Origin of the sequence: Geodermatophilus sabuli (genome assembly GCF_900215145.1) — a bacterium.
Taxonomy (GTDB): Bacteria; Actinomycetota; Actinomycetes; order Mycobacteriales; family Geodermatophilaceae; genus Geodermatophilus; species Geodermatophilus sabuli.
The window spans coordinates 1021748-1079418 of the sequence record NZ_OBDO01000001.1 but is presented as its reverse complement, the minus strand read 5'-3'; the positions used below and the strand labels follow the sequence as shown (position 1 = coordinate 1079418).

General features: G+C 75.2%; 54 protein-coding genes (1 of these 54 cut by a window edge). 9 read left to right on the top strand and 45 right to left on the bottom strand.

Annotated elements, in window-relative coordinates; genetic code table 11:
* A protein-coding gene (locus CRP39_RS05125) for an oxamate carbamoyltransferase subunit AllH family protein (protein ID WP_245853575.1) crosses the window boundary here: on the top strand, positions 1-835 show its 3' portion. 131 nt of this gene lie to the left of the window's left edge; 835 of the gene's 966 nt are visible here — the last part of the coding sequence; its start codon lies beyond the left edge, outside the window; its stop codon occupies positions 833-835.
* A 186-nt stretch (positions 836-1021) separates the two neighbouring features.
* Here the strand turns inward: CRP39_RS05125 and CRP39_RS05120 are convergent, their stop codons facing one another.
* From CRP39_RS05120 to def, 11 genes are all read right to left on the bottom strand, one after another.
* Positions 1022-1468 carry an SSI family serine proteinase inhibitor gene (locus CRP39_RS05120; RefSeq protein WP_097204874.1) on the bottom strand — a complete coding sequence of 149 codons (447 nt, stop codon included), beginning with the start codon at positions 1466-1468 and terminating at the stop codon, positions 1022-1024.
* A gap of 41 nt (positions 1469-1509) precedes the next feature.
* Positions 1510-2376: an ATP phosphoribosyltransferase gene (hisG, locus tag CRP39_RS05115; RefSeq protein WP_097204872.1), complete on the bottom strand. Its 867-nt coding sequence runs from the start codon at positions 2374-2376 to the stop codon at positions 1510-1512.
* A gap of 88 nt (positions 2377-2464) precedes the next feature.
* Positions 2465-2728 (bottom strand): phosphoribosyl-ATP diphosphatase, encoded by a 264-nt coding sequence (locus CRP39_RS05110; protein ID WP_097204870.1) that lies wholly within the window; start codon positions 2726-2728, stop codon positions 2465-2467.
* Positions 2725-3249: a 6,7-dimethyl-8-ribityllumazine synthase gene (gene ribH, locus CRP39_RS05105; protein ID WP_097204869.1), complete on the bottom strand. Its 525-nt coding sequence runs from the start codon at positions 3247-3249 to the stop codon at positions 2725-2727. The genes CRP39_RS05110 and ribH overlap by 4 nt, the downstream gene beginning before the upstream one ends.
* Positions 3246-4556, bottom strand: coding sequence for a bifunctional 3,4-dihydroxy-2-butanone-4-phosphate synthase/GTP cyclohydrolase II (locus tag CRP39_RS05100; RefSeq protein WP_097204867.1), 1311 nt, complete (start codon positions 4554-4556; stop codon positions 3246-3248). The genes ribH and CRP39_RS05100 overlap by 4 nt, the downstream gene beginning before the upstream one ends.
* Positions 4557-4617: 61 nt before the next feature.
* Complete coding sequence (locus CRP39_RS05095) at positions 4618-5241, bottom strand: riboflavin synthase (RefSeq protein WP_097204866.1); 624 nt, start codon at positions 5239-5241, stop codon at positions 4618-4620.
* A gap of 2 nt (positions 5242-5243) precedes the next feature.
* Complete coding sequence (gene ribD / locus CRP39_RS05090) at positions 5244-6317, bottom strand: bifunctional diaminohydroxyphosphoribosylaminopyrimidine deaminase/5-amino-6-(5-phosphoribosylamino)uracil reductase RibD (protein WP_245853574.1); 1074 nt, start codon at positions 6315-6317, stop codon at positions 5244-5246.
* A 47-nt stretch (positions 6318-6364) separates the two neighbouring features.
* Positions 6365-7036: a ribulose-phosphate 3-epimerase gene (gene rpe / locus CRP39_RS05085; RefSeq protein ID WP_097204864.1), complete on the bottom strand. Its 672-nt coding sequence runs from the start codon at positions 7034-7036 to the stop codon at positions 6365-6367.
* A gap of 66 nt (positions 7037-7102) precedes the next feature.
* Entirely contained in the window at positions 7103-8524 is a 1422-nt protein-coding gene (locus tag CRP39_RS05080) for an RsmB/NOP family class I SAM-dependent RNA methyltransferase (RefSeq protein WP_097204863.1), read from the bottom strand.
* Entirely contained in the window at positions 8521-9501 is a 981-nt protein-coding gene (fmt, locus tag CRP39_RS05075) for a methionyl-tRNA formyltransferase (RefSeq protein ID WP_281253754.1), read from the bottom strand. Before fmt ends, CRP39_RS05080 begins: the two co-directional genes overlap by 4 nt.
* Complete coding sequence (def, locus tag CRP39_RS05070) at positions 9450-9983, bottom strand: peptide deformylase (protein ID WP_097205183.1); 534 nt, start codon at positions 9981-9983, stop codon at positions 9450-9452. The genes fmt and def overlap by 52 nt, the downstream gene beginning before the upstream one ends.
* 256 nt (positions 9984-10239) lie before the next feature.
* Between def and CRP39_RS05065 the strand changes: the two genes are divergently transcribed.
* Together CRP39_RS05065 and CRP39_RS05060 are read left to right on the top strand one after the other, a co-directional pair.
* On the top strand, positions 10240-11496 hold the full coding sequence (locus tag CRP39_RS05065; RefSeq protein ID WP_097204861.1) for a sensor histidine kinase: 1257 nt from the start codon (positions 10240-10242) through the stop codon (positions 11494-11496).
* Complete coding sequence (locus CRP39_RS05060) at positions 11493-12137, top strand: response regulator (RefSeq protein ID WP_097204860.1); 645 nt, start codon at positions 11493-11495, stop codon at positions 12135-12137. The genes CRP39_RS05065 and CRP39_RS05060 overlap by 4 nt, the downstream gene beginning before the upstream one ends.
* 1299 nt (positions 12138-13436) lie before the next feature.
* Here the strand turns inward: CRP39_RS05060 and CRP39_RS05050 are convergent.
* The 13 genes from CRP39_RS05050 to pyrR all read right to left on the bottom strand — a co-directional run bounded on the left by CRP39_RS05050 (position 13437) and on the right by pyrR (position 29621).
* Positions 13437-15449, bottom strand: a complete 2013-nt coding sequence (locus CRP39_RS05050; protein ID WP_245853572.1) for a primosomal protein N' — start codon at positions 15447-15449, stop codon at positions 13437-13439.
* On the bottom strand, positions 15446-16642 hold the full coding sequence (gene metK / locus CRP39_RS05045; RefSeq protein ID WP_097204855.1) for a methionine adenosyltransferase: 1197 nt from the start codon (positions 16640-16642) through the stop codon (positions 15446-15448). The genes CRP39_RS05050 and metK overlap by 4 nt, the downstream gene beginning before the upstream one ends.
* 117 nt (positions 16643-16759) lie before the next feature.
* On the bottom strand, positions 16760-17971 hold the full coding sequence (gene coaBC, locus CRP39_RS05040; RefSeq protein ID WP_097204854.1) for a bifunctional phosphopantothenoylcysteine decarboxylase/phosphopantothenate--cysteine ligase CoaBC: 1212 nt from the start codon (positions 17969-17971) through the stop codon (positions 16760-16762).
* Positions 17972-18102: 131 nt separating this feature from the next.
* A complete protein-coding gene (gene rpoZ, locus CRP39_RS05035; RefSeq protein WP_012949163.1) occupies positions 18103-18366 on the bottom strand; it encodes a DNA-directed RNA polymerase subunit omega in 264 nt (87 codons plus the stop codon).
* Positions 18367-18437: 71 nt separating this feature from the next.
* The gene (gene gmk / locus CRP39_RS05030; protein ID WP_097204852.1) at positions 18438-19049 is read right to left on the bottom strand and encodes a guanylate kinase; all 612 of its coding nucleotides are present in this window, start codon (positions 19047-19049) and stop codon (positions 18438-18440) included.
* Between the two features lie 37 nt (positions 19050-19086).
* Positions 19087-19437: an integration host factor, actinobacterial type gene (gene mihF, locus CRP39_RS05025; protein WP_097204851.1), complete on the bottom strand. Its 351-nt coding sequence runs from the start codon at positions 19435-19437 to the stop codon at positions 19087-19089.
* Between the two features lie 396 nt (positions 19438-19833).
* Positions 19834-20727, bottom strand: a complete 894-nt coding sequence (pyrF, locus tag CRP39_RS05020; RefSeq protein ID WP_097204849.1) for an orotidine-5'-phosphate decarboxylase — start codon at positions 20725-20727, stop codon at positions 19834-19836.
* Between the two features lie 214 nt (positions 20728-20941).
* A complete protein-coding gene (locus tag CRP39_RS05015) occupies positions 20942-22327 on the bottom strand; it encodes a beta/alpha barrel domain-containing protein (protein ID WP_245853570.1) in 1386 nt (461 codons plus the stop codon).
* Positions 22324-25629: a carbamoyl-phosphate synthase large subunit gene (gene carB, locus CRP39_RS05010; RefSeq protein ID WP_097204848.1), complete on the bottom strand. Its 3306-nt coding sequence runs from the start codon at positions 25627-25629 to the stop codon at positions 22324-22326. Before carB ends, CRP39_RS05015 begins: the two co-directional genes overlap by 4 nt.
* A complete protein-coding gene (gene carA, locus CRP39_RS05005) occupies positions 25629-26798 on the bottom strand; it encodes a glutamine-hydrolyzing carbamoyl-phosphate synthase small subunit (RefSeq protein ID WP_097204842.1) in 1170 nt (389 codons plus the stop codon). Before carA ends, carB begins: the two co-directional genes overlap by 1 nt.
* On the bottom strand, positions 26795-28081 hold the full coding sequence (locus CRP39_RS05000) for a dihydroorotase (RefSeq protein WP_097204840.1): 1287 nt from the start codon (positions 28079-28081) through the stop codon (positions 26795-26797). The genes carA and CRP39_RS05000 overlap by 4 nt, the downstream gene beginning before the upstream one ends.
* Positions 28078-28998: an aspartate carbamoyltransferase catalytic subunit gene (locus tag CRP39_RS04995; RefSeq protein ID WP_097204838.1), complete on the bottom strand. Its 921-nt coding sequence runs from the start codon at positions 28996-28998 to the stop codon at positions 28078-28080. The genes CRP39_RS05000 and CRP39_RS04995 overlap by 4 nt, the downstream gene beginning before the upstream one ends.
* On the bottom strand, positions 28995-29621 hold the full coding sequence (gene pyrR, locus CRP39_RS04990) for a bifunctional pyr operon transcriptional regulator/uracil phosphoribosyltransferase PyrR (protein WP_097204836.1): 627 nt from the start codon (positions 29619-29621) through the stop codon (positions 28995-28997). The genes CRP39_RS04995 and pyrR overlap by 4 nt, the downstream gene beginning before the upstream one ends.
* 219 nt (positions 29622-29840) lie before the next feature.
* Between pyrR and bldD the strand changes: the two genes are divergently transcribed.
* Both bldD and CRP39_RS26665 read left to right on the top strand, forming a co-directional pair.
* Positions 29841-30398 (top strand): transcriptional regulator BldD, encoded by a 558-nt coding sequence (gene bldD, locus CRP39_RS04985; RefSeq protein WP_097204834.1) that lies wholly within the window; start codon positions 29841-29843, stop codon positions 30396-30398.
* Between the two features lie 237 nt (positions 30399-30635).
* Positions 30636-30782 carry a hypothetical protein gene (locus CRP39_RS26665; RefSeq protein ID WP_172442284.1) on the top strand — a complete coding sequence of 49 codons (147 nt, stop codon included), beginning with the start codon at positions 30636-30638 and terminating at the stop codon, positions 30780-30782.
* 7 nt (positions 30783-30789) lie between these two features.
* On the opposite strand, the gene nusB is transcribed toward CRP39_RS26665, so the two are convergent.
* The 15 genes from nusB to CRP39_RS04910 all read right to left on the bottom strand — a co-directional run bounded on the left by nusB (position 30790) and on the right by CRP39_RS04910 (position 45095).
* The gene (gene nusB, locus CRP39_RS04980; protein WP_097204831.1) at positions 30790-31197 is read right to left on the bottom strand and encodes a transcription antitermination factor NusB; all 408 of its coding nucleotides are present in this window, start codon (positions 31195-31197) and stop codon (positions 30790-30792) included.
* A gap of 14 nt (positions 31198-31211) precedes the next feature.
* Positions 31212-31772: an elongation factor P gene (efp, locus tag CRP39_RS04975; RefSeq protein ID WP_097204829.1), complete on the bottom strand. Its 561-nt coding sequence runs from the start codon at positions 31770-31772 to the stop codon at positions 31212-31214.
* Entirely contained in the window at positions 31773-32888 is a 1116-nt protein-coding gene (locus CRP39_RS04970) for a M24 family metallopeptidase (protein WP_097204827.1), read from the bottom strand.
* Complete coding sequence (gene aroQ / locus CRP39_RS04965) at positions 32885-33319, bottom strand: type II 3-dehydroquinate dehydratase (RefSeq protein WP_097204825.1); 435 nt, start codon at positions 33317-33319, stop codon at positions 32885-32887. Before aroQ ends, CRP39_RS04970 begins: the two co-directional genes overlap by 4 nt.
* The gene (gene aroB, locus CRP39_RS04960; protein WP_097204823.1) at positions 33316-34404 is read right to left on the bottom strand and encodes a 3-dehydroquinate synthase; all 1089 of its coding nucleotides are present in this window, start codon (positions 34402-34404) and stop codon (positions 33316-33318) included. The genes aroQ and aroB overlap by 4 nt, the downstream gene beginning before the upstream one ends.
* Positions 34405-34472: 68 nt before the next feature.
* Positions 34473-35024 (bottom strand): shikimate kinase, encoded by a 552-nt coding sequence (locus tag CRP39_RS04955; RefSeq protein WP_097204822.1) that lies wholly within the window; start codon positions 35022-35024, stop codon positions 34473-34475.
* The gene (aroC, locus tag CRP39_RS04950; protein ID WP_097204820.1) at positions 35021-36214 is read right to left on the bottom strand and encodes a chorismate synthase; all 1194 of its coding nucleotides are present in this window, start codon (positions 36212-36214) and stop codon (positions 35021-35023) included. Before aroC ends, CRP39_RS04955 begins: the two co-directional genes overlap by 4 nt.
* An 81-nt stretch (positions 36215-36295) precedes the next feature.
* Positions 36296-36958, bottom strand: coding sequence for a prepilin peptidase (locus CRP39_RS04945; protein ID WP_097204818.1), 663 nt, complete (start codon positions 36956-36958; stop codon positions 36296-36298).
* Between the two features lie 5 nt (positions 36959-36963).
* On the bottom strand, positions 36964-37794 hold the full coding sequence (locus tag CRP39_RS04940; RefSeq protein WP_097204817.1) for a shikimate dehydrogenase: 831 nt from the start codon (positions 37792-37794) through the stop codon (positions 36964-36966).
* Entirely contained in the window at positions 37787-39421 is a 1635-nt protein-coding gene (gene mltG / locus CRP39_RS04935; protein WP_097204815.1) for an endolytic transglycosylase MltG, read from the bottom strand. Before mltG ends, CRP39_RS04940 begins: the two co-directional genes overlap by 8 nt.
* A gap of 73 nt (positions 39422-39494) precedes the next feature.
* Positions 39495-40154, bottom strand: coding sequence for a Holliday junction resolvase RuvX (ruvX, locus tag CRP39_RS04930; protein ID WP_097205180.1), 660 nt, complete (start codon positions 40152-40154; stop codon positions 39495-39497).
* Positions 40155-40159: 5 nt separating this feature from the next.
* Positions 40160-42853 carry an alanine--tRNA ligase gene (gene alaS, locus CRP39_RS04925; RefSeq protein WP_097204813.1) on the bottom strand — a complete coding sequence of 898 codons (2694 nt, stop codon included), beginning with the start codon at positions 42851-42853 and terminating at the stop codon, positions 40160-40162.
* Between the two features lie 60 nt (positions 42854-42913).
* Positions 42914-43198 carry a hypothetical protein gene (locus tag CRP39_RS04920; RefSeq protein WP_097204810.1) on the bottom strand — a complete coding sequence of 95 codons (285 nt, stop codon included), beginning with the start codon at positions 43196-43198 and terminating at the stop codon, positions 42914-42916.
* The gene (locus CRP39_RS04915) at positions 43198-43623 is read right to left on the bottom strand and encodes a DUF948 domain-containing protein (RefSeq protein WP_097204809.1); all 426 of its coding nucleotides are present in this window, start codon (positions 43621-43623) and stop codon (positions 43198-43200) included. Before CRP39_RS04915 ends, CRP39_RS04920 begins: the two co-directional genes overlap by 1 nt.
* Before the next feature lie 137 nt (positions 43624-43760).
* Positions 43761-45095: a replication-associated recombination protein A gene (locus CRP39_RS04910; RefSeq protein ID WP_097204807.1), complete on the bottom strand. Its 1335-nt coding sequence runs from the start codon at positions 45093-45095 to the stop codon at positions 43761-43763.
* Between the two features lie 195 nt (positions 45096-45290).
* Here CRP39_RS04910 and CRP39_RS04905 point away from each other — a divergent pair, with 195 nt between their 5' ends.
* Positions 45291-46148 (top strand): aldo/keto reductase, encoded by an 858-nt coding sequence (locus tag CRP39_RS04905; RefSeq protein WP_097204806.1) that lies wholly within the window; start codon positions 45291-45293, stop codon positions 46146-46148.
* A gap of 165 nt (positions 46149-46313) precedes the next feature.
* The gene (locus tag CRP39_RS04900; RefSeq protein WP_097205178.1) at positions 46314-47186 is read left to right on the top strand and encodes a DUF559 domain-containing protein; all 873 of its coding nucleotides are present in this window, start codon (positions 46314-46316) and stop codon (positions 47184-47186) included.
* A gap of 82 nt (positions 47187-47268) precedes the next feature.
* Here CRP39_RS04900 and CRP39_RS04895 read toward each other — a convergent pair whose 3' ends face one another.
* The 5 genes from CRP39_RS04895 to CRP39_RS04875 all read right to left on the bottom strand — a co-directional run bounded on the left by CRP39_RS04895 (position 47269) and on the right by CRP39_RS04875 (position 53304).
* Entirely contained in the window at positions 47269-48360 is a 1092-nt protein-coding gene (locus CRP39_RS04895; protein WP_097204804.1) for a pyridoxal-phosphate-dependent aminotransferase family protein, read from the bottom strand.
* Between the two features lie 32 nt (positions 48361-48392).
* A complete protein-coding gene (gene aspS, locus CRP39_RS04890; RefSeq protein WP_097204803.1) occupies positions 48393-50180 on the bottom strand; it encodes an aspartate--tRNA ligase in 1788 nt (595 codons plus the stop codon).
* A gap of 26 nt (positions 50181-50206) precedes the next feature.
* Entirely contained in the window at positions 50207-51187 is a 981-nt protein-coding gene (locus CRP39_RS04885) for an aldo/keto reductase (protein WP_172442305.1), read from the bottom strand.
* 73 nt (positions 51188-51260) lie between these two features.
* Positions 51261-52541 carry a histidine--tRNA ligase gene (gene hisS / locus CRP39_RS04880; protein WP_097204800.1) on the bottom strand — a complete coding sequence of 427 codons (1281 nt, stop codon included), beginning with the start codon at positions 52539-52541 and terminating at the stop codon, positions 51261-51263.
* A gap of 67 nt (positions 52542-52608) precedes the next feature.
* Positions 52609-53304: an MBL fold metallo-hydrolase gene (locus CRP39_RS04875; protein WP_097204798.1), complete on the bottom strand. Its 696-nt coding sequence runs from the start codon at positions 53302-53304 to the stop codon at positions 52609-52611.
* A 166-nt stretch (positions 53305-53470) separates the two neighbouring features.
* On the opposite strand from CRP39_RS04875, the gene CRP39_RS26660 reads away from it, so the two are divergent.
* On the top strand, positions 53471-54313 hold the full coding sequence (locus tag CRP39_RS26660) for a peptidylprolyl isomerase (protein WP_097204797.1): 843 nt from the start codon (positions 53471-53473) through the stop codon (positions 54311-54313).
* Positions 54310-55029 carry a peptidylprolyl isomerase gene (locus tag CRP39_RS04865; RefSeq protein WP_097204795.1) on the top strand — a complete coding sequence of 240 codons (720 nt, stop codon included), beginning with the start codon at positions 54310-54312 and terminating at the stop codon, positions 55027-55029. The genes CRP39_RS26660 and CRP39_RS04865 overlap by 4 nt, the downstream gene beginning before the upstream one ends.
* A gap of 162 nt (positions 55030-55191) precedes the next feature.
* On the opposite strand, the gene CRP39_RS04860 is transcribed toward CRP39_RS04865, so the two are convergent.
* The gene (locus tag CRP39_RS04860; RefSeq protein WP_097204793.1) at positions 55192-57663 is read right to left on the bottom strand and encodes a RelA/SpoT family protein; all 2472 of its coding nucleotides are present in this window, start codon (positions 57661-57663) and stop codon (positions 55192-55194) included.
* Between the last annotated feature and the right edge of the window lie 8 nt (positions 57664-57671).

Here is a 57671-nt window from a genome sequence, read left to right as displayed (position 1 = left end):
GGCCAGCACCGGGGTCGCCGACCTGCTGCGGGGGCCGGTGCGCCCGGCCCGCGTGCTCCTCAGCGTCCCTGCCGCCGTCTACCTGCACGTGTCGACCGACCGTGGTGGCGAGGTCGTCGGTGTGCTCACCAGCGACGCGGCCCGCCTCCCGCTGGGCTGCGTGCTCTTCCGCCCGAGCAACGGCCGCCCGCTGGTGGGCGTGCCCCAGGACGCGCCGGCGGAGGTGGGGGGCGGGCGGATCGTCGTCGGCGACCTCACCGTCAGCGCCGCCGCCTGGTGGGACCCCCGGCCCCGGCTGCCCAGCCCGCGGCCCGCCCTGCTCCCGGAGGGTGTCCGCCAGCTGCGCAACGCCCTCTACGGCGAGGGTGTACCGCACAGCGCGTTCACCCTGCCGGGCCTGCCGGCCGGGCCCGGCGGCCCGCTGGCCGCCCTGCGCGGTGCGGTGCGCCGGGCGGACCTCGACGCCGCCCTGCGCACCGCCGTCCGGCTCGTCGGCCTCGGCCCGGGGCTCACCCCGGCCGGGGACGACGTGATGGCCGGGACCATGGCCGGGCTGGTGCTGCTGGGTCACCCGGCGGCCGAGCGCTTCGCCGCCGGCGTCTACGCCCTCGCCGCCGGGCGCACCACCGAGCTGTCCCGGGCCCTGCTGCGGCACGCCGCGGCCGGGCGGGTCAGCGGCGAGTACGCGGCGGTGCTGCACGGTCTGGTCGGCGAGCGGCCGCTGGGCCCGGCCATCGCCGGCCTGCTGGCCACCGGCTCCACCAGCGGCCGGGCCATGGCGCTGGGCCTGTGCACCGCGATCGACCTCGTCGACCGGACCACCCGCCCGCGCTGAAAGAGGACCCCTCGAAGGACCCCGCTGCCCCCCACCACTCGCAGGCTCGCGGTGGGCCCCTGCACCAGGGCCGTCTGCCCCCTCGCCAGCTCGGGGCGGTGCCCTGAACGGGGCCACCTGGTGCAACGGGCGGGAGCCCCCTCCCCCATCGGGAGGGGGCTCCCGCGCGTCCGGGGGCCGGCCGGCTCAGCCGGGGAGCTCCTCGAATGCCTGCGCCGCGGGGACCAGCGGCACCAGGGAGTCCCACTGCGCAATCCGGCACCCGTCGGTCCGGGACACCCGCAGGTCGACCGGCTCCCCGGCCCAGCGGCCGGTGACGTGGGCGGTCTGCGGGCCGCCGTACTGCTCGGTGCACACGGCGTCGTCGGGGATCGGCGCGAAGGGGTCGGGCAGCTGCTGCAGGTGATCACAGGCCGCCTGGGCGTCGGGGTGGTCACCCGCGGCGACGTCCCCGCAGACGAGCGTCCAGCGCTCGACCGCGGCGCCCTCACCGGGATCGACCTCCACCACCAGCTCGTCGTCCGCCCCGCCGGTGCCGGGACCCGGGGAGGCGCCGTCCGCGGCCGGGTCACCGTCCGACGGCGAGGCGCACGAGACCAGGAGCAGCAGCAGGAGCACGGCGAGCACGCGCATGCCCAAGGGACGAACGGGGGCGCCGGACCGTGCCCGGCGGCTCAGATCCGGCAGGCGTGGATGCTGGTGACCAGGATCGCCCGGGCGCCGAGCTCCCACAGCTCGTCCATCACCCGGTTGGTGTCGGACTGCGCGACCATCGCCCGCACCGCCGACCAGCCCTCGGTCTGCAGCGGGCTGACGGTCGGCCCCTCCAGGCCCGGGGTGAGCGCGGTGGCCTTCTCCAGCAGCTCGTTCGGGCAGTCGTAGTCGAGCATCACGTACTGCCGGGCGACCAGGACCCCGCGCAGCCGGCGCCGCAGCTGGGCAACGGCCGGGATCTCCTCGGCGCCGGCCCGGCGCACCAGGATCGCCTCGCTGGTCAGCACCGGCTCGCCGATGATGTGCAGCCCCGCGGCCCGCAGGGTCGTCCCGGTCTCGACGACGTCGCAGACCGCGTCGGCGACACCCAGCCGGCAGGCGGTCTCCACCGCGCCGTCGAGCTTCACCACACCGGCGTGGATGCCCTTCTCCTGCAGGTACCGCTTGAGGAGCACGGGGTAGGCGGTGGCGATCCGCTTGCCGGCCAGCTGCTCGACGGTCTCGATGTCCGACTCGACCGGGGTGGCGAAGCGGAACGACGAGCGGCCGAATCCCAGCGGCATCACCTCGACCGCCGCGGCGCCCTCGCCGTCGGCCGGCGCGGTCTCCAGCAGCATGTCGCGGCCGGTGATGCCGACGTCCAGCGTGCCGGCGGCCACGTAGACGGCGATGTCACGGGGGCGCAGGTAGAAGAACTCGGTGTCGCTGTCGGGGTCGTAGACGGCGAGGTCCTTGGTGCTGCGCCGCTGCCGGTACCCGCTCTCGGCCAGCATCGCGGCCGCAGGGTCGCTCAGGACGCCCTTGTTGGGCACGGCGATGCGCAGCACGGGGAGAACTCCTCTTCGAACGGGTGGGTGGTCGGCCCTCCTGCGGCTCCCCGGCGCCAGCCTGCGAGCGGGGGCAGGAGGTCCTCCTTCAGAGGTGAGCGTAGACGTCGTCCAGGCTCAGCCCCCGGGCCAGCATGAGCACCTGCACCCGGTAGAGCAGCTGGCTGATCTCCTCCGCCGTCCGCTCCTCGCCCTCGTGCTCGGCGGCCATCCAGGACTCCGCGGCCTCCTCCACGACCTTCTTGCCCGCCGCGTGCACGCCGTCGCGGACCGCGGTGACCGTCCCGGAGGTCGGGTCCCCGGCGGCCACCTTGGCGGCGAGCTCGGTGAACAGCGAGTCGAAGGTCTTCACGCGCGACTCCCGTCGGCCGGTCGGATGGTGAAGCCGGTCGGCCGCGACGGGCCGCGCAGCTGACGCAGGGTGAGCGCGGTGGACAGCGCGGCGATCGTCGCCTCCCACCCCTTGTCCTCCGCGGACCCGGGCAGTCCGGCGCGGTCGCGTGCCTGCTCCTCGGTGTCGCAGGTCAGGACGCCGTTGCCGACCGGCGTGCCCGCGTCGAGGGCCACCCGCGTGAGGCCGGCGGTGACCGCGTCGCAGACGTACTCGAAGTGCGGGGTGCCGCCACGGATGACCACGCCGAGGGCGACCACGGCGTCGTGCTGCTCGGTCAGCGCCTGCGCGACCACCGGGAGCTCGACGGCTCCCGGTGCCCGGACGACGGTGGGCGACGGGATGCCCGAGGCGACCGCCGCGGCCACCGCGCGGTCCAGCAGGGAACCGGTGATCTCCACGTGCCAGGTGGTGGCGACGATGCCCAGGGTCAGCCCCGCGGCGTCGACCGCACCGACCTGCGGCGCTCCGTGCCCGCTCACGACATCTGCTCGTTCTGCCGCAGGGGCACGTCGGTGCCCGGGACCGTGGGGACGTCCTCGGGACCGGACTCGGTCTCCGGCTCGATGATGTCCAGCAGGTGGCCCATCCGGTCGCGCTTGGTGCGCAGGTAGGCCAGGTTCTCCGCGGTCACGTGGCTGGGCAGTGGCACCCGGCCGGTGATCTTCAGACCGTAGCCCTCCAGCCCGGCCCGCTTGGCCGGGTTGTTGGTCAGCAGCCGCATCGTGTGCACACCGAGGTCGACCAGGATCTGCGCGCCGGTGCCGTAGTCGCGGGCGTCGGCGGGCAGGCCGAGGTCGAGGTTGGCGTCCACGGTGTCCACCCCGGCGTCCTGCAGCTGGTAGGCCTGCAGCTTGTGCAGCAGGCCGATGCCCCGGCCCTCGTGTCCGCGGATGTAGAGGACCACCCCGCGCCCCTCCTGCGCGACGGCGGCCAGCGCGGCCTGCAGCTGGGGGCCGCAGTCACAGCGCAGCGACCCGAACACGTCGCCGGTCAGGCACTCGGAGTGCACGCGGACCAGCACGTCGGTGCCGTCGGAGATGTCGCCGTAGACGAACGCGACGTGCTCGCGCTCGTCGTAGGAACTGCGGTAGCCCACCGCGGTGAACACCCCCGGCGCCAGGGGCACGGTCGCCTCGGCCACCCGCTCGACCAGCTTGTCGAACCGCTTCCGGTAGGCGATCAGGTCCGCGATCGTGACCAGGCAGAGGTCGTGCTCGTCGGCGAAGACCCGCAGCTCCTCCCCCCGCGCCATGCCGATCGGGTCCTTCTCGCTCACCAGCTCGCACAGGGTCCCCGACGGGCGCAGCCCGGCCAGCACCGCCAGGTCCACCGCCGCCTCGGTGTGCCCGGGCCGGCGCAGCACCCCGCCGTCGCGGGCCCGCAGCGGCACGATGTGCCCCGGCCGGGCCAGGTCCGCCGAACTCGTCTGCTCCGCTGCCAGCAACCGGATGGTGTGCGCCCGGTCGGTCGCCGAGATCCCGGTCGTCACCCCCTCGCGGGCGTCGACGGTGACCGTGTAGGCGGTGCCGCGACGGTCCTGGTTCACCCGGAACATCGGCGGCAGGTCCAGCCGGTCGGCGTCCTCCTCGGTGACCGCCACGCAGATGTAGCCCGAGGTGTACCGGACCATGAAGGCCACCAGCTCCGGCGTCGCCAGTTCCGAGGCGAAGATCAGGTCGCCCTCGTTCTCGCGGTCCTCGTCGTCCATCACCACGACCGGGCGGCCGCGCTTGATGGCGGCGATGGCGTCCTCGATCGTGTCGAGTCGCGTCGACGTGCTCGTCACGCATCCTCCTCGCTGGCGATGGTCGGCCACGTGCCGACGCATGCTGTGCTCGCGCGTGCGCTCACGAGCGTGCTCCCAACAGCCGTTCCACGTACTTGGCGATCACGTCGACCTCCAGGTTGACCGGGCTCCCCGGGGGTACCGCGCCCAGCGTGGTCTCGCGGAGGGTGGTGGGGATCAGGCTGACCTCGAACCACGGCTCGGGGTCGTCGACGGCGCTGACGGCACTCACGGTCAGGGAGACGCCGTCGACCGCGATGGAGCCCTTCTCCACGACGTACCGGGCCAGCTCGGGGGGCAGCGCGATCCGCACGACCTCCCAGTGCTCGCCGGGGGTGCGGGCGCGGACGGTGCCGACGCCGTCGACGTGGCCCTGCACCAGGTGGCCGCCCAGCCGGGTGTGCGGCGTGACGGCGCGCTCGAGGTTGACCGGGTCCCCGTCGGCCAGGGCGCCCAGGCTGCTGCGCCGCAGGGTCTCGGCCATCACGTCGGTGGCCCAGACGTCGCCGTCCACCGCCGTCACGGTCAGGCAGACCCCCTTGACGGAGATGGAGTCGCCCAGCGCCACGCCCTCCAGCGCCTTCCGCGCGCGGATGCGCAACCGGGCGGCCGTCACCTCCCCGCCCTCTTCCAGGTCCTCCCGGTCGAGCAGGGTGCCGACTTCCTCGACGATCCCGGTGAACACGATCAACTCCCTCCGGTCGCGGCCGGGCTCTCCGCAGACCGACTGCCACCAGTGTGCCGGTATGCACGCAAGCGGATGCCGACATCCCCGCCCAGGCGGGTGACGTCGACGACCGACAGGGTCAGCGCGTCCCCGATCGAGGTGATTCCCAGGTCGCCGACGAGCGATGCCCCGCCCCCCAGCAGCTTCGGCGCCAGGTGCACCACCGCCTCGTCGACCAGCCCCGCCCGCAGGAACGCCGCGGCCAGCGTGGGGCCGCCCTCCAGCAGCACCCGCCGCACATCGCGGGCGAACAGCTCGGCCAGCAGCTCGCGGGGGCCGGCCGCGGCGCTGACCAGGGTGGGGGCGGCGTCGTCGAGCACCCGGGCGTCGGAGGGCAGCCGGCCGCGGCGGTCGAGCACCACCCGCAGCGGCTGCCGGCCGGCGGGGACGCCGTCGGCGTCGCGGACGGTGAGCTGGGGGTCGTCGGTCAGCGCGGTGCCCGAGCCGACGAGGACGGCGTCGCACGTGGCGCGCAGCCGGTGGACGGCGGCGCGCGCCTCGCGGCCGGTGACCCAGCGACTGCTGCCGTCGGCCGCCGCGACACGCCCGTCGAGGGTGCCGGCGACCTTCCACACCACCTGCGGCCGCTGCTCGCGGACGCCGGTCAGCCAGGCACCCAGGGCGCCGTCCTCGGCCTCGGCCTGCTCGACGCCGAGCACCACCTCGACGCCGGCGGCCCGCAGCCGCGCCGCGCCGCCGCCGGCCGGCGAGGTGGGCTCGGGGACGGCGACGACGACCCGCGAGACCCCGGCCGCCAGCAGCGCGTCGGCGCACGGACCGGTGCGGCCGGTGTGCGCGCACGGCTCGAGGGTGACGACGACGGTGCCGCCGCGGGCGCGGTCGCCGGCCTCCGCCAGGGCGCGCACCTCCGCGTGCGGGCCGCCGGGCGGGGCGGTCGCGCCCTCCCCCACCGGCGTCCCGTCGGCGGCGAGGACGACGGCACCGACGGCGGGGTTGGGGCTGGTGGAGCCGAGCACGCCGGCGCCGAGCCGGCGGGCGCGCGCCATGGCGTGCCGCTCGGCCGCCGTCGGCACGGGGTCGGTCCCCGGCGCTGCGGCCCGATCCCCGGCCGGGCAGGGGCTCACCCGACGAGCGCCGCGGCGGCCTGCGCGCGCAGGCCGGCGATGGCGCGGGAGGGGTCCTCGGCGCCGTAGACGGCCGAGCCGGCCACGAAGACGTCCGCGCCCGCAGCGGCGGCGGCCTCGATGGTGTCGGCGTTGATGCCACCGTCGACCTCGACCAGCACCGTCAGGTGCCCGGTGTCGACGAGCTCGCGGGCCCGGCGGACCTTGGGCAGCACCTCGGCCATGAACTCCTGCCCACCGAAGCCGGGCTCGACGGTCATGACCAGGAGCGTGTCGAAGTCGGGCAGGACGTCGAGGTGGTCCTCGAGCGGGGTGCCCGGCTTGAGTGCCAGGCCGGCGAGGGCGCCGGCGGCGCGGATGTCACGGGCGACGGCGCGCGGGTCGGTGCAGGCCTCGGCGTGCACGGTGACGTTGCGGGCGCCGGCCTCGGCGTAGTCCGGCGCCCAGCGCTCGGGGGCCTCGATCATGAGGTGGCAGTCCAGCGGCACCGGGCTGACCGCCTGCACCGCCTGCATGACCGGGAGGCCGAAGGTCAGGTTCGGCACGAAGTGCGCGTCCATGACGTCGAAGTGCAGCCAGTCGGCGTCCGCGACCCGTCGTGCCTCCTCGGCCAGCCGGGCGAAGTCCGCCGACAGCAGGCTGGGCGCGATCATCGGGGTCCGGGGCACGTCTGCCGAGTCTAGGGGGCCCTGCCGGGGTGCCCGCCGCCCGCTTCCGCCGGGCGGGCGGCGGCGTCAGGAGGTGCGGCGGAGCAGGGCCATGAACATCGCGTCGGTGCCGTGCCGGTGGGGCCACAGCTGCCCGTACCGCCCGCGAGCGACGCCGGGGACCTCCGGGAACAGCGGGGCGACCGGCAGCACCTCGACGTCGTCGCGGGCGGCCGCGGCCTCCACCACCCCGACGGTCTCCGCGGTGTGCGGGGAGCAGGTCACGTAGGCCACCACTCCCCCGGGCCGCACCGAGGCCAGCGCGCCGTCCAGCAGCGCCGTCTGCAGCTCCACCAGCGGCGGGACGTCCGCCGGGGTGCGGCGCCAGCGGACCTCCGGGCGGCGGCGCAGCGCCCCCAGGCCGGTGCACGGGGCGTCGAGCAGGACGCGGTCGAAGGAGCCCGGCGCCCAGGGCGGCTGCCGACCGTCCGCCACGACGACCTCGGTGCCGGCCGCGTCGCCCAGGGCCGCGCGCACCAGCTCGGCGCGGTGCGGGGAGCGGTCGGCGGCGGTGAGCCGGACGCCCTCGGGGCGGACCGCCGCGAGCAGCCCCGCCTTGCCGCCCGGCCCGGCGCACATGTCCAGCCAGGCGGCGTCGAGACCGTCGAGGGGCGCGCGGGTGAGCAGCAGCGCGGCCAGCTGGCTGCCCTCGTCCTGCACGGCGGCGGTCCCCTCGCGCACGGCGGGCACCTTCCCCGGGTCGCCGCCGGCCAGCCGGACCGCGTACGGGGACCAGGGGCCCGGCGTGCCACCGGACTCCTCGGCCAGCCGGTCGCGGGCCAGCCGCCGGGCCACCAGGTGCACCTCGGGCGCGGCGTCGTCGGCCAGCAGCGCGGCCTCCAGCTCCGGAGCGCCGGAGGGGTCGCCGGCGTCCAGCGCCTCCCGCCAGGCCGCCACGATCCAGCCGGGGTGGTCGGTGGCGAGGGCCAGCCGCCGGTCGCCGTCGGCGCCGTCGGCGTCGCCGGCGAGCCGGTCCAGCCAGGCGACGCGGTCCCCGCCGGCGGCGACCTTGCGCAGCACCGCGTTGACGAGGCCGGAGGCGCCGGTGCCGACGATCGCCCGGGTGAGGTCGACGGTGGTGTCGACCGCCGCGTGCGCCGGCACGCGCAGGTCGAGCAGCTGGTAGGCGCCGAGGCGGAGCAGGTCGAGCACCCGCGGGTCCAGCTCGGCCAGCGGCCGGGAGACCAGCCCGGTCAGCACCTCGTCGAGGGTGCCCTGGGCACGCAGCGCCCCGTAGGCGAGCTGGGTGGTGAACGCCGCGTCGCGCTGGTCCAGCTGCCGCTCGCGCAGCAGCTGGGGCAGCAGCAGGTTGGCGTACGCCGCGCGGGAGGAGACGGCGTCCAGGACGTCGTAGGCGGTGAGCCGGGCACCGTCCAGTTGCGGGCGTGGTCGCCGGCCGGCGCGGTGCCCCTGCCGGGGCCGGCCCGGGCGGCGGGGCGGGGGCGTCACGGCTCCCCGACCCTCTCCCCGGCTGCCGGGCGGGCGCCCCGGGCCCAGTCGGTCGCGGGCAGCACGCGCTTGCCGGCCGGCTGCACGTCCCCGAGACGGACCGCGCCGCGGCCGGTGCCGACCAGCACCCCGGTCGGCCCCACGGACAGCTCACCGGCCGCCAGGCCCAGGGACGTCGGCAGCGGCTCGACGGGGCCCAGGCGCAGCCGGTCCCCGCGCCAGGTGGTCCACGCGCCGGGGGCGGGGGTCACCCCACGGACCCGCCGGTCGACGACGTGCGCGGGCAGCGCCCAGTCGACGCGCGCGTCGGCCGGCTCGATGCGGGGCGCGAGGCTGACGCCCTCGGCCGGCTGCGGCTCCGGGACGAGGCTGCCGTCCGCGATGCCGTCCAGGGTGGCCAGCAGCAGCCGGGCCCCGCTGCGGGCCAGCCGGTCCAGCAGGTCGCCGGCGGTGTCCCGTGGCCCGATCGGCTCGGTGACCACGCCGTAGACGGGACCGGTGTCCATCCCGGCCTCCAGCCGGAAGGTGGACGCGCCGGTCACCTCGTCACCGGCCATGACCGCGTGCTGCACCGGCGCGGCGCCGCGCCAGGCCGGCAGCAGCGAGAAGTGCAGGTTGACCCAGCCGTGCCGGGGCAGGTCGAGGGCCGCCTGCGGCAGCAGTGCGCCGTAGGCGACGACCGGCGCGCAGTCGACGGCGAGGTCGGCCAGCTGCGCGAGGAACTCCGGCTCGCGCGGCGAGCGCGGCTGCAGCACCGGCACGCCGGCGGCGTCGGCGCGCTCGGCGACCGGTGAGCGGCCCACCCGGCGGCCGCGGCCGGAGCGGGCGTCGGGCCGGGTCAGGACGGCGGCCACCTCGTGCCCGGAGTCCAGCAGCAGGTCCAGGGAGGGGACGGCGACCTCCGGCGTCCCGGCGAACAGGAGCCTCAGTGGGGGCTCACCTCCACGCGCGGGACCCAGGCACCCATGCCGGCCCACTCCGCCTCGGCGATCGCGGCGAGCGCGGCCTCCCTGGCGCCCGGCTCCAGGCGGTCGACGAACAGCACGCCGTCGAGGTGGTCGACCTCGTGCTGCACCGCGCGGGCCAGCAGATGCGAGCCCTCCACCCGGACCGGTTCCCCGTGCACGTCGAACCCGGTCGCGGCGACGTAGAGGTGCCGGCGACAGTCGTAGGCGAAGCCGGGGATGGACAGGCACCCCTCGGGGCCCTCCTGCGTCTCCTCCCCCACCGGGACGACCTGTGGGTTGACCAGGTGGCCGACCTCGCCGTCGACGTGCCAGGTGAAGACCCGTGCGCCGACCCCGATCTGCGGCGCGGCCAGGCCGGCACCCCCGGCGGACAGCATCGTGTCGGTGAGGTCGTCGACGAGCCGGCGCAGCTCCGCGTCGAAGTCGACGACGGGGGCCGCAGGGGCGCGCAGCACCGGGTCGCCGTACAGGCGGATGGGGGTGACGCTCACCGGTCGATCCTAGGTGGCGCACCGCGCGACCCCCAGCCCGTCATGGCCACGGCGGGTGCGGCGGCGTGCCCGGCGCCGGGTCGTGCGGCCAGCGACCCGACCGCCCGGATCGGCCACGGTCGGTCGCCCTCCGGAGGCGGCGCGAAGAAACTGGACGATGGAGGCCCGGAACCGCCCTATGCTCCTGAGAGTGATCTGGGTCACGCCGAGGGGACGGCGTCGGCAGCCGGGTACTCGACCGATCTCCGTGCCGAGGGTGGTCGCGCACGTCACGATCGCCGGCGTGGTCCTGATCCTCGCGTTCGCCGTCGTCAGCGGCGTCCTCGCCCGCGACGTCGGCGACTCGCTGAGCGCCCGGGCCTTCGAGCGGCTGGCGTCGGTGACCGCGGCCGGCCTGGCCCCCGCCGTGGACACCGACCCCACGCGCCCGCCCACCGCGACAGGGGACCTGGGCCGGCAGGTCGCCGGCGTCCTCGACGCCGGCCCGGTGGCCGCGGTGTCGGTCCGCGACGCCTCCGGCCGGGTGCTGTGGTCCGTTCGCGCCGAGATGATCGGCCGGGTGACGCCGCTGCCGGCCGACGCCCGCCGGGCCCTGGACACCGGTTCCGTCGTGACGGTCGGCCACCCGGGCACGGCCGTGCACGTCGCCCACGCCGGCATCCGCGACGTGCACGGGACCCCGGTGCTGCTCGACCTCGCCGGGAACCGGGACGACGTCCGCCCCTTCGCGCGCCAGGCGTGGCTCGCCCTCGCGCCCGCGGCGCTGATCGCGCTGCTGCTGCTCGTCCTGGTCCAGCTGCCGCTCACCTGGCGGCTGGCCGCCCGCGTGCGCCGTCGGCAGGACGACGACCAGGCGCTCCTGCGGACCGTCCTGGCCGCGCCGGACGCCGAGCGGCGGCGGCTCGCCGGGGAGCTCCACGACTCCGTGCTCCCCGTCCTGTCCGGGGTGGCGATGGAACTCGACGCCGCCCGGCTGCGGGCCGGGCCGGGTGCGGAGTCGGAGGCGCGGCTGCCCCCCATGGCGGCGACCGCGGTGCGGCAGGCCATCGACGAGCTGCGCGCGCTGGTGTCCCACCCCGGCGCGGCGCCGGAACCGCTGCCCGACCTCGCCGACCGCCTGCGCAGCCTGGCCGCGGAACAGCAGGACGCGGGACTGCAGGTGTCGGTGCGGACGTCGGGGATCTCCGGGCTGCCCGACACGGTGACCGGCCTGCTGTACCGCGCCGCCCGGGAGGCGCTGCGCAACGCCGCCACCCACAGCCAGGCCACCTCCGCGGAGGTGACCGTGTCCCGGGACGGGCGGACGGTCACCCTCGTCGTGGACGACGACGGTTGCGGCTTCGACGCCCAGCGGCTGGCCGAGCGCCGCCGCGAGGGGCACGTGGGGCTGGACACCCTGGGCGACGTCGTCGTCCACGCCGGGGGGACCCTGACGGCGAACAGCTCCCCCGGACAGGGCACCCGACTGGTCGTCACCGTGCCGGTCGACGTCCCCGTCGGGGCCCAGCCGTGATCCGCGTCCTGGTCGTCGACGACCACGCCGTCGTCCGGGAGGGACTGCGCAGCCTGCTCAGCGCCTCCGGTGACCTGGAGTGCATCGGCACCGCGGGGGACGGCGACGGCGCGATGGAGCTCATCCGCCGCCTCACGCCGGACCTCGTCATGCTCGACCTCGCGATGCCCGGCCAGGACGGGATCAGCGTCATCCGCAGATTGCGGTCCAACGGCGATGCCGTGCGCGTGCTGGTGCTCAGCTCCTACGCCGAACGGCCGCTGGTGCTGGAGGCGCTGGACGCCGGGGCCGACGGCTACCTGCTCAAGCACACCGCGGCCGAGGCCATCCTCGACGCCGTCCGGGTCGTCGCCGCCGGCGGCTCCACGATCGACCCGCAGGTCGCCCCGGCGGTGCTCGCCGCCCTGCGTGACCGGGGTCAGGGCGACTCGCTCACCGAGCGCGAGCGCGAGGTCCTGGAGCTGCTCCGGCAGGGACACTCGAACAAGGTCATCGCCCGCCGGCTGCGCATCACGGAGGGGACCGTGAAGACGCACGTCACCCACATCCTCCACCGGGTCGGGGCCGCCGACCGCACGCAGGCCGCCCTGTGGGCCGAGCGACACCTCCGCCGGTCGCGCTCCGACGATGGGAACCATTGATGTCCGGCGCCCACCGGGGCGGCGGGCCCACCACACTGGCCGAGCTCCCGGACCGGCGCCACCGCCCGGTGGTGCTCAGCCGCACGGCCGAGGCGGGTCAGCCGCGCCGGCGCTGGCCGGGGATCGCGCGGACCACCGCCGGCGCCGCCGTCGTCGCCGCAGCCCTCCTGCTCGTGGTCCTGGTCGGGAGCTGGGCGGGCCTGTCCCTGGTCGGCCCGCCGCCACCGGCCGACCAGAGGCCTCCGATCGCGGCCGGTCCGGACATCGAGCCGCCCGTGCCGTCCCCGGCTCCGGTGCCGCCGCCTCCCGAGCCCGCGCCGCCCCGCCGGTCGGTGCCCTCACCTCCGCCGTCCGACGTCGCCCGCGACACCCCACCCGGGCCCACCGGGCCGATCCGGCCCATGGCGCAGCAGGTACCGGCGCACGCCGCACCGGTCGGCGCGCGCGACGCCACGGTGGGCACCGGCACCGGCACCGGCACCGTTCCGGCCGCCGCCCCGCCACCGGCTCCCGCTCCGGCTCCGGCCGCGACGGCCCCCGCCCCTCCCGCACCGTCCGCGCCGCCTCCGGCCACCCCGCCTCCGGTCGCGCCCAGCCCTCCCCCGGCCGCGGCCCCGGCGGTCCCGCCGCCACCGGCCGACCCGCCACCGCCGGCCGAACCCGGACCACCGCCGGCCGACCCAGGGCCACCGCCGGCCGAACCCGGACCACCGCCGGCCGAACCCGGACCACCGCCGGCCGAACCCGGACCACCGCCGGCCGAACCAGGGCCACCGCCGGCGGACCCACGGCCGACGCCGGGTACCGACCAGCCCGGCGACCGGGACCGGTACCCGGACCCCGACGGCGGGCGTACCGATGACGGGGGCCACGGGCACGGCTCCGACGGCGTTGACCGGCACGGGTCCGACGGGGACGGCCCGCCGGACGGCGACCGCGGTGTCCGGCACGGCTCCGACGCAGACGACCGGCCGGACGGCGACCGCGGTGTCCGGCACGGCTCCGACGGGGACGGCCCGCCGGACGGCGACCGCGGTGTCCGGCACGGCTCCGACGGGGACGGCCCGCCGGACGGCGACCGCGGAGCCCGGCACGGCTCCGACGGGGACGACCCGCCGGACGGCGACCGCGGAGCCCGGCACGACGACGGCGGACCGGACCGCCACTGGTGCCGGATGGACGAGGGCCACCACGATGCCGACCGGCCCCACGACTCCGGCCGGCGCAACGGGGACTGCACCCCGCCCGGGGAGGCCGGCCACGGCACCCACCGGGAGGTCCGGGGCTGAGGCGGGCGGCTCAGACCAGCTCGAGCGGGTCCAGCTGCACCCGCACGTGCTCGGCGACCTTCTTCGCGCTGCGCACGCCCTGCACCTCCGCGAGGGCGTGTGCCAGTGCCACCCCTTCGCCGCGCGGCACTCGGACCAGGTAACGCTCCCGCTCACCGTCCTGACCGGGCCGGGGCGGCTCGGGGACCGGGCCGAGCAGGTCCGCGTCCGCCGGCAGCCGCGCGGCGGCCAGGAACTCCGCCAGGGCTGCCGGGCTGCCCGCGAGCGCGGCCATCCGGGTGGCCGGCGGGAAACCCAGCGCCCGGCGGTCGGCCAGCTCTCGCGCAGCGAGCCAGGCGGGGTCCCAGCGCACCAGCGCCTGGACGACGGCGTGGGCGGCGTCCGCCGCGACGACGACCTGCCCGCCCGCCGCGGCCGGGCGCACCAGGGCGGCGGCGTTCATCCACCGCCGCAGGGTCTCCTCACCCGCCCGCAGGTCGGGGCGGCCCAGCAGCGCCCAGGAGTCCAGCAGCAAGGCGGCCCCGTAGCCGCCCTCGGCGACCGGCTCCGCGCCCGGGGTGGCCACCACCAGGGCCGCCCCGCCGGGCACCGAGGCCAGCACGGACCCGCGGCCGGACACCCGCACGGCCGCACCGGGGAAGGCGCGGCCGAGCTCCTCGGCGGTCCGGGCGGCGCCGACGACGGAGGCGCGCAGCTTCGTGCCGTGGCAGTACGGGCAGTGGAAGGTCGCCGCCGGGCGGGCGCACCACCGGCAGGCCGGGACCCGCGAGCCACCCGGGCCGGGCGCCGGCGAGATGCCCAGCGGTCCGGAGCACGCCCCGCAGCGGGCCGGCGCGCGGCAGCGGTCGCAGGCCAGCCCGGGTGCGTACCCGGCGCGCGGGACCTGGACCAGCACCGGCGCGCCGTCGGCGAGGGCCTGCCGGGCCACCCGGTGGGCCAGGCTGGGCAGCCGGGCGGTGCGGGCGGCAGGGTCGCGCGCCAGCTCGGCGTCGGCCCCGAGGGCCTGCACGCGCGGGGCCGCCGCCCGCAGGGTGGGGCGGTCCGCGACGAGCTCGTGGGCCCACCCGCTCTCGACGAGCAGCTGCGCCTCCGCGGTGCGCGCGGTGGCGGCGACGACGGCGGCGCACGAGGCGAGGTGCGCCCGGTGCACGAGCACGTCGCGGGCGTGGGCGTAGGGAGCGCGGGGTTCGGCGTGCAGGTCGTCGCCGTCGTCCCAGACGGCGACGAGGGCGAGGTCGGCCACCGGGGCGAGGACGGCCGCGCGGGTGCCCAGCACGACCTTGGCGCTGCCCCGCGCGGCCTCGAGGAAGCGGCGGTACCGCGCGTCCGGAGCGGCGTCGGCACGCAGGACCACGAAGGAGCCCGCCGGTAGCCGCTGCTCGGCGGCGGCGGCGAGCCGGTCGAGGTCCCGGCCGTCGGGGACGACCACGAGTGCGCCACGGCCGCCGGACAGTGCGGCCTGGCACAGCTCGACCAGCCGGGCCGGCCAGTCCTCGCCGGGCAGGGCCGTCCAGACCGCCCGGGCCGGCCGGGCCTCGGCGACCGCCGTGAGCAGCGCGGGGCCGGTCGGGTACCGCGCGAACCCCGCCGGGTCGGGCGCGGGCGGTGCCGGTGGTGGATCGGCGGGTGGGCGCTTCTCGGCCGCGGCGCGGCGAGGTGGGATCGCCAGGCGCAGGACGTCGGTGACGGTGCCGCCCCAGCGCTCGGCCACCGAGCGGACCAGCGCCAGCACCTCGGGGGTGAGCACCGGCTCCGGGGAGACCAGCTTGGCCAGCGGCGTCAGCTTGCCGCCGTGCTCGCTGGTCTCGCCGAGCTCGACGACGAACCCGTCGACGAGCTGGCCGGCGAAGCGCACGCGGACGCGGCAGCCGGCCCGCACGTCGGCGGCCATCGTGTCGGGGACGGCGTAGTCGAAGGGCCGGTCGAGGTGTGCCAGGGGCACGTCGACGACCACCCGGGCCACCCGCGGGAGGCGGGGGCCCGGGTCGTCGGCCGACGGTGCGGCGGAGGTCAGTGCCGTCAAGCCCCGGCGGCCGAGCGGAGCGCCTCGACGCGGTCGACCCGCTCCCACGGCAGGTCGACGTCGGTGCGGCCGAAGTGGCCGTAGGCGGCCGTCGGCCCGTAGATCGGGCGCAGCAGGTCCAGGTCCCGGACGATCGCGCCCGGGCGCAGGTCGAACACCGAGCCGATCGCCTTCTCCAGCACGTCGTCGGCGACCGTGCCGGTGCCGAAGGTCTCGACGAACAGGCCGACGGGGTGGGCGGCGCCGATCGCGTAGGCGACCTGGACCTCGCAGCGCCGGGCCAGCCCGGCGGCGACCACGTTCTTGGCCACCCAGCGCATCGCGTAGGCGCCGGAGCGGTCCACCTTCGACGGGTCCTTGCCGGAGAAGGCGCCGCCGCCGTGGCGGGCCATGCCGCCGTAGGTGTCGACGATGATCTTCCGGCCGGTCAGCCCGGCGTCACCCATCGGGCCGCCGATGACGAACTTGCCGGTCGGGTTGACCAGCAGGCGGTAGCCGCTGGTCGGCAGACCCAGGGCGGCGAGCTCGGGCTCGACCACCAGCTCCTGGACGTCGGGGGTGAGCAGCTGCTCGATGGAGATGTCCTCGGCGTGCTGGGAGGAGACGACCACCGTGTCGACGCCGACTGGGCGGTCGTCCTCGTAGACGACGGTGACCTGCGTCTTGCCGTCGGGCCGCAGGTAGGGCACCGAGCCGTCCTTCCGGACGGCCGACAGCCGCCGGGACAGCCGGTGGGCCAGCGCGATCGGCAGGGGCATCAGCTCGGGGGTCTCGTCGGTGGCGTAGCCGAACATCAGCCCCTGGTCGCCGGCGCCCTGGCGCTCGATCTCGTCGTCCGAGGTGCCTGCGGTGCGGGCCTCGTACCCGGTGTCGACGCCCTGGGCGATGTCGGGGGACTGCGACCCGATCGAGACGCTGACGCCGCAGGAGGCGCCGTCGAAGCCCTTGCGGGAGGAGTCGTAGCCGATGCCGAGGATGGTGCGCCGCACGATCTCGGCGATCTCGACGTAGCCGGCCGTGGTGACCTCGCCGGCGATGTGCACCTGGCCGGTGGTGATGAGCGTCTCGACGGCGACCCGGCTGCGCGGGTCCTGCGTGAGCATGGCGTCGAGGATGGCGTCGCTGATCTGGTCGGCGATCTTGTCCGGGTGGCCCTCGGTCACCGACTCGGACGTGAAGAGACGGCGTGGCACTCGGGGCTCCTTGGGTCGGGGAACGGTTCTGCGTGTGACGGTGTCGGCGGGCGGCAGGTGCGTCGGGTGCACGTTACCGGCGCGCGGCGACAGCGGGGCGCCCCCCACAGCCTCGGTTCAGGACAGCCGGGCGGTGACCGCGGTCCAGATCCCGGCGGCGACGGCATCCTTGCTGCCCTCGGGCAGCTCGGTGGCGGTGCCGTCGGCGCCGAGGACCACCGCGGCGTTGTCGGGCCGGCCGAAGACCCGCCCGCCGGACACGTCGTTGACGACGAGCAGGTCGCAGCCCTTGCGGGCGAGCTTGGCCCGCGCGTGGGTGAGGACGTCGCCGGCGTCGTCCCCGGTCTCGGCGGCGAAGCCCACGACCAGCTGCCCGGGCGGGCGCTTGGTGACCAGCTCGGCCAGCACGTCGGGGTTGCGCACCAGCGGCACCGCACTGGGCTCGGCGGCGCTGTCCTTCTTCAGCTTGGCGACGGCGACCTCGGCCGGCCGGAAGTCGGCGACCGCGGCGGACATGACGACGACGTCGGCACCACCCGCCTCCGCGAGCATCGCGGCGCGCAGCTCCTCGGCGGTGCCGACGGGGACGACGCGGGTGCCGAAGGGCGCGGGCAGGTCGACGTTGGCCGCCACGAGTGTGACGTCGGCGCCGCGAGCGGCGGCCACCCGGGCCAGCGCCCAGCCCTGCCGCCCCGAGGAGCGGTTGCCGAGGTACCGCACCGGGTCCAGGGGCTCGCGGGTGCCGCCGGCGCTGATGACCACCCGGCGCCCGGACAGGTCCGGGGCGAGCGCGGCGGCGCCGTCGGCGAGCACCACCGAGACGAGGGCGGCGATGTCGCCCGGCTCGGGCAGCCGGCCGGGGCCGGAGTCGGGGCCGGTCAGGCGGCCCACGGCCGGGGGCAGGACGATCGCGCCGCGGCGGCGCAGGGTGGCCACGTTGTCCTGGGTGGCCGGGTGCAGCCACATCTCGGTGTGCATGGCCGGGGCGAACACCACCGGGCAGTGCGCGGTGAGCAGGGTGGCGGCCAGCAGGTCGTCGGCGCGCCCGGCGGCGGCCCGGGCGAGCAGGTCCGCGGTGGCGGGGGCGACGACGACCAGGTCGGCGGTCTGCCCGATGCGCACGTGGGCCACCTCGTCCACGTCGGACCACACGTCGGTGGTGACGGGGTGCCCCGACAGCGCCTCGAAGGTCGCTGCGCCCACGAAGCGCAGGGCGGCCGGTGTCGGGACGACCCGGACGTCGTGCCCCGCCTCGGTGAACGCGCGCAGCAGCAGCGCGGCCTTGTAGGCAGCGACGCCACCGCTGACGCCCAGCACGATGCGGCTCATGGGGTCATCCTCCACACACGACGACGCACCCGGCAGCGGATGCCAGGTGCGTCGTCATTCAGTCAGGGGCCGGAAGCCCCCTTCCGGGTCCCGCCCCGAGCGTGCGAGGGGTGGGGAGAAGGGGTCCTCGTTCAGTTCTCGCCGGCGGTGTGGGTCAGCAGGCCCTCGTTGATCTCGCGCAGGGCGATGGAGAGCGGCTTCTCCTGCGGGGCGGTGTCGACCAGCGGGCCGACGTACTCCAGCAGGCCCTCGGAGAGCTGGCTGTAGTAGGCGTTGATCTGCCGCGCGCGCTTGGCGGCGAAGATCACCAGGCCGTACTTGCTGCTGGTGCGCTCGAGCAGCTCGTCGATCGGCGGGTTGGTGATGCCCTCGGGGGCAGGTGCGACTCCGGACACGGGCGGGCGTGCTCCTCAGATCGTTCGGTGGGAGTGGCGGACGGCGGCCACGGGGGCCGGGAGAGCATCCGCTACTCGTGGGCGCCGCTGCTCCGGACGTGGCCGGGCGACGGCGCAGTCAGCAAGCCTACCAACTCGTCCGCGGCCCTGGCCACGTCGTCGTTGACCACGACCACGTCGAACTCCCCGGAGGAGTCCAGTTCGGCCTGCGCGATGGCCAGCCGCCGCTCCTGGACCGCGGGCGGTTCGGAGCCGCGGCCGGCCAGCCGGCTGACCAGTTCCGACCACGACGGCGGGGCCAGGAAGACCAGCTGGGCGTCGGCGTCCCGGGCGCGGACCTGCCGGGCGCCCTGCAGCTCGATCTCCAGCAACGCCGGCGCCCCGGTGGCGAGTCGTTCCCGCACCGGGGCGACCGGCGTGCCGTACCGGTTGCCGGCGTACTCGGCCCACTCGAGGAGCCCGTCCTCGGCGATGAGCCGGTCGAACTCGGCGTCGTCGACGAAGTGGTAGTGCACACCGTCGATCTCCCCCGGGCGCGGCGCGCGGGTGGTCGCCGAGACCGACACCCACACCGCGGGGTACCGGCGCCGGACCTCGGCGACGACCGTGCCCTTACCGACCCCGGAGGGGCCGGAGAGCACGGTCAGCCGCGCCGGGGGGCGCTGGGGTGGTGCACTCGCCACGCGTCGTCCTCGACCTCCGGGTGCCTGGTCGTGCGGGTCAGCCCTCGGCGGAGACCTGGTCGGCGGCGACCTGCTCGCCACCGAACTCGCTCTCCAGGGCCCTGCGCTGGTTGGCACCCAGACCGCGCACCCGGCGGGTCGGGGAGATCTCGAGCCGCTCCATGATCTTGGCAGCCCGCGCCTTGCCGACGCCGGGCAGGGACTCCAGGACCGCGGAGACGCGCATCTTGCCGATGACCTCGTCGGTCTCGCCCTGGCGGAGGACGTCGCCCACGGTGGCGCCCTTGCTCTTGAGGCGCTCGCGGAGCTCGGCACGGGTCTTGCGGGCCGCGGCGGCCTTCTCCAGTGCGGCGGCGCGCTGTTCGGGGGTCAGGTCAGGAAGGGGCATGATGCGACCCAATCGTGTCGGCGCCGGCAGTCATCTCGACCGGCGGGCTCGGGCTGTGTCGGGGGCAGAGCTCACTGCTGAGCCTGCTGGCCAACCTAGTTCCCGGTATATGCGCAGGTCACGCCCGGATGAGCCGCCGGATTCGACCGTTCGGTGACTTTCCGCTCACCGAGCGTGCGCCATGGTGGTCACCGTCTGTCATCCGTGCAGGTCGACAGGGGCTGCGACGCCGGCCGGCCGCGGCGGGGATGCGGACGAATCCGTCCCGACACACCGATGACGACACGCCGACACGTGCCGGAAACCCCTGGTCCACGGGCCGCGACACGGGTCGGGACACCGGGCGCGGCATCGGTCTCAGCCCTCCGCCCGGCGCCGGCCAGGGCGCGACCCGCCTCATGCGGCCGCCAGCTCGGTGGCCCATCGCTCGGCCGCGGCACGGAGGGCCATGGGGTCGGGGCCGGCGGCGAGCACGTCGCGCGAGACGGTTGGGACGACCGCGGTGCCGGCGCCGAACAGCCGGCGCAGGTCGGCGACCGAGCCGCCCTGGGCGCCCAGCCCCGGGGCGAGCACCGGACCACCGAGGCCGTCGAGGTCGACGTCCAGCTCGTGGAGGGTGGCGCCGACGACCACCCCGAACGAGCCGGTCGTGGGGCCCCAGCGACCCGCGAGGTCGCGGGCGGCGGCGACGTCGGGCAGCGGGTCGCCGACGACCCAGCCGGGGGTGTTCCAGCCGCGCACGGTGTCGACGACGACCTGGGCGACCGACCGCTGACGGACCCCGTCGGACACCACGGCGTGCTGCAGCGTGCCCGCGTCGGGGTTGGAGGTGCGGGCCAGCACGAACAGGCCGCCGCCGTGCTGCCGCGCGGTGTCGACGGCCGGCTGCAGGGAGCCGGGCCCGAGGAAGGGGCTGACCGTCATGGCGTCGGAGTGCAGCGGGTGCCCGGGCCGGAGGTGGTCGGCGTAGGCGTCCATCGTGGAGCCGATGTCGCCGCGCTTGGCGTCGAGCAGCACCAGGGCCCCGGCGGCGCGCGCCCGCGCCACGGCGTCCTCCAGCACGGCCAGGCCCCGCGAGCCGTGCCGTTCGTAGAACGCCAGCTGCGGCTTGAGGACGGCGACGGTGCCGGCCAGCGCGTCGACGACCGCGTCGGTGAACCGGGCCAGGCCCTCGGGGCTGTCCGGGAGTCCCCAGCGCTCGAGCAGCGGCACGTGCGGGTCGATGCCCACGCACAGCGGGCCGCGGGCGGCGACGGCGTCGGCGAGCCGCCGGCCGAACGGCTCGGTCACGAGCTCTCCTCGCCGGCGCTCGTCGAACTCGTGCCCGGCGGTGCTGTGCTCATGCGTGACCTCGCGAGCTCGGTGCTGTGCTCATGCGTGACCTCGCGAGCTCGGTGCTGTGCTCATGCGTGACCTCGCGAGCTCGGTCACGAGCTCTCCTCGCTGGCGCTCGTCGAACTCGTGCCCGGCGGTGCTGTGCTCATGCGTGACCTCGCGAGCTCGGTCACGGGGCCGCCACCCCGCGCGGCAGGGTCTGCCCCAGCGCGGCGATGCAGTCCCGGGCCAGGTACGGGTCGGCGAACGCGCCCGACGCCGACTGCACCGCATCGGCGCCGGCGGCGAACAGCGCCTCGAACGACGCCGGGTCGGTGACCCCGCCCATCGCGAGGACGTCGAACCGGGAGCTCCCGGCATCCCGGAGCGCGACCAGTCGGCGGGTGAAGTCCAGCGCGGGGTCGCGGACGGCGATGCCGGACAGGCCAGCCAGCTCCCGGCCGGGGAAGGTCGCCGCGCCGTCGCTGCGGCGCACCCGGCTCTGCAGGGTGTTGATGCCCGCGACGCCGTCGACCAGGGACGCGATCCGGGGCACCAGCGCGGTCAGGCGCGGCTCGTCGAGCCAGGAGAGCTTGGCGACCAGGCCGGTGCGGTCGTCCAGCGCCCGCCGCACCCGCTCGACGACGGCGACCGTGGCATCGGCGTCCAGGCACAGCGGCGGCCGCACGCCGGACGCCGTCCGGTCCAGCGTGTTGGGGCAGGACAGGTTGAGCTCGACGACGGGCGCGCCGGCCTCCTCCGCCATCCGCGCGACCCGGGCGAAGTCGTCGGCGAGGGCCGTCAGCCCCGCGCCGTCGGCGTCCTCCCCCATGACGCTGACCAGCAGCAGCTGGTCGTCCGCCACCGCGGCCAGGGACCGCTCGAGGTCGGGCTGCCACTCCTCGGGCGCCAGCGACGGGACGCCGAAGGAGTTCACCGTGCTGACGTCCGGGGAGCCCGGCTCGACCCAGTCCCACGGGTCCGCGGTCACCTCCGCCGCCGCGCCCGGGCGCAGGCTCGCCCTCTCCCGACGGGCGAAGGCCCAGTTCGGCTGCGGGTTGGGCTCGGCGGCGCGGCTGCGCACGGTCTTGTAGGTCAGGACGCTGTAGCCGTTGCCCGCGAAGTGGCGCACCCAGTGCTCGCCGCCGTTCAGCACGCAGGCGGGCACGCCGATCGGGAAGCCCACCGAGCGCCCCAGCACGCGCCACCGCCGCCCCCCGGCGACCGGCCGCCGTGGCAGCCGCGGACCGAGCGGGCGGGCGAGGTTGTCCCGGTAGGAGCCCAGGACGTCGTACGCCGGCGTCCGGAGCCCGTGCGCCGCGAGCACCTCCGCGCCTCCGGCGAAGAACAGCACCCGGGCCAGCAGGGGCAGGTCGTCGTCCCCGGCCCCGCCGGACGCGAGCCGGGCCGCGAGCCCGCGGGCCGCCGTCGCCAGCGCGTCCAGCTCCGGCTGCGGCGGCCGCGCGAAGCGGGTGACCCCGGCCAGGAACGCCTCCGGCAGCCCGTCGAGCAGCCCGCGGGCCACGAGGTCGTCGCGCACCCGGCGCACGGCCTCCGCCGGGGCGACCGCGGTCACGAGCGCGGCGCCGCGGCGGCGGCGAGGGCGGCGTGCACCTCCTGGAGGCTCCGGACGCCGACGCCCCCCTGGCGCAGCGCCTCGATGCCCTGCACCGCGGCCGCCAGCCCCTGCACCGTGGTGATCGACGGGATGCCGGCGGCCACGGCGGCGGTGCGGATCTCGTAGCCGTCGAGCCGGGGCCCGCTGTTGCCGGGGGCGCCGAACGGCGTGTTGACCACGATGTCGACGTCCCCGGCGATGATCCGCTCCACGACGTTGCCGGGGCCCTCGCTGAACTTCCCGACCACCTCGCAGGCCACCCCGTTGCGGCGCAGCACCTGGGCCGTGCCGACCGTGGCCAGCACCCGGAAGCCGAGATCGGCCAGCCGCTTGACCGGGAAGATCGCCGAGCGCTTGTCCCGGTTGGCCAGGGAGACGAACACCGTGCCCTCGAGCGGCAGCGAGCCGTAGGCGGCGGCCTGCGACTTGGCGAACGCCGTCCCGAAGTCGGTGTCGAGGCCCATGACCTCACCGGTGGACTTCATCTCCGGGCCGAGCACGGTGTCGACGTTCTGCCCCTCGACGGTGCGGAACCGGTGGAACGGGAGCACCGCCTCCTTGACCGCGATCGGCACGTCCTCGGGCAGGTCCGCGCCGTCCCCGGTGGCCGGCAGCACGCCGGCGGTGCGCAGGCCGGCGACCGTCTCGCCGACGGCGATGCGGGCGGCGGCCTTGGCCAGCTGGACGGCGGTGGCCTTGGAGACGAACGGCACCGTGCGGCTGGCCCGCGGGTTGGCCTCCAGCACGTAGAGGATGTCGTCCTTGACCGCGTACTGGACGTTGATCAGGCCGCGGACGCCGATGCGGGCGGCCAGCTGCTCGGTCGCCGCCCGGATCCGCACCAGGTCGGCCGACCCCAGCGTGATCGGCGGCAGCGCACACGCGGAGTCGCCGGAGTGGATGCCGGCCTCCTCGATGTGCTCCATGACGCCGCCGAGGTAGAGCTCGGTGCCGTCGTAGAGCGCGTCGACGTCGACCTCCACGGCGTCCTCGAGGAACCGGTCGACCAGCACCGGGTGCTCGGGGCTGACGTCGGTGGCCTTGGCGATGTACGCCTCGAGGGTGGCGTCGTCGTAGACGATCTCCATCCCGCGGCCGCCGAGCACGTAGGAGGGCCGGACCAGCACCGGGTAGCCGATGCCCGCGGCGATCTCGCGTGCCTCGGTGAAGGTGGTGGCGGTGCCGTGCTTGGGGGCCAGCAGCCCGGTGTCGGCCAGCACCCGGGAGAACGCCCCGCGGTCCTCGGCGGCGTCGATCGACTCCGGCGAGGTGCCCAGCACCGGCACGCCGGCGTCCTTGAGCCGCTGCGCCAGGCCCAGGGGCGTCTGCCCGCCGAGGGTGCAGATGACCCCGGCGACCGGCCCGGCCGCGCGCTCGGCCTCGACCACCTCGAGGACGTCCTCGAACGTCAGCGGCTCGAAGTACAGCCGGTCGGCGGTGTCGTAGTCGGTGGAGACGGTCTCCGGGTTGCAGTTGACCATCACCGCCTCGTAGCCGGCGTCCTGCAGCGCCATGACCGCGTGCACGCAGGAGTAGTCGAACTCGATGCCCTGGCCGATCCGGTTGGGCCCGGAACCGAGGATCAGCACCGCCGGCTTCTCCCGCGGCTCGACCTCGGTCTCCTCGTCGTAGGAGGAGTAGTGGTAGGGCGTGCGGGCGGCGAACTCCGCCGCGCACGTGTCCACGGTCTTGTAGACCGGCCGGATGCCCAGCCGCCACCGCAGCAGCCGGACGCCGTCCTCCCCGGCCAGCTCGGGCCGCAGTTCCGCGACCTGCCGGTCGGACAGCCCGTACCGCTTGGCCCGGCGGAGCAGTTCCGGCGTCAGCGACGGCGCGTCCCGGACCTCGGTGCCGATCTCGTGCACCAGGGCGATCTGGTCGACGAACCACGGGTCGAAGCCGCTGGCCGCAGCGACCTGCTCGACGGTGGCACCCGCGGCCAGCGCCCGCTCGGCGAGGTACAGCCGCCCGTCGACCGGGGTGCGCAGCGCCTCCAGCAGCTCCTCGGCGGTGGACCCGTCCTCTCCGCCGGTCCAGAACCCGGCCACCTTCGTCTCGGTGGACCGCATCGCCTTGCCCAGCGCCTCGGGGAAGTTGCGGCCCAGCGCCATGACCTCGCCGACGCTCTTCATCGTCGTGGTCAGCCGCGGGTCGGCACCGGGGAACTTCTCGAAGGCGAAGCGCGGGATCTTCACCACGACGTAGTCCAGCGCCGGCTCGAAGGACGCCGGGGTGACGCCGGTGATGTCGTTGGTGATCTCGTCGAGGGTGTAGCCGATGGCCAGCTTGGCGGCGATCTTCGCGATCGGGAAGCCGGTGGCCTTGGACGCCAGCGCACTCGACCGGGAGACGCGCGGGTTCATCTCGATGACGACCAGCCGGCCGGTCTCCGGGTGGACGGCGAACTGGATGTTGCAACCGCCGGTGTCCACGCCGACCTCGCGCAGCACCGCGATGCCGACGTCACGCATCCGCTGGTACTCGCGGTCGGTGAGGGTCATCGCCGGGGCGACGGTCACCGAGTCGCCGGTGTGCACGCCCATCGCGTCGATGTTCTCGATGGAGCAGATGACGACCACGTTGTCGCTGCGGTCGCGCATCAGCTCCAGCTCGTACTCCTTCCAGCCCAGCACCGACTCCTCGATGAGGACGGTGTGCACCGGGGAGTCGGCCAGGCCGTGCCCGGCCATGCGCCGCAGCATCTCCTCGTCGGTGGCGATGCCCGACCCGAGCCCGCCCATGGTGAACGACGGCCGGATGACGACCGGGTAGCCGACCTCCTCGGCGGTCGCGATCGCCTCTTCCACCGAGGCGCACACCGTGGAGCGCGGGGCGTCGGCGCCGATCGACCGGACGATGTCCTTGAACATCTGCCGGTCCTCGCCGCGGTTGATCGCGTCGACGTCGGCGCCGATGAGCGCGACGCCGTACTCCTCGAGCACGCCGTTCTCGTACAGGCCGATCGCGATGTTCAGCGCGGTCTGCCCACCGAGGGTGGCCAGCAGCGCGTCGGGGCGCTCCTTGGCGATCACCTTCTCGACGAACTCCGGGGTGAGCGGCTCGACGTAGGTGGCGTCGGCGACCTCGGGGTCGGTCATGATCGTCGCCGGGTTGCTGTTGACCAGGCTGACGCGCAGCCCCTCGGCCTTGAGCACCCGGCAGGCCTGGGTGCCGGAGTAGTCGAACTCCGACGCCTGGCCGATGATGATCGGCCCGGAGCCGATCACCATCACGTGCTGCAGATCGGTCCGCTTGGGCATCAGGCGCTCTTCTCCCCGGTCGTGGCCCCGACGACCGGCGGTGGGCTGACGGCGTCCCCGGTCTCGCGGGCGGTCTCCATCAGGTCGACGAACCGGCCGAACAGCGGGGCGGCGTCGTGCGGGCCGGCCGCCGCCTCCGGGTGGAACTGGACGCTGAAGGCCGGCACGTCCAGGCAGCGCAGCCCCTCGACGACGTCGTCGTTGAGGCCGACGTGGCTCACCTCGACCCGCCCGTAGGGGGTGTCGGTCGGCCGGTCCAGCGGGGCGTCGACGGCGAAGCCGTGGTTGTGGCTGGTCACCCGCACCGTGCCGCTGACCCGGTCGAGCACCGGCTGGTTGATCCCGCGGTGGCCGAAGCGCAGCTTGTAGGTGCCCAGGCCCAGGGCCCGGCCGAGGATCTGGTTGCCGAAGCAGATGCCGAACAGCGGCCGGCGGGCGTCCAGGACGCCGCGGACCGCCGCGACGGCGTAGTCGGCCGCCGCCGGGTCGCCCGGGCCGTTGGACAGGAAGACGCCGTCCGGCCCGGCGGCCAGCAGGTCCGCGGCGGTCGCCGTGGCCGGCAGGACGCGGGTCTCGACGCCGAGCTCGGCCAGGTGCCGCGGGGTGGCGGTCTTGATGCCGAGGTCGAGGGCGGCGATGGTGAACCGCCGCTCCCCCACCGCCGGGACGACGTAGGGGTCGTTCGCGGTGACCGAGGGGGCGAGGTCCGCCCCGCTCATGCTCTCCGACGCCCGCACGCGGGCCAGCAGCTCCTGCGCCGGCAGGCCCTCGCTGCTGATGCCCGCGCGCATCGCGCCGCGCTCGCGCAGGTGGCGGGTCAGGGCGCGGGTGTCGATGTCGCTGATGCCGACGACGCCCTGCGCGACCAGCTCGTCGTCCAGGCTCCCGGTCGCCCGCCAGTTGGCCGGTCGGCGGGCGGGGTCGCGGACGACGAAGCCGGCGACCCACATCCGGCGGCTCTCGTCGTCCTCGTCGTTCACGCCGGTGTTGCCGATGTGCGGAGCGGTCATGACGACGATCTGGCGGGCGTAGCTGGGGTCGGTCAGGGTCTCCTGGTAGCCGGTCATCCCGGTGGCGAACACCGCCTCACCCAGCGTCGTCCCCACCGCGCCGTAGGCCTGGCCCCGGAACGTGCGCCCGTCCTCGAGCACGAGGAGCGCTTCCCTCACTTGGTTGCCTTCCCGTCCAGAACGGTCGCGGCCCCCCGCAGGAACGTCGCGACCACCCGGCCGGGCAGTTCCCGGCCGGCATAGGGGCTGTTGCGGCTGCGGCTGGCCAGCGCGGCGGGGTCGACGACCGACCGGGCGGCGGGGTCCAGCAGCAGCAGGTTGGCCGGCTCGCCGGGGGCCAGCGGGCGGCCGTGCCCGTCCAGCCGGCCGATCGCGGCCGGACGGACGGACATGCGGTCGGCGACGCCGCGCCAGTCGAGCCGGCCGGTCTCGACCATCGTGGCGACGACGACCGACAGCGCCTGCTCCAGCCCGAGCATGCCGGGCCGGGCGCTGGCCCACTCGGTCTCCTTGTCCTCCACGGCGTGCGGCGCGTGGTCGGTGGCGACCGCGTCGATCGTGCCGTCGGCCAGCCCGGCCCGCAGCGCCTCGACGTCGGCGTCGGTGCGCAGCGGCGGGTTGACCTTGAACACCGGGTCGTAACCCTCCGCGCAGGCGTCGGTGAGCAGCAGGTGGTGCGGGGTGACCTCGGCGGTCACCTGCACGCCACGGGACTTCGCCCAGCGCAGCAGCTCCACCGAGCCCGCCGTCGAGACGTGGCAGACGTGCAGCCGGGCGCCGACGTGGCCGGCCAGCAGCACGTCGCGGGCGATGATCGCCTCCTCCGCGGCGGCCGGCCAGCCGGTCAGGCCGAGCCGCGCGGAGCGGTCGCCCTCGTGCATCTGCGCGCCGGCGGTCAGCCGCGGCTCCTCGGCGTGCTGGGCGACGACACCGCCCAGCGCCTTGACGTACTCCAGCGCCCGCCGCATGAGCGCGGGGTCGGCGACGCAGTGCCCGTCGTCGGAGAACACCCGCACGCGGGCGGCGGAGTCGGCCATCGCGCCGAGCTCGGCCAGCCGCTCGCCGGCGAGCCCGACGGTCACCGCCCCCACCGGGACGACGTCGACCAGGCCGGCCTCCTGGCCCAGCCGCCACACCTGCTCCACGACGCCGGCGGTGTCGGCGACCGGGTCGGTGTTGGCCATGGCGTGCACCGCGGTGTACCCGCCGAGCGCGGCGGCGCGGCTGCCGGTCTCGACGGTCTCGGCGTCCTCGCGGCCGGGCTCGCGCAGGTGGGTGTGCAGGTCCACCAGCCCGGGCAGCGCGACCAGGCCGGCGGCCTGGACCACCTCGGCGCCGGTCGCGGTGAGGTCCTCGCCGACGGCGGCGATCCGGCCGTCCCGGACGAGGATGTCGGCGGCGTCCTCGCCGTAGGGGCGGGCGCCCTTGATCAGCAGGTTCACGAGGGCGCGCCTCCCAGCAGCAGGTACAGGACGGCCATGCGCACGGAGACGCCGTTGCCGACCTGCTCGACGATCGTGGAGCGGGGCGAGTCGGCCACCTCGGCGGCGATCTCCATCCCGCGGTTCATCGGGCCCGGGTGCATGACGATCGCGTCGTCGCCCAGGACCCCCATGCGGCGGCCGTCCAGTCCGTAGCGGCGGCTGTACTCGCGGGCGCTGGGGAAGAACGAGGCGTTCATCCGCTCGGCCTGGACCCGCAGCATCATCACCACGTCGGCCTTGGGCAGGACGGCGTCGAGGTCGTAGGACACCTCCGCCGGCCAGCTGCCCACGCCCACCGGCAGCAGCGTCGGCGGGGCGACCAGGGTGACCTCCGCGCCGAGGGTGTGCAGCAACCGGACGTTGGAGCGGGCCACCCGGCTGTGCAGGACGTCGCCGACGACCGCCACCCGCACCCCCTCGAGCCGGCCCAGCCGGCGCCGGATCGTGTAGGCGTCCAGCAGCGCCTGGGTGGGGTGCTCGTGGGTGCCGTCGCCGGCGTTGACCACGCTGCCGCGCACCCAGTTGGCCAGCCGGTGCGGCGCCCCGGAGGCCGAGTGCCGGACGACGATCGCGTCGGAACCCATCGCCTCCAGGGTCAGCGCGGTGTCCTTGAGGCTCTCGCCCTTGGAGACGCTGCTGCCCTTGGCCGAGAAGTTGATGACGTCGGCGGACAGCCGCTTGGCGGCGAGCTCGAAGGAGATCCGGGTGCGGGTGGAGTCCTCGTAGAAGAGGTTGACCACCGTACGGCCGCGCAGGGTCGGCAGCTTCTTCACCTCGCGGCCGGCGAGTGCCTGGTCGATCTGCGCCGCGGTGTCGAGCACCAGGGTCGCGTCGGCCCGGTCCAGGTCGGCGGCCTCCAGCAGGTGTCGCTTCACGCTCGGTCCCCCTGTCCGGCTCCGTGGTCGGCGAGCAGGACCTCGTCGGCGCCGTCCACCTCGGTGAGGTGCACCTTCACCGACTGGCTGCGGGAGGTCGGCACGTTCTTGCCGACGTAGTCGGCGCGGATCGGCAGCTCCCGGTGGCCGCGGTCGACCAGCACGGCCAGCCGCACCGCGCGGGGCCGGCCCACGTCGCGCAGGGCGTCGAGGGCCGCGCGTACCGACCGGCCGGAGAACAGGACGTCGTCGACGAGCACGACCACGCTGTCGTCGATGCCCGCCTCCGGCAGCGTCGTCGGTTCCAGGGCCCGGACGCCGCGGCGGCGCAGGTCGTCGCGGTAGAGCGTGATGTCGACGGTGCCCACGTCGACCGGCGTGCCGGAGAAGGCCTCGATGCGGGCGGCCAGGCGGCGGGCCAGCGGGGCGCCGCGGGTGGGGATGCCGATCAGGACGAGGTCGGCGAGACCGCCGGTCTGGTCCCCCTCGCGGGTGCTCTCCGCCCGCTCGATCAGCTGGTGGGCCATCCGGTCGACCACGCGGGTGACGTCGGCGGCGGTGAGGAGGGTGGTGGTGCCGGGGGCGCTCGAGGCGCCCAGGGCAGGTTCGGACGAACGGGCCAAGATGGCCTCCTTCCCCGCCTCACTGGACGGGTCGTTAAAGGAGTGGTCGGACCGGGAGCGACGGTACTGCACGCCCCGATGTGACCCGCACCGCGGCCGGAGGGTCCACCATGTGGGGCCGTGCTACCCGGATGAGTGTCCTGGTGTCGCCGATCCGGCTCGACCAGTACGCTCCGTGACGACAGAACGCCCACGACGACGGACAGTGAGCAGGAAGCGATGAGCACCGACTACTCACGGGCCCTCGGTGCCCGGCTCCGCGCCATCCGCAACCAGCAGGGTCTCAGCCTCCAGGGAGTGGAGGACAAGTCGCACGGCAGGTGGAAGGCCGTCGTCGTCGGCTCCTACGAGCGAGGCGACCGCGCGGTGACCGTGCAGCGGCTCTCCGAGCTCGCGGTCTTCTACGGCGTGCCGGTCTCCGAGCTGCTGCCGGACCCGCGCCCGAGCTCCGCGGTCACCTCGACCACGAAGATCGTGCTGAACCTCGAGTCGTTGGGCTCGCTGCCCGCGGACGAGGCCGGCCCGCTGGCGCGCTACGCCTCGACCATCCAGGCCCAGCGGCACGACTACAACGGCAAGGTCCTCTCCATCCGCGCCGAGGACCTCAAGTCGCTGGCGATCATCTACGACATGAGCCCCGACGAACTGACCTCGCGGCTCATCGAGTGGGGCGTGCTCTCCCCCGGCATGGAGAGCGTCGTCGGCTTCGGCGGCGACGAGGACGACGACGAGGAAGAGATGAACCCCAACTGGGAGCGGCGCCGCACCCCGCGCTGAGAGCGGACCGCCAGAAGGACCCCGTCGCCCCCCGCCGCTCGCGGACTCGCGGCGGGACCCTGCGACGGCGCCACCGGACCGCTCGCACGCTCGCGGTGGGCCTCGGGACGGGGCCGAGTACGCGAGAGGCCCCTGACCACACCGGTCAGGGGCTCTCGCGTCTCCCGGGACCCAGGGAACCGTCAGCAGGGGGTCCTAGCGTCGGTGGCCTCGCACCGACCACCCGAGGAGCCCCGCATGGACCTGCCCGCACCGGCCGCCGTCGTCCCCGACGGGGAGTTGGCACTCGCCGCCCGCCGCCGGGAGGTGCTGCGCCGGGTCCAGCGCCGGGAGTCGGCCGCCCGGCTGTCCGCGATGCTCGCCGCGGCCGCCACCCCGGTCTGACCGCAGGTCAGCTGGTGGGCACCTCGGCGTCGAGGATCGCGCCCAGGACGCCGTTGACGTAGGCGGGCGAGTCGTCCGTGGACAGCGCCCGGGCCAGCTCCACCGCCTCGTCGATCACCACGGCGTCGGGGACGTCGTCGGCCCACAGCAGCTCGAACACCGACATCCGGAGGATGGCGCGGTCGACGTCGGGCAGCCGGTCGATCGACCAGCCCTTGGCGTGCCGGTCGATGAGCTCGTCGATCCGGGCGGCGTGCTCCACCGCCCCCTCCACCAGCCGGACGGCGTGGTCGGGTACTGGCGGGTGCGCGTCGGCCACCCGCTCACGCAGCAGCGCGAGCGGGTCCGAGCCGCGGAGGTCGGCCTCGTAGAGGACGTCCACGGCGCGCTTGCGTGCCTTGGACCGGGCAGCCATGGCCGGGCGAGGCGTCAGTTGGCGCGGCCGAGGTACCGGCCGTCGCGGGTGTCGACCTTGAGCTTGTCGCCGGTGTTGACGAACAGCGGGACCTGGATCTGCGCGCCGGTCTCCAGCGTGGCCGGCTTGGTGCCGCCGGTGGACCGGTCCCCCTGCAGACCCGGGTCGGTGTGCTGGACCACCAGCTCCAGCGTCACCGGGAGCTCGACGTAGAGCGGGCTGCCCTCGTGCACCGCGACGACGACCTCGGTGTTCTCCAGCAGGTAGTCCGCACCGCCGCCGACGGTCTCGGCCGGCACGTGGATCTGGTCGTAGGTGTCGCCGTCCATGAAGACGTAGTCGGTGCCGTCCTTGTACAGGTACGTCATCGACCGCTTGTCGACGGTGGCGGTGTCGACCTTGGTACCGGCGTTGAAGGTCTTGTCGACGACCTTGCCCGAGAGCACGTTCTTCAGCGTGGTGCGGACGAACGCGCCGCCCTTGCCCGGCTTGACGTGCTGGAACTCGGTGACGGTCCAGAGCTGGCCGTCGAGGTTGAGGACCATGCCGTTCTTGAGGTCGTTGGTGGTAGCCATCTAGAGGACCAGCAGTTCCTTGCTCGTGAGGGTCAACAACTCGGGCGTGTCATCCGTGACGACCAGCGTGTCCTCGATCCGGACACCGCCGTGGCCGGGCAGGTAGATCCCCGGCTCCACGGTGACGGCCATGCCGGCGGCCAGCGTACCCGCGCCCAGCTGCCCGATGCCCGGTGCCTCGTGGATCTCCAGCCCCACCCCGTGCCCCAGGCCGTGGGTGAAGTGCTCGCCGTGCCCGGCCGCGACGATGACGTCACGGGCGGCCGAGTCGACGGCGACCACGTCGGCGCCGACGGCCAGCGCCGCCCGCCCGGCCGCCTGCGCCGCGGCGACCAGCTCGTACACCTCGCGCTGCCAGTCGGCCGGGTGGCCGAGGACCAGCGTGCGGGTCATGTCGGAGTGGTAGCCGTCGACGGTCGCGCCGAAGTCCAGCTTGAGGAAGTCGCCGGCCCGCAGCTCCGTGTTGTCGGGCCGGTGGTGCGGGATGGCGGAGTTGGCGCCGGTGGCCACGATCGTCTCGAACGACGGCGCCTCGGCACCCAGCACCAGCATCCGGGCGTCCAGCTCGCGCCCGACCTGCAGCTCGGTGCGGCCCGGTCGCAGGGCGCCCTCCGCCGCCAGCTCGGCCAGCGCGGAGTCGGCCACGGCACAGGCCCGGCGCAGCGCGTCGATCTCGTCGTCGTCCTTGACCGCCCGCTGCGCCTCCACCGCGCGGCGCACGCTGGTCAGCTCCGGCACCGTGCCGCCCGCCGCGGCGTCGGACAGCACCGACTCCAGGGCGCGCAGCCCGTCGACGGTGAGGTGGTGGCTCTCGTACCCGATCCGCCGCGCGCCCGGCCCACCCGACCGCGGGCGGACCGCCTGGCGGGCCAGGGCGGACACGGTGGCCCGGTCGACCAGCAGCTCGACGTCGGGGACCTGGGTGCCGGCCTGGGTGGTGTAGCGGCCGTCGGTGCCGAACACGTCGGCGCGGTCGGTGCGCAGCAGCAGCGCGCCGTTGGAGCCGGTGAAGCCGGTCAGGTACCGGACGTTGAGCAGGTCGGTGACCAGGACGGCGTCCAGTCCGCGCTCGGCTGCCGTCGCCCGCAGCCGCTCCCGCCGCTGGTCGTGCCTCACCGGTGGTCCCGGGCCGCCAGCCAGCGCAGGGCCAGCAGGTAGCCGTCCACGCCCAGCCCGGCGATCACGCCCTCGGCGACGCGAGAGACGTAGGAGAAGTGCCGGAACTCCTCGCGCCGGTGGATGTTGGTGAGGTGCACCTCGAGCACCGGCGCGGTCGTCGCGGCCAGCGCGTCGTGGAGGACCACCGAGGTGTGCGACCAGCCGCCGGGGTTGATGACGATCGGGTGGCCGGCGTCGGTCGCCTCGTACACCCAGCGCAGCAGCTGGCCCTCGTCGTCGGTCTGCCGCACCTGTACCTGGAGACCGAGCTGGGCGGCGGCGGACTCGATGAGTTCGACCAGCTCGGCGTACGTCGTCCTCCCGTACTTGTCCGGCTCGCGCAGCCCCAGCCGGCCGAGGTTGGCGCCGTTGAGCACCTGGATCGTCACGCGGTCTCCTCGCTCGCTGTCGGGGTGGGGCGGGCCGACACCGCGGCCCACGCGGCGTCGAGCCACGCCTGGTCGGGGTCGGTGAGGATGCGCGGGTTGCCGAGCCCGTCGAGGACGACGAACCGCAGCGACGCGCCGCGGGCCTTCTTGTCCACCCGCATGACCGACTGCAGCCGCGCCCAGTCCCCGTCGTAGCGGGTGGGCAGCCCCATGGCCGCCACCAGCTCGCGGTGCCGGGCGACCTCGGCCCGGGAGAGCAGCCCCGCCCGGCCGGCCAGCTCGGCGGCGAAGACCAGGCCGACGGCGACCGCCTCGCCGTGCCGCCAGCCGAAGTCCTCCACCCGCTCGATGGCGTGGGCGAGGGTGTGGCCGTAGTTGAGGAACTCGCGCACGCCCGTGTCGAGGAGGTCCTCCCCCACCGCGTCGGCCTTGACCCGGACCGCCCGCTCGATGAGCTCTGCGGTGTCGCGCCGTCCGGTCGGGTCGGCGTCGAGCAGGTCGAGGATGGCGCCGTCGGCGATGAAGCCACACTTGACGACCTCGGCGAGGCCGGAGCGGAACTCCGCCTCGGGGAGTCCGGGGAGGACGTCGGTGTCGGCGAGGACGGCGGCCGGCGGGTGGAACGCGCCGACCAGGTTCTTGCCCGCGCCGGTGTTGATGCCGGTCTTGCCGCCGACCGCGGCGTCGACCATGCCGAGCAGGCTGGTGGGCAGGTGGACCACGCGCACGCCGCGGACCCAGGTGGCGGCGAGGAAGCCGGCCAGGTCGGTGACCGCTCCGCCGCCGACGCCGACGACGGCGTCGGAGCGCGTCAGACCCAGCCGGCCGAACTCCTCCCAGGCCCCCGCGGCGACCTCGGCGGTCTTGGCGGCCTCCCCGTCGGGGACGACGACGGCCTCCGCGGCGACCCCGGCGGTCTGCAGGGTCTCCACCGCGGCACCGGCCAGCGCCGCCAGCGGCGGGGCGTGCACGACGGCGGCCCGCGGCGTCCCCGCGAGCACCACGCCGAGCTCGGCCTGCGCGCCCGGGCCGATCACCACGTCGTAGGGCCGCTCGCCGCGGACGGTCACCCGCCCCCGGGCCACGGGCTCGTTCCCGCGGGCCGCTCCGCTCCTCGCTCGTTCCTCGCTGTCGGGCTCCCGCCCCTGTCCGCTCACGGGGTGGCCCGGGACCGCAGGGCGGCCGCCACGTCGGCGACCACGTCGCCGGGCTCGCGGCCGCCGGTGGGCACGGTCAGCGTGGCCACCTCGCCGTAGAGCGGCGCGCGGGCCAGCAGCAGGTTGCGCAGGGTGGCTCGTGGGTTCATGCCGAGCACGGGCCGCTCCCGGCCCAGTCCGACGCGCCGGGCGGCCGAGGCCAGGTCGACGTCGAGCCAGACGACGGTGCCCCCGGCGCGGCCGTAGCCGACCAGCAGCGCGCGGCTGGCGGCGCTGAGCACCGCGCCGCCGCCGAGGGCCAGCACCCCCTCGTGCGCACCGAGCGCGCGGGCCACCGCCTGCTCCTCCAGCGCGCGGAAGAAGGGCTCCCCGCGCTCGACGAACAGGTCGGCGACGGTCTGGCCGGTGACGTCCTCGATGTCGGCGTCGGTGTCCCGGAAGGGGACGCCGAGCAGCTCGGCCACGGCCGTACCGACCGTCGTCTTGCCCGACGACGGCGGGCCGACGAGGACGAGCAGCGGACGCCGACCCGGCTCCGGAGCGGTCACCGGATCTTCAGGTTCTCGAGGTAGGCCTGCGCATTGCGGCGGGTCTCCGGCACCGAGTCGCCACCGAACTTCTCCAGGGCGGCGTCGGCGAGCACCAGGGCGACCATCGCCTCCATGACGACGGCGCCGCGGGGCACCGCGCACGCGTCGCTGCGCTGGTTGATGGCGACCGCCGGTTCCCCGGTGGCGACGTCGACGGTGGCCAGCGCCCGCGGGACGGTCGAGATCGGCTTCATCGCCGCACGGACCCGCAGCACCTCGCCGTTGGTCATGCCGCCCTCGATGCCGCCGGCGCGGTCGGTGGTGCGCTGCACGCGGTGTTGCCCGTCCACGGAGTCGGCCATCACCATCTCGTCGTGGGCGACCGAGCCCCGGCGGCGGGCGGTCTCCAGGCCGTCGCCGACCTCGACGGCCTTGACCGACTGCACGCCCATGAGCGCGCCGGCCAGCCGGGAGTCCAGGCGGCGGTCCCAGTGCACGTGGCTGCCCAGGCCCGGCGGTAGGCCGTGGACGACGACCTCGATGACCCCGCCGAGGGTGTCGCCGTTCTTCCGGGCGTCGTCGACCTCGGCGACCATGAGCTCGCTGGTCGCCGGGTCGGCACAGCGCACCGGGTCCTCGTCGATGCGCGGGTTGTCCTGCGGGCCGGGCACGATCCCGTCGGGGACGACGACCGGCCCGATGCCGACCACGTGGCTGACCACCTCGACGTCGAGGGCCTGGCGCAGGAACGCGCGCGCGACGGCACCGAGCGCGACCCGGGCCGCGGTCTCCCGGGCGCTGGCGCGCTCCAGGACCGGGCGGGCGTCGTCGAATCCGTACTTCTGCATGCCGGCGAGGTCGGCGTGCCCGGGGCGCGGCCGGGTGAGCGGCGCGTTGCGCGCCTGACTGGCGAGCACCTCCGGGTCGACGGGGTCGGCGGACATGACCGTCGTCCACTTCGGCCACTCGGTGTTGCCGACCTGGACGGCGATCGGGCCGCCCTGGGTGACCCCGTGCCGGACCCCGCCGGTCAGGGTGACGACGTCCTGCTCGAAGGACATCCGGGCGCCGCGGCCGTGGCCGAGCCGGCGACGGGCCAGGTCGAGGTCGAGGTCGGCGGTCTGGACCCGCACGCCGGCGGGCAGGCCCTCGAGGATGGCGGTGAGCTGCTGGCCGTGCGACTCACCGGCGGTCAGCCAGCGCAACATGCCCCGGATTGTAGGAGGGCCACCCTTCCTCCCTTCCCGCGCAGGCTCGGGCGGGCCCCTGGAGGTGGCCGTTCCCGTCCGTCACCCCGTGCCGGCGAGCGCGAGCGCGACGGCGGCACCCAGCAGCAACGGCGGCCCGAACGGCAGGGCGGTGCGCCACCCGGCCCGGCCGGTGGCGAGCAGCACCAGGGACAGCGCGGCCCCGGCGAGCAGGCCGAGGAACACCCCGGCCAGCAGCGCGCCCCAGCTCACCCAGCCGAGCACCAGCCCGAGCAGGCCCAGCAGCTTCACGTCGCCGTAGCCGAGTCCCTGCGGGGAGACCAGCGCGCCCAGCGCGGCCAGCCCGAACGCGGCGGCGCCGGCCAGCGCGGCCCGCACCAGCGCCAGCCACGTGCCGAGGACGGCGGCGTCCACCACGAGGGCCGCGGCGATCACGGCCGCGGCCGGGGCGGTGACCCGGTCGGGCAGCCGGTGGACGGCGAGGTCGACGGCGGCGAGCACCACCCCGGCCGCGGCCGCCCACGCGAACGCGCCGGTGGCCGGCCGCAGGCCACCCAGGGCCAGCGCACCGGCGAGCGCGACGGCGAGCGCGACGGTGGTGACGGCGGTGCGCGTCCGGGAGGCGACCGCGGCGTCGTCCCGCCGGGCCAGCCGGACCGAGACGCGCGCCAGCCACGGCCCGAGCAGCGCGGCAGCCAGAACGGCGACGCCGGCCACGACAGCCGGTGGGAGCGCTGCGGGCACCGGTGTCAGCGGGCGTACAGCGCCGCGCGCATGGCCTCGATCGGCGCGGGCCGGCCGGTCATCAGCTCCACCTGCACGGTGGCCTGCCAGAACAGCACGTCCAGGCCGCCGACGACGGTGCCGCCGGCGGCGGTTACCGCGGTGGCCAGCGGCGTCGGCCACGGGTCGTAGAGCACGTCCAGGACGGTCTGCTGGGCCTGCCAGGGCAGTGCGGCGACGTCGGGCTGCCCGCCGACCGGGACGGTGCTCACCACGACGCCCGCGTCGACCACGGCCGCGCGCAGCGAGACCACCGTCGTCGGCACGGCGAGGGTGTCCAGCACGCGCAGCAGGTCCCCTGCCCGCGCGGGGTCCCGGACGACGACGTCGACGTGCCGGGCACCGAGCGAGGCCAGCGCGACCGCGGCGGCGGCCGCGGTGCCGCCCGCGCCGAGGATCGCCGCCCGGTCCACCTCGGCGACGCCGGCCAGCTGCAGCGCCATCCCGACGCCGGTGACATCGGTGTTCTCGGCCCGCCAGCCGGCCTCGGTGCGGACCAGGGTGTTGGCCGCGCGCAGCAGGGCCGGCAGCGGCTCGACGACGTCGGCGACCTCGACCGCGGCCTGCTTGCACGGCATGGTCACCGAGAAGCCGCGCCACTCCTCCCCGAGGCCGGCCAGCAGCACCGGCAGGTCCTCGGCGCCGATGTCGAGGGCGTCGTAGGTCCAGTCGGTCAGCCCGAGCGCGGCGTAGGCCGCCCGGTGCAGCAGCGGGGACAGCGAGTGCCCCACCGGACGACCGAGGACGGCCGCCCGCTGCCCGCCGACCGTCGTCCCCGCGTCGGACCCGTCAGCCACCGCAGCCGAGGCCGGCCGCGGCGCACCGCTCCCGCGCCGCCATGAACTCCGTGTAGTCGGCGGTGAAGAAGTGCCGCCCGTCCTCGGACTCCAGCACGTAGTACAGGAGGTCACCGGTGGTCGGTGCCAGCGCCGCCTCCAGGCTGGCCTCGCCGGGTGAGCTGACCGGCGTGGGCGGCAGCCCGGCGCGCGTGCGCGTGTTGTACGGGCTGTCGGTCTGCAGGTCGGTCACGGTGAGGTCGTTGCCGTTCTTGCCCAGGCCGTAGGCCAGCGTGGCGTCGACGCCGAGCGGGATGCCCTGGCCGAGGCGGTTGTAGACCACCTGGGCCACGTCGGGCCGCTCCTCGTCCAGCCGGGTCTCCGACTGCACCATGGAGGCGACGGTCACGACGTCGGACACCGACCACCCCGCCGCGGCGGCTCGCTGCTCCAGTTGGATCGCCGACGCGGTCTCGGTGAAGCGGGAGACCATGGCCCGGAGCATGGTGACCGGGGTGTCGTCGGGCTGGAAGTCGTAGGTGGCCGGGAAGAGGAAGCCCTCGAGCTGGCCGTTGGCGTAGGCCGGCAGGCCGAGTGCGGCAGTGTCGGCGGCCGCGGCCTCCAGCTCCTCGACCGGCTTCTGGGTGCCCTCGGAGAGCCGCTGCAGGATCTGCTGCACGGTGAAGCCCTCGGGGATGGTGACCCGGGCGAACAGCCGGGTGGCCGGGTCGAGCAGCCGGTCCAGCGCGGCCTGGCCGCTCATCTCCTGGCGCATCGCGTACACGCCGGGCTGGATGCCGGTGGCCGCGGGCTGCACCTCGGCGGCGTCGACGAACGGCTCGACGGAGGCGATGACGCCCTCGGAGACCAGCGTGCGGGCGATGTCGCTGAGGGTGTCGCCGACGGCGATCCGGACCTGCACCTCGCCGCTGCCCTGGCCGACGTAGTCCTCGCTGGGCGGGTTGACCAGGTTGATCAGCGCCTTGCCGCCGACCACGATGCCGGCGACCAGGCCGGCGAGGACGACGAGGGACACGATGACGGCCAGCGGGCTGCGCCGGCGCCGGGACCGCCCGGTGGGTGGCTCGGTGCCGTCGTCGTCGGCGCGGTGCCGCGAGCGGTGGGCGTCCTCGTCGGAGGTGCCGAGCACCTCCAGGCCACCGGTGGCGTCGGTGTCGTCCCAGGCGTAGGCGTCGTCGGCGGCCGGCTCACCGGGGACGCCGGGCTGGCTGCCCACGGGCTGGGCCACGGTCTGGTCGTCGTCGGGGTGGGCGTCGCTGCGCCGCTGCAGGCGCGACCAGGTGCCCGCGGGCCGCGGCGGCAGGCCGGGCAACGGGGCCGACGGGTGCGTGCCGCCCTCGGAGCCGCCGGGCGGCGGGGTGGGCAGGCCGCCGGCCTCGGCGCGTGGCGCCAGGGGTCCGGTGCTGCGGCCGTCGTCGGCCCGGCCCCCGTGCGCACCCGCGTACGGGGCGGACGGGCCGGCCGTCGTCGACCGGAGCCCGGCGTCCACCCGGTACCGGCCGGCGGCCGCGGGGCCCTGCTCGGCCGCCCGGTTCGGCATCGAGGCCAGCCAGGCGGTCGCCGGGACACCGCTGGGGAAGTCGGACGCGTGCCGACCCCGTCGCGAGGACGGGGTCGGGTCGGTCACGCCGCCTCCTCGCTGACGCTCGTCGGGCACGTGACCGGTGGTGCTGTGCCCCTGCGTGAACTCGTGAGCTCGGTCATGAGCGCTCCCGCTGAGCGTCCAGGTAGGCCTGGAGGATGACCACGGCGGCGGCCTGGTCGATCACCGGGCGCTGCTGCCGACTGTCCAGACCGTTCGCCCGGAGGGAACTGGCTGCGGTCACGGTGGAGAGCCTTTCGTCGACGAGGTGCACGGGCACGGGCCCGATGCGCCCGGCGAGGGCCCGAGAGTAGGCCCGGGCCTCCTTCGCCGACGCCCCCGACGCACCCGAGAGGTGCCTCGGCTCCCCCACGATCACCTCTGTCACCTCGTGTTCCACCACGAGGGCCGCGATGTGGTCCAGGTCCGACTCGTCGCGCGCCCGACGCACCGTCTCCAGCGGGCTGGCCAGGGTGCCGGTCGGGTCGGAGATCGCCACACCGACGCGCACCGAGCCGACGTCGATGCCCAGCCGGCGGCCCTGCCGAGGGCGCCGGGGTGGGATCGGCAGCCCACCGGGCAGGCCGCCGGAGAGGTCGATCTGGCTCGTCTCGTGCCGCACCGGCGGGAAGCCGGCCGACAGGTCGATCTGCTCGGTGCGGTGCTGCACCGGCGGGGGCGGCGTCGCGGGCCGCTGCCGGGTGGGCGGCGGCACCGCGGGGCGACGCACCCGCCGCTCCCCCACCGGACCGGTCTCGTCGGGGCGCTGTCCAGGCACCTCGGTCACCTCCCTGCGGCGGTCGCGACCGCCTGTTCGCCGGCCCGGAGGGCCGCGGGGATCCCGGCGGGGTCGGTCCCGCCGCCCTGGGCCATGTCTGTCTTGCCGCCGCCCCGGCCACCGACCGGGGCCGCCGCCGCGCGCAGCACGTCGTTCGCCGACAGCCCGCGCTCCTGTGCGGCCGGGTTGAGGGCCGCCACGAGAGCCACCTTGCCCCCCGACTCCGACGCCAGCAACACCACGGCCGGCCGGTCGCCGGGCAGCCGGCCACGGACGTCGAGGGCCAGCGTGCGCAGGTCCGCACCGCCCAGTCCGGCCGGAGCGCCGGTGACCACCGCGATCCCGGCGACGTCCCTCGCCCCGGCGGCCAGCTCCCCGGCCGCGGCGAGCGTCTGCTGGGCGCGCAGCTCGGCGAGCTCCTTGTCGACGTCGCGCAGGCGGGCCAGCATGCCGCTGACCCGCTCGGTCAGGCCGTCGGTGGGCGTCTTCAGCAGATCGGCGAGCTGGCGGACGAGGTCGCGCTCGCGGGCGAGGTAGCGGAACCCGTCCAGGCCGACCACCGCCTCCACGCGCCGCGACCCCGAGCCGACCGACGACTCGCCGGTCAGCACGAGCGGGCCGATCTGGGCGCTGCCCCGCACGTGGGTGCCGCCGCAGAGCTCCCGCGACCACGGGCCGCCGATCTCCACGACCCGGACCTGCTCGCCGTAGGTCTCCCCGAACAGGGCCAGGGCGCCGATGGCGCGGGCCTCGGGGAGCGTCATGTAGCTGGCGCGGACCGCGTGGTCGGCGCGCACGGCGGCGTTGGCGACGTCCTCGATGTCGTGCCGCTGCGTCGTGGACAGCGCGCCCTGCCAGGCGAAGTCCAGCCGCAGGTACCCGGGACGGTTGTAGGACCCGGACTGCAGCGCCTGCGGGCCGAGCACCTGGCGCAGCGCGGCGTGCACCACGTGGGTGCCGGAGTGCGCCTGGCAGGCCGACAGCCGCCATTCGCGGTCGACCTCGGCCACGAGCTCGGCGCCCTCCCGCAGCTCGCCCTCCAGCACGCGCACCTGGTGGGCGACCAGGCCCTTGACCGGCCGCTGCACGTCGAGGACCTCGGCGCGGCCGCCGTCCCAGGTCAGGCTGCCTGCGTCGGCGACCTGACCGCCGGACTCGGCGTAGAAGGGCGTGCGGTCCAGGACGACGCGGGTGATCTCACCCGGGCCCGCCGGGGCGCTCTCCCCGGCCTCCTCGTCGGTGAGCTCGGAGACCACCCCGAGCACCCGGGACTCGGTGCGCAGGGTGTCGTAGGCGCGCCAGTCGGTGGGGCCGTGGTCGGCCAGCAGCCGGCGGTAGGCCAGGACGTCGACCGAGCCGGTCTTCTTGGCGCGGGCGTCGGCGCGGGCCCGGTCGCGCTGCTGCTGCATGAGCGCGCGGAAGCCCTCCTCGTCGACGGCGACCCCCTGCTCGGCGGCCATCTCGAGGGTGACGTCGATCGGGAAGCCGTAGGTGTCGTGCAGGGAGAACGCCTGCTCCCCCGACAGCGTCGGCGCGCCGGCCTGCTTGGCGGTGGCGACGGCAGTGTCGAACAGGGTCGTCCCGGCGGTGAGGGTGCGCCGGAACGCCTCCTCCTCCGCGTAGGCGACCGACGAGATGCGGGCGAAGTCGGTCTCCAGCTCCGGGTAGCTGGCCTTCATCGCCTCCCGGGAGACGGGCAGCAGCTCGGGCAGGGTCGACTCGTCGACGCCGAGCAGCTTCATCGAGCGGACGGCGCGGCGCAGCAGGCGACGCAGGATGTAGCCGCGGCCCTCGTTGCCGGGGGTGACGCCGTCGCCGATGAGCATCAGGCCGCTGCGCACGTGGTCGGCCACGACCCGCAGCCGGACGTCGGCCTCGTGATCGGCGCCGTAGCGCACCCCGGCGATCTCGGCGGCCCGGTGCAGCACCGGGGCGACCTCGTCGATCTCGTAGAGGTTGTCGACGCCCTGCAGCAGGTAGGCCACCCGCTCCAGGCCCATGCCGGTGTCGATGTTCTTGCTCGGCAGCTCGCCGACGATCCGGAACTCCTCCTTGCTCCGGACGTCGGTGAGCTCGTACTGCATGAAGACGAGGTTCCAGATCTCCAGGAACCGGTCACCGGCCGTGTCGACCAGCGGGCCGCCGTCGGGACCGAACTGCGGGCCCCGGTCGAAGTAGATCTCGCTGCACGGGCCGCCCGGGCCGGGCTGGCCGGTGTGCCAGTAGTTGTCCTTCTTGCCCAGCCGCTGGATCCGCTCGATCGGCAGGCCCGCGATCCGGTGCCACGCCTCGGCGGCCTCGTCGTCGTCCAGGTAGACGGTGACCCAGATCCGGTCGGGGTCGAAGCCGAGCCCGCCGTCGTCCACCGGGCCGGTGACCAGGTCCCAGGCGTGCTGGATCGCCCCCTCCTTGAAGTAGTCGCCGAAGGAGAAGTTGCCGTTCATCTGGAAGAACGTGCCGTGGCGGGTGGTCTTGCCCACCTCCTCGATGTCGAGGGTGCGCACGCACTTCTGCACGCTGGTCGCCCGCGGGTAGGGCGCGGGCTCGCGGCCGGTCAGGTAGGGGATGAACGGCACCATGCCGGCGACGGTGAACAGCAGCGACGGGTCGGGGGAGACCAGCGAGGCGCTGGGCACGACGGTGTGGCCGCGGGAGGCGAAGTGCTCCAGGAAGCGGCGGCGGATCTCGGCGGTCTGCATGGTCCTACTCGGGGGTCTGGAGGAGGGCGGAGCGGCGTCCTCCCGCGGGTGGCGAGGTGGTCAGCGGTCGGCGGCGTGCGCGCCCCGGCGGGGCAGCTGCACCTGCTCCCCGGTGGGGAGCGGGGCGTCCAGGCCGGTGCCGGCGCGCAGCTCCTGCTCCCGCTCGGCCGCGGCCGCCCGCACGTCGGCGCCGAACTCCCCGATCGCGTCGGCCAGCTCGCGCAGCCCCTCCACGAGAGCGCCGGCGATGCCCTGCGGCGTCATCTTCTCCGCGGCCCGGGACAGCTTGCGGACGACGAGGGCGCCGATGGTGACGCCCATCGCGAGCCAGAACAGCCGGCGCATCAGGCGGCCCGCCGGGCGGCACGGCGAGCGCGGCGCTCGGCCTTGTCACGGGCGGCGGCGTCGGCGAGGGCCTGCCCCTCCCGCTTCTTCTTCGCGGCACTGCGGACGCCGTAGCTGAAGGCGGCCACCTTGATCAGCGGACTGCCCAGCGTGGCGGCGACGACGCTGCTCAGCGCGGCGACGTTGCTGGAGACGTTGGCCGCGTTGCCGGTGATGTCGTCGACCCGCTCGAGGTTGCTGTTGACGTGCGCGACCGTGGTCGAGGCCTGGCTGAGGATCGGGGCGCTCTGCTCCCGGGCCTGGCGGATCGTCAGCGTCGCCTCGTCCAGCGTGCGACCCACCTTGAGGATCGGGACGGCGAGCAGCACCACCAGCAGCACCAGGGCGCCGGCTGCGATCAGTCCGGCCCACTCTCCTGCGGACACGCGGGGTCTCCTGTTCCTCGGCGAGGAGGTCCTCGTCGTCTTCGGGCGCACCCGTCGGACACGCACCGGCGGGCGTCAGCCCGGCGTGGTCACAGTAGTCGCGGGCCCCGGCGCCCGTCCGTGCCCCGCCGGGACGCTCAGCGGCCGCGCCGGAGGATCGCCCGCAGCTTGACCAGCCGCGCGGCGATCGGGCCCTCGGCGCCGCGGCTGGTCGGGCGGTAGTAGTCACGGCCCACGAGCGCGTCGGGGGGGTACTGCTGCGGGACGATGCCGTCCGGCGCGTCGTGCGGGTAGCGGTAGGCCGAGCCGTGCCCCAGCTTCTTCGCGCCGGCGTAGTGGGCGTCGCGCAGCCCCGGGGGCACCGGCCCGGCCAGCCCGGCCCGCACGTCGGCCGTCGACTCGCTGATGGCCACGGCGAGGGCGTTGGACTTCGGCGCGGTGGCCAGGTGGGCGACGGCCTGCGCCAGGGGGAAGTGGCCCTCCGGCATGCCGATGAAGGCCACGGCGTCGGCGGCGGCGACGGCGGTGAGCAGCGCCGTCGGGTCGGCCATGCCGATGTCCTCGCTGGCGGAGATGACCAGCCGGCGGGCGATGAAGCGCGGGTCCTCCCCCGCCTCGACCATCCGGGCCAGGTAGTGCATCGCGGCGTCGACGTCGCTGCCCCGGATGGACTTGATCAGCGCGCTGGCGACGTCGTAGTGCTGGTCGCCCTGCCGGTCGTAACGCACCGCGGCCTGCGCGACGGCCGTCTCCAGGGTGGGGAGGTCGAGCGCCTCGCTGCCGGCAGCCACGGCCGCGCCGGCGCCGGACTCCAGCGCGGTCAGCGCCTTGCGGGCGTCGCCGCCGGCGACCCGGAGCAGGTGCTCCTCGGCCTCCTCGGCGAGGGTGACGGCGCCGTCGAGGCCGCGGTCGCTGGTGAGCGCGCGCCGCAGCACGGTGCGGACGTCGTCGTCGGACAGCGGCTGCAGGGCGAGGACCAGGGAGCGGGACAGCAGCGGGCTCACCACGGAGAAGAACGGGTTCTCGGTGGTGGCGGCGATCAGGCTGACGATCCGGTCCTCGACGGCGGACAGCAGGCTGTCCTGCTGGGTCTTGGAGAAGCGGTGGACCTCGTCGATGAACAACACGGTGCGCCGGCCGGCGTAGGTCAGCTCGCGCTTGGCGCCCGCGATGACCGCGCGGACCTCCTTGACCCCGGCGTCCAGCGCCGACAGCTGCACGAACTGCCGCTTGGTGGCCAGGGAGATGACGTGCGCCAGCGTCGTCTTGCCGGTGCCCGGCGGGCCGTAGAGGACCAGCGACATCGGCTCGTCGGCCTCGACCAGCCGGCGCAGCGGGGAGCGCGGGCCGAGCAGGTGCTGCTGGCCGACGACCTCGTCCAGCGACCGCGGCCGCATGCGCACCGCCAGCGGGGCGCCCGGGTCGACCGCCGCCGCCCCCTCCACCTCCGGGTCGTCGAACAGCGAACTCACGGCGTCCTCGGTCCGCTCCCGCGGGGCGCTCCGCTCCTCTGTCGCCGGGTCACGGCTCGCCTCCGCGGTCGCTCCGCTCCTCGCTCGCAGAGCTCGCTGCGATGCTCACGTCCTGTCGGCTCGTGCGCTCCCGGCGATGCTCACGCCCCTGTCCGCTCACGCTTGCGAACGCTACCCGCGGGGCACGACACCCCCGTGCAGCAGCGACGCATCGGAGACGTGACCGTCAGCGCCATCGGGCTCGGGGCCATGCCCCTGTCCAGCAAGGAGGACCGGCCGTCCCACGACGACGCCGTCGCCACCGTCCACGCCGCGCTCGACGCCGGGGTGACCCTCATCGACACCGCCGACGCCTACGCGCACGACGAGGCGGAGTTCGGGCACAACGAGTCGCTCGTGGCCGCCGCGCTGAGGTCCTACGGGGGCGACACGTCGTCGGTGCTGGTCGCGACCAAGGGCGGCCACACCCGCCGCGGCAGCGACTGGGAGCTCGACGGGACGCCGGCGTACCTGCGGAAGGCCTGCGAGGCGTCCCTGCGGCGGCTCGGCGTCGACGCGATCGGCCTCTACCAGTTCCACCGGCCGGACCCGGCGACGCCGTGGGAGGAGTCGATGGGCGCGCTGCGGGCCCTCGCCGACGACGGCCTGGTGCGGATGGTGGGCATCTCCAACGCCGACGTCGCGCAGATCGACGTCGCGCGCTCCATCGTCGGGCCGGCGCTGGTCAGCGTGCAGAACCAGTTCTCCCCCGGCTGGCGGTACTCCGCCGACGAGCTCGCCCACTGCGCCGACCACGGGTTGGCCTTCCTGCCGTGGAGTCCCTTCGGCGGGGTGTCGGCGGCCGGCTCCCTGGACGCGACCGCGCCGGCGTTCGCCGAGGTCGCGCAGGAGCTGGACGTCTCGGTGTACCGGGTGACCGTGGCGTGGCACCTCGCGCAGTCCGACGCCGTTGTCCCCATCCCCGGGGCGTCCCGGCCGGCGTCCATCGTCGACTCCGCGGCCGCGGCCGACCTGCAGCTCACCCCTGAACAGCTCACCCGGTTGAACGGCTGACCGTGCGCCCCGTTGATCATCGCCAGGTGGCTGCCCCGACCGGCGTGTCCGGCGACCAGCTGACGATGATCAACCGAGGGCGGGGCGGGTCCACAGGCGGAACGGCCCTCCACAGATCCTGCGGGGCCGCCCCGGTCCAGGGGTGCGGCGGCCAGCGTGCGGACGGTGACCCTCCCTCCCACGTGGACCACGGCGGCCGCCCGTGCCGCAGGCATCTCCCGCGCCACCCTCCGCAGCACCCGCTTCGTCCGGCTGTCGCACGACCTCTACGTACAGCTGGACGACGCGGTCCACCAGCACGAGCGGCTGCGGCTGCTCGCCGATGCGCTGCCGCCGGACGCCGCGTTCAGCCACGCCACGGCGGCGGAGGTCCTCGACGCCCCGGTCGACCCCGCGCCCTTGCCGCACGTCGCCCTGACCCCTCGTCGGGTCCTCCCGCAACGCGCCGACCTCGTGGTCCACACCCGCCGGCTGGCCGACGACGACGTCACGGTGCACCGGGGTCTGCGGGTGACCTCCGGCGCCCAGGCCTTCCTCGACCTGGCCGGCGAGCTGTGGCCCTGGGACCTCGTGGCGGTCGGCGACGCGTTGCTCCGGGCCGGACACGTCTCCACTGATCGGCTCGATGAGCGGCTCGCCCGTGCACACCGGGTCCGCGGCGTGGTGCGGGCGCGGGAGTGCGCTCCCCTCCTGTCCTCCCTGGCCATGTCGCGTCCGGAGAGCCTCATGCGCTACTGGCTGGTCCGCAGCGACCTGCCCGACCCGCAGCCCCAGGTGCCCGTCCGTGACCGGTGGGGTCGGGTCGTCGCACACGGCGACCTCGGCTACGAGCACTGGAAGGTGTTGCTGGAGTACGAGGGGCGACAGCACGCGGATCGGGAGCAGTTCGGCCGGGACGTCGACCGGTACTCCCTCATGGCCGCCGACGGATGGCTGGTGCTCCGGTTCGCCGCCGGGCACGTCGGGGGTCCACGACTCGTGGTCGACCGCACGCGCCGGGCGCTGACGAGCCGCGGCTGGCATCCCGCCGCGAGTTGATCACCGGCGGCTGGTCGTACGACACGCCGGACCGGGCCACCACCCGCCGATGATCAACTGCAGCAGCGCAGCGACCGACCCCTCAGCGGCCGAGGACCTCGCGCAGGGCCGCCAGCACCAGGGTGACGGTGTCCGGGCGGGCGTTGTGGCCCATGAGGCCGATCCGCCACACCGACGCCGCGTACGCACCGACGCCGCCGCCGATCTCCAGGTCGTAGCGCTCGAGCAGCTCCTTGCGCACCGCGGCGGAGTCCACGCCGTCGGGCACGCGGACCGTGGTCAGCTCGGGCAGCCGGTACCCCTCGGCGGCGAAGAGCTCCAGGCCCATCTCCTGCAGACCCTCGTGCAGCAGCCGGCCGGCCTCGGCGTGCCGGGCGTGGACGGCGTCCAGCCCCTCCTCCAGGACGCGGCCGAGCCCCGCGTGCAGCGACACGACCATCCCGGTCGGCGCCGTGTGGTGGTAGGTGCGGCCACCGGAGCCGGCGGCCTCGCCCGCGTACCCACCCAGCATGCCGAGGTCGAGGTACCAGCTGCGCGGCTTCTCGATGCGCCGCGCCCAGGCCCGATCGTTGATCGTGAACGGCGCCAGCCCGGGGGCCACGCCGAGGCACTTCTGCGAGCCGGAGTAGGCGAGGTCGACCCCCCACTCGTCCAGCTGCACCGGGATGCCGCCGAGCGAGGTGACGCAGTCGGCCAGCAGCAGCGCGTCGCCCTTGCCGGCGGCCAGCGGCGCGAGGTCCGAGCGGACGCCGGTGGAGGTCTCCGCGTGGACGGCGGCGATCAGCTTCGGCGACGGGTGCGCGGCCAGCACCCGGTCGACGTCGACCGGCTGGCCCCACTCGTGCTCCACCCGTACGACCTCGGCGCCGCAGCGCGAGGCGACGTCGACCATCCGCTCGCCGAACAACCCGTTCACCGCCACCACGACGACGTCGCCGGGGCCCACGGTGTTGACGAAGGCGGCCTCCATGCCGGCCGAGCCGGTCGCAGAGAGCGGGAGGGTCCGCCGGTTGGCCGTCCCGAAGACCTGGCGCAGCCGGTCGGAGGTCTCGTCGAGGATGCCCAGGAAGACCGGGTCGAGGTGGCCCAGCAGCGGCTGGGCCAGGGCGACCGTCGCCTCCGGATAGGGGTTGGAGGGTCCGGGACCGAGCAGGGTGCGGGCACGCAACGGCATGCCCGCAACCTACCGGCGGCCCGTGACCGGCGTTATGGCCGGATGGTCACGTCGGTCGACGCGGGCCCCGGTGCGCCCGGCTCCGCGGGCAGCGGCGGCTCCTCCGGCTCCACGTCGATGCCGGCCTCCTTGCGCTGGGCCTCGGTGATCGGCGTCGGCGCGCCGGTGAGCGGGTCGAAGCCGGCTCCGGTCTTGGGGAAGGCGATGACCTCGCGGATCGACTCGACGCCGGCCAGCAGCGCGGTCAGCCGGTCCCAGCCGAGGGCGGCTCCGGCGTGCGGCGGCGGGCCGTAGGCGAACGCCTCGAGGAAGAACCCGAACCGCTCGCGGGCCTCCTCGCGGGACATGCCGAGGGTCTCGAACACCCGCTCCTGCAGCTCGGCGTCGTGGATACGCACCGAACCGCTGGCCAGTTCGTTGCCGTTCACCACCAGGTCGTAGGCGTCGGAGAGGGCGGCCCCCTTGTCCTCGGCGAACCGCTCCCGCCACTCGGGGGTGGGCGAGGTGAAGGGGTGGTGCATGAACGTCCACTCGCCGTCCTCGGTCTCCTCGAACATCGGGAAGTCGACGACGAACAGGAACGACCAGGTGCCCGGCTCGATCAGCTCCAGCCGGCGGGCGATCTCGTTGCGGGCCGCGCCGAGCAGCTCCTGCGAGGAACGACGCTGGCCCGCGGCGAAGAAGACGCAGTCCCCGGACTTCGCGCCGACCGCGGCCACGAGGCCCTCGCGCTCGGCCTCGGAGATGTTCTTGGCCACCGGGCCACCGAGCGTGCCGTCCTCGGCGATGGTCACGTAGGCCAGCCCGCGTGCGCCGCGGGACTTCGCCCAGTCCTGCCAGGCGTCGAACGCCCGCCGCGGCTGCGACCCGCCGCCGGGCATGACCACCGCGCCGACGTAGGGCGCCTGGAAGACGCGGAACGGGGTGTCGGCGAAGTACGACGTCAGCTCGGTGAGCTCGACACCGAACCGGAGGTCGGGCTTGTCGGAGCCGAACCGGTCCATCGCCTCGCGGTAGCTCATCCGCGGGATCTCGCCGACCTCGTGGGAGGCCAGCTGCCGCCACAGTGCCCGGACGACGTCCTCGACGACGGCCAGGACGTCGTCGCGCTCGACGAAGCTCATCTCGAAGTCGAGCTGGGTGAACTCCGGCTGGCGGTCGGCGCGGAAGTCCTCGTCCCGGAAGCAGCGCGCGATCTGGTAGTAGCGCTCCAGGCCGCCGATCATCAGCAGCTGCTTGAACAGCTGCGGCGACTGCGGCAGCGCGTACCACTTGCCCGGCTGCAGCCGGACGGGGACGACGAAGTCACGCGCGCCCTCGGGCGTGGAGCGGGTGAGGTTGGGCGTCTCGACCTCGACGAAGCCGTGCTGGGCCATCACCCCGCGGGCGACCCGGTTGATCTCGCTGCGCAGCCGCAGCGTCTGCGCCGGACCCTGCCGCCGCAGGTCCAGGTAGCGGTACCGGTAGCGGACGTCGTCGGACGCCGCCTGGTCGGTCTCGATCGGGAACGGCAGCGGGTCCGCGGTCGACAGCACCCGCAGCTCGGCGGCGGCCACCTCGATCTCGCCGGTGGGCAGCTCCGGGTTCTCGTTGCCCTCCGGCCGGCGGCGCACCTCACCGGTGACCAGGACGCAGAACTCGTTGCGGAGGGCGTGCGCCTCCTCCTCGCGGACGACGACCTGCACGTAGCCGGAGGCGTCCCGCAGGTCGACGAAGACGACCCCGCCGTGGTCGCGGCGGCGGGCGACCCAGCCGGCGAGGGTGACGGTGGAGCCGGCGTCGGACGCGCGCAGCGTGCCGGCGTCGTGGGTGCGGAGCACTGGGAGAGCCTTTCGGGGAGGGGTGACTACCAGCGGTCGTGCACGTGGGCGCGGATGCGCTCGTCGTACACGCGCTCGAGATCGGCCAGCTGGGCATCGGTCAGGGGGGCGAGCGAGGCGGCGGCGACGTTGCCGCGGACCTGCTCGACGGTGCGCGCACCGGGGATGACGGTGGTGACGCCGGGCTGGTCGATCACCCAGCGCAGCGCGAACGCCGCCGTCGGGGCGTCGCCGGCGATCTCGGCGACCTCCCGGGCAGCGGCGACGCCGACCTCGAAGGGCACGCCGGAGAACGTCTCGCCGACGTCGAAGGCCTCGCCGTTGCGGTTGAAGTTCCGGTGGTCGTCGGCCGGGAACGTCGTCGACTCGTCGTACTTGCCGGTCAGCAGGCCGCTGGCCAGGGGCACGCGGGCGAGGACGCCGACGCCGGCCTTCGCTGCCGCGGGCAGCAGCTCCTCCAGCGGCTTGCGCCGGAAGACGTTGAGGATCACCTGGACGGTGGCGACGCCGGGGTGCTCCAGGGCGGTCAGCCCCTCCGCGACGGTCTCCACCGAGACGCCGTAGGCGGCGATCGCCTGCTCCTCGACCAGGGCGTCGAGGGTGTCGTAGACCCGCTGGTCGGAGTACACCGCCGGCGGCGGGCAGTGCAGCTGGACCAGGTCGAGGGTCTCGACGCCGAGGGTGCGGCGGGAGCGGTCGATCCAGGCCCGCAGGTTCGCGGGCGTGTACTGGGCGGCCTCGAAGGGGTCGGCGCGGCGGCCGGCCTTGGTGGCGACGAACGGGCGGTCCGACCGGGCGGCGAGCGCCCTCCGGATCCGCTCCTCCGAGCGTCCGTCGCCGTAGACGTCGGCGGTGTCCAGCAGCGTCACGCCGGCGTCGAGCGCGGCGTCGAGGACGTCGGCTGCGGCGTCGTCGTCGACGTCCCCCCAGTCCCCGCCCAGCTGCCACGTGCCGAGTCCGACGACGCTGACGTCGGCGCCCGTCCGGCCCAGCGGCCGCTGCTCCATCGAACTCACACCCTGCCCTTCGTTCGGCTCCGCACTCGCTCCGCTCCTCGCTCGCCGGCGCTCGCTGCGATGCTCACTCGCGCGTCTCTCGCACGTCCACCGTCGCACGCTTCAGCGCATCGAACAGGTCGGCCACCGGGACGGCGGCCTGCTCGCCGGTGCGCAGGTCCTTGAGCTGGCCGACGCCCTCGGCGAGGTCCCGGTCACCGATGACGACCGCGTGCGAGGCGCCCGACCGGTCGGCGGCCTTCATGGCGCCCTTGAGACCGCGGTCGCCGTAGACGGTGTCCGCCGAGATCCCGGCCTCCCGCAGCTGCCCCACCAGGCGCACCGCCAGCCGCTTGGCCTCGGCGCCCAGCGGGACGACGAACGCCTGGACCCCCGCGGTGGCACCGATGTCCAGGCCCTCGGCCTGCACCGCCAGCAGCGTCCGGTCCACGCCGACCGCGTAGCCGATGCCCGACACGTCCGGGCCGCCGAGCGCCGCCGACAGCCCGTCGTAGCGACCCCCGCCACCGATCGCCGACTGCGCGCCCAGGCCGTTGTGCACGAACTCGAAGGTCGTCTTCGTGTAGTAGTCCAGCCCGCGCACCAGCTTCGGGGCCTCGGTCCAGGTGACGCCCAGGTCGGTCAGGTGCTGGCGGACGGCGTCGTAGTGGGCCCGGGTCGAGTCCGAGAGGTGGTCGGCCATCAGCGGGGCGTCGTCGAGCTGCGCCTGCACCTCGGGCCGCTTGTCGTCGAGCACCCGCAGCGGGTTGATCTCCGCCCGCCGCCGGGTCTCCTCGTCCAGGTCGAGCGTGTCCAGGTAGCTCACCAGCAGCTCGCGGTACTGCGGCCGGCAGGTGGCGTCGCCCAGCGAGGTGAGTAGCAGCTCGAAGTCGGTCAGCCCCAGGTCGCGGAAGCCCTGCACCCCCAGCGCCACCACCTCGGCGTCCAGCGCCGGGTCGTCGAGGCCGAGGGCCTCCATGTCCACCTGCGTGAAGTGCCGGTAGCGGCCGGCCTGCGGGCGCTCGTAGCGGAACGCCGAGCCGACGGTCCACAGCTTGACCGGCAGCGCACCGGTGTGCAGCCGGTGCTCGATGAACGCCCGCATGAGCCCGGCGGTGAGCTCCGGGCGCAGGGTCAGCGAGCGGCCCCCGCGGTCCTCGAAGGTGTACATCTCCTTCGTCACGACGTCGGTGGACTCCCCCACCCCGCGGGAGAACACGGCGGTCTCCTCGAACACCGGCGTCTCGACGTAGCCGTACCCGGCCCGCCGCAGCGGTGCGGTCAGGGTGTCCCGCACGGCGAGGAAGCGCGCCGACTCCGGCGGCAGGGTGTCGAACGTCCCCTTCGGCGCGGTCAGCCCGCTCACGCTGCCCTCCGTCCGGCTCCGGACCCGATCCGCTCCCCGGTCGCCGGTGCTCCCACGCCCGTCGCCGTCACAGCCCGCGCCCCTTCGGGGCCGGGCCGGCACCCACAGCCGCCTCGGCGAGGTAGGGGTTGGTCGCCCGCTCCCGGCCGATCGTCGTCGCCGGGCCGTGACCGGGCAGCACCACCGTCTCGTCGTCGAGCGGCAGGACGACGTCGCGCAGGGAGCCCAGCATCGCCTCCCACGACCCGCCGGGCAGGTCCACCCGGCCCACCGAGCCGGCGAAGAGGACGTCGCCGGCCAGCAGGCCCGGGACCTCGCCGAGGTCGAGGGAGAACACCACCGACCCCTGGGTGTGCCCGGGGGCGTGCCGGACGGTCAGCTCCACCCCGGCCAGGGACAGGACGGCGCCGTCGTCCAGCGGCAGCACGTCGGAGGGGTCCGGCAGCCGCACGCCGCTGATCAGCGGGGCCAGCTGCGGCCCGTGCCAGGCCACCGGGTCGGCGAGCATGCCGGAGTCCTGCGGGTGCAGGTAGGCGGGGATGTCGTAGCCGTCGCAGACCGGCAGCACCGAGAAGGTGTGGTCGAGGTGGCCGTGGGTGAGGACGACAGCCACCGGCTTGAGGCCGTCGTCGGCCAGCATGCGGGCCAGCGGCTCGACGGCGTCCATCCCGGGGTCGACGACCACGCACTCCTGCCGGGGGCCGGTGGCGACCGCGTAGCAGTTGGTGCCGAACGCGCCGGCGGGGAACGAGCGGATGAGCACCCGTGCAGGTTACGCGGGGGGCCCGCGCCGCTCCGCGGCTTCCCGTTGACGGGGATCGCTCAGGTCCGCCACCTAGACTCGCCCACCGACCAGCGGTGCGTGGGCGCGCGCCGGGCCGTGCCCCCGCGCCCCGCCGCAGCAGCCGTCCCTCCGAGGAGTCCGACCCGTGCCGAGCAACAAGCAGCGGCGGCAGGCCGCCCAGCGGCGTCTGCAGCGCCAACTCGAGCGTCGCGCCGAGCTGGCCCGCAAGCGCCGTCGCAACCTGCTGATCGGGGCCACCACGGTCGCCGTGCTCCTGGTGATCGGCGCCGTCTGGCTGATCACCGGCACCGGCGGCGACGACACCGACGACACCGCCGCCGACCCGACGGCGTCGGCGCCCACGAGCAGCTCCGCGGCCGCCACGACCAACGCCGACGGCACCGTGAACTGCACCTACGCCCCCGACGAGTCGGGCAACCCGAACCTCGTCGACGTCGGCACCCCGCCCACCCCCGAGGCGACGCCGACCCAGGGCACCGGCACCCTGCTGATGAGCACCTCGCAGGGCGACGTCACCCTCACGCTGGACCGGGCGAAGGCCCCGTGCGCCGCGGCGAGCTTCACCCACCTGGCGCAGCAGCAGTTCTTCGACGGCAGCCCGTGCCACCGCATGGTCAACGGCGAGGCCTTCGGCGTCCTGCAGTGCGGTGACCCCACCGGCACCGGCCAGGGCGGCCCGACCTACAAGTTCGCCGAGGAGGTCACGCCGGAGACGACCTACCCGCGCGGCGCCATCGCCATGGCCAACAGCGGCGCCCCGGGCTCGACCGGCAGCCAGTTCTTCCTCGTCTTCACCGACTCGCAGCTGTCCCCCGACTACACCGTCGTCGGCACCGTCGACGAGGCCGGCCTGGCCGTCCTCGACCAGATCGCGGCCGCCGGCAACGACGGGTCGATGGAGCCCAACCCCGGCGGTGGCGCCCCGAACGTCCCGGTGACCATCGAGTCGATGACCGTGGTCGCGTGACCGCTCGGCTGCGCGTCGCCGGTGCGCTCGCGGGGGCGCTGCTCGCCCTCGCCGCGTGCTCGGGCGACGACCCGGGCGCGGCGTCCTCCGCCGGGTCCGGCTCCGGCGGCGCCTCCGGCGGGGACTCGACGGCTTCGGGGACGACGACCTGCGAGTGGGAAGCCGGCTCGACGGCCAACCCCTACCTCATCGAGGTCGACACCCCGCCCGAGGAGGTCCCCACCGAGGGCACCACCGACCTGCTCATGACGACCAACCTCGGCGAGCTGACCCTCACCCTCGACCAGGAGGCCACGCCGTGCGCGGCGGCCAGCCTGGCGCACCTGACCGAGGCGGGGTTCTTCGACGACTCCCCCTGCCACCGGGAGGTCGACAGCCCGGGCCTGCAGGTGCTGCAGTGCGGCGACCCGACCGGCACCGGCGCCGGCGGCCCGACCTACACCTCCCCCACGGAGGTCACCGGTGAGGAGACCTACCCGCGCGGCACCGTCGCGATGGCCAACAGCGGGCAGGGTGTCGACGGCAGCCAGTTCTTCCTCGTCTGGGGTGACAGCCAGCTCCCGCCGGACTACACCGTCGTCGGCACCGTGGACGACGCCGGCCTGGCGGTGCTCGACGTCGTCGCGGCCAACGGCAACGACGGCTCGATGGACCCCAGCCCGGGCGGTGGCGCCCCGAGCGTGCCGGTCACCATCGAGTCGATGACCGTGGCGTGAGGGCGCGCCGCGGGCCGGAACCCGGAGCGCCCTGCGAGAACCCGGCCTCCCCGGCCGAGACCGCCCCCGCCTGAGCGGCGTCCCCCCACCGCCGCGCGCCCTCCCGCACCGCCCACGGCGAGGTGGACGCGCCACGATCGGGTCACCTGATCGTGGCCGCTCTCAGGCGGTGACGCGCTCGACGTCGAAGACGCCGTCCACGTTGCGCACCGTCTGCAGGACCGCGCCCAGGTGCGCCGGGTCGGCCAGCTCGAAGGTGAAGCGGCTGACCGCCACCCGGTCGCGGCTGGTCTGCACCGACGCCGAGAGGATGTTGACCCGCTCGTCGGCCAGCGCCTTGGTCACGTCCGACAGCAGCCGGTGCCGGTCCAGCGCCTCCACCTGGATGGCCACCAGGAAGACCGACCCCGGCTGGCTGGCCCACTCGACCTCGACCAGACGTTCAGGCTTGCGCTTGAGGTCCTCGGCGTTGGTGCAGTCGGTGCGGTGCACGCTCACGCCGCCACCGCGGGTGACGAACCCGAGGACGTCGTCCCCCGGCACCGGGGTGCAACACTTGGCGAGCTTGGCCCAGACGTCGGTCATGCCGTGGACGACGATGCCGGGGTCCCCGCCGGCCGGGCGCCGGTGCACCGGACGCCGGGTCGGGATGGCCGTCTCGGCGATGTCCTCGACCGCGCCCTCGGTGCCGCCCAGGGCGGCGATCAGCTTCTCGACCACCGACGCGGCCGAGAGCTGGTTCTCCCCCACCGCGGCGTACAGGGCGGTGACGTCGGCGTAGCGGAGGTCCTTGGCCAGGGTGGACAGCGCCTCGCCGCCGAGCAGCCGTTGCAGCGGGAGCCCCGCCTTGCGCATCGCCCGGGTCAGCGCCTCCTTGCCGGCCTCGACGGCGTCCTCGCGGCGCTCCTTGGTGAACCACTGCCGGATCTTGGTCCGCGCCCGCGACGAGCCGACGAAGGACAGCCAGTCCTTCGACGGGCCGGCCATCGGCGACTTGGACGTGAAGATCTCGACGACGTCGCCGTTGGTGAGCTTGCTGTCCAGCGACACCAGGGCGCCGTTGACGCGGGCACCGATGCAGCGGTGGCCGACCTCGGTGTGCACCGCGTACGCGAAGTCCACCGGGGTCGACTCCCCGGGCAGGCTGACCACGTCACCCTTGGGCGTGAAGACGAAGACCTCCTGCGGACCGAGGTCGTAGCGCAGCGTCTCCAGGAACTCGCCGGGCTCCTGCGCCTCGCGCTGCCAGTCCAGCAGCTGGCGCAGCCACAGCATGTCGTCGGGCGAGCCGGCCTTGCTGGCGCCGAACTCACCGGGCATCGGCCGGCCGCCGGCCCGCGCCTTCTCCTTGTACTTCCAGTGCGCGGCGATGCCGTACTCGGCGGTGCGGTGCATGTCGTGGGTGCGGATCTGCAGCTCCACCGGCTTGCCCTGCGGGCCGATGACCGTCGTGTGCAGCGACTGGTACATGTTGAACTTCGGCATCGCGATGAAGTCCTTGAACCGGCCCGGTACCGGCTGCCAGTGCGCGTGCATGATGCCCAGCGCGGCGTAGCAGTCGCGGACCGAGTCGACCAGGATCCGGATGCCGACGAGGTCCCAGATGTCGGCGAAGTCGCGGCCGCGGACGATCATCTTCTGGTAGATCGAGTAGTAGTGCTTGGGCCGGCCGGTGACGACCGCCTCGATGTTCGCCGCCTTGAGCTGCTCGGTCACCGCGGAGGTGACCTCGGCCAGGTAGGTGTCGCGAGACGGCGCGCGCTCGGCCACCAGCCGCACGATCTCGTCGTAGCGCTTGGGGTACAGGGTGGCGAACGCGAGGTCCTCGAGCTCCCACTTGATGGTGTTCATGCCCAGCCGGTGCGCCAGCGGGGCGAGGATCTCCAGCGTCTCGCGCGCCTTCTTCTCCTGCTTCTCCGGCGGGAGGAAACGCAGCGTGCGCATGTTGTGCAGCCGGTCGGCCAGCTTGATGACCAGCACCCGCGGGTCGCGGGCCATCGCGACGATCATCTTGCGGATCGTCTCGGCCTGGGCGGCGTCCCCCAGCTTGACGCGGTCGATCTTGGTGACGCCGTCGACCAGGTGCGCCACCTCCGGGCCGAACGCCTCGGTGATGGACTCCACGGTCTGGCCGGTGTCCTCCACGGTGTCGTGCAGCAGCGCGGCGACCAGCGTGGTGGTGTCCATGCCGAGTCCGGCCAGGACGGTCGCGACCGCCAGCGGGTGGGTGATGTAGGGGTCACCGCTCTTGCGCTTCTGCGTCGCGTGCGCGCTCTCGGCGACGTCGTACGCGCGCTGCAGCAGGGCGAGGTCGGCCTTGGGGTGGCTCTGCCGGTGCAGGGCGGCGAGCGGCTCGAGGACGGGCCGAACCACGCCGCTGCGCTGCCCGGCCACGATCCGGCGGGCCAGCCGGTCGCGGACCCGCCGCTTCGGTACGCCCGGCGGGTCGTTCTCCCCCGGCGGCTCGGACCCGACGTCGTCGGGACGGCGGACGGCCGGGCGGCTGGGCAGCGGCGGGCGCTTCTCCGCGCCGGGCGCCGTCGTGTCCGGCGGAGGCGGTGTCCCCGTGCCGGCGGGGAGCGCCGGGGCGTCAGCCCGTGGAGCAGCCACGTTGGTGGCGGCGTCGGGGCCCATGGCGACTC

What these genes read in the sequence shown, in the direction of transcription:
- CRP39_RS05120 (WP_097204874.1), bottom strand. Translation starts at nt 1,468, where the DNA reads ATGCGCGTGCTCGCCGTGCTCCTGCTGCTGCTCCTGGTCTCGTGCGCC.
- coaBC (WP_097204854.1), bottom strand. Translation starts at nt 17,971, where the DNA reads ATGAGCCGCATCGTGCTGGGCGTCAGCGGTGGCGTCGCTGCCTACAAG.
- mihF (WP_097204851.1), bottom strand. Translation starts at nt 19,437, where the DNA reads ATGCCCCTTCCTGACCTGACCCCCGAACAGCGCGCCGCCGCACTGGAG.
- carB (WP_097204848.1), bottom strand. Translation starts at nt 25,629, where the DNA reads ATGCCCAAGCGGACCGATCTGCAGCACGTGATGGTGATCGGCTCCGGG.
- bldD (WP_097204834.1), top strand. Translation starts at nt 29,841, where the DNA reads ATGAGCACCGACTACTCACGGGCCCTCGGTGCCCGGCTCCGCGCCATC.
- CRP39_RS26665 (WP_172442284.1), top strand. Translation starts at nt 30,636, where the DNA reads ATGGACCTGCCCGCACCGGCCGCCGTCGTCCCCGACGGGGAGTTGGCA.
- nusB (WP_097204831.1), bottom strand. Translation starts at nt 31,197, where the DNA reads ATGGCTGCCCGGTCCAAGGCACGCAAGCGCGCCGTGGACGTCCTCTAC.
- efp (WP_097204829.1), bottom strand. Translation starts at nt 31,772, where the DNA reads ATGGCTACCACCAACGACCTCAAGAACGGCATGGTCCTCAACCTCGAC.
- aroC (WP_097204820.1), bottom strand. Translation starts at nt 36,214, where the DNA reads ATGTTGCGCTGGCTGACCGCCGGTGAGTCGCACGGCCAGCAGCTCACC.
- alaS (WP_097204813.1), bottom strand. Translation starts at nt 42,853, where the DNA reads ATGCAGACCGCCGAGATCCGCCGCCGCTTCCTGGAGCACTTCGCCTCC.
- CRP39_RS04920 (WP_097204810.1), bottom strand. Translation starts at nt 43,198, where the DNA reads ATGCGCCGGCTGTTCTGGCTCGCGATGGGCGTCACCATCGGCGCCCTC.
- CRP39_RS04895 (WP_097204804.1), bottom strand. Translation starts at nt 48,360, where the DNA reads ATGCCGTTGCGTGCCCGCACCCTGCTCGGTCCCGGACCCTCCAACCCC.
- CRP39_RS04885 (WP_172442305.1), bottom strand. Translation starts at nt 51,187, where the DNA reads ATGGAGCAGCGGCCGCTGGGCCGGACGGGCGCCGACGTCAGCGTCGTC.
- CRP39_RS04860 (WP_097204793.1), bottom strand. Translation starts at nt 57,663, where the DNA reads ATGGGCCCCGACGCCGCCACCAACGTGGCTGCTCCACGGGCTGACGCC.